Origin of the sequence: Nocardioides sp. LMS-CY, assembly GCF_018732145.1 — a bacterium.
GTDB lineage: Bacteria > Actinomycetota > Actinomycetes > Propionibacteriales > Nocardioidaceae > Nocardioides > Nocardioides soli.
This window is the reverse complement of record NZ_CP076104.1, coordinates 3,007,099-3,060,000: the sequence shown is the minus strand read 5'-3', so window position 1 is coordinate 3,060,000 and position 52,902 is coordinate 3,007,099. Positions and strand designations below refer to the sequence as shown.

The 52,902-nt window shown below is 71.0% G+C and carries 52 protein-coding genes, 1 tRNA gene and 2 rRNA genes (2 of these 55 cut by a window edge); 46 read left to right on the top strand and 9 right to left on the bottom strand.

Annotation, left to right across the window (positions count from 1 at the left end; translation table 11 throughout):
• The 3 genes from KM427_RS14670 to KM427_RS14660 form a co-directional block, all read left to right on the top strand.
• Nucleotides 1–1,647: ribosomal RNA gene (locus tag KM427_RS14670) — 23S ribosomal RNA — on the top strand (it extends 1,510 nt beyond the left edge of the window).
• A 164-nt stretch (nt 1,648–1,811) separates the two neighbouring features.
• Nucleotides 1,812–1,928 (top strand): 5S ribosomal RNA (gene rrf, locus KM427_RS14665).
• Nucleotides 1,929–2,128: 200 nt separating this feature from the next.
• A complete protein-coding gene (locus KM427_RS14660; RefSeq protein ID WP_215524340.1) occupies nt 2,129–2,500 on the top strand; it encodes a single-stranded DNA-binding protein in 372 nt (123 codons plus the stop codon).
• Here the strand turns inward: KM427_RS14660 and KM427_RS14655 are convergent.
• Nucleotides 2,475–3,596 carry a DUF1015 family protein gene (locus KM427_RS14655; protein WP_215524339.1) on the bottom strand — a complete coding sequence of 374 codons (1,122 nt, stop codon included), beginning with the start codon at nt 3,594–3,596 and terminating at the stop codon, nt 2,475–2,477. The genes KM427_RS14660 and KM427_RS14655 overlap by 26 nt on opposite strands.
• A 48-nt stretch (nt 3,597–3,644) precedes the next feature.
• Between KM427_RS14655 and KM427_RS14650 the strand changes: the two genes are divergently transcribed.
• From KM427_RS14650 to KM427_RS14620, 7 genes are all read left to right on the top strand, one after another.
• Complete coding sequence (locus tag KM427_RS14650; RefSeq protein WP_252274531.1) at nt 3,645–4,652, top strand: HAD-IIA family hydrolase; 1,008 nt, start codon at nt 3,645–3,647, stop codon at nt 4,650–4,652.
• Between the two features lie 9 nt (nt 4,653–4,661).
• Nucleotides 4,662–4,883 carry a hypothetical protein gene (locus KM427_RS14645; protein ID WP_183594337.1) on the top strand — a complete coding sequence of 74 codons (222 nt, stop codon included), beginning with the start codon at nt 4,662–4,664 and terminating at the stop codon, nt 4,881–4,883.
• A gap of 2 nt (nt 4,884–4,885) precedes the next feature.
• The gene (locus tag KM427_RS14640) at nt 4,886–5,725 is read left to right on the top strand and encodes a TlyA family RNA methyltransferase (RefSeq protein ID WP_215524338.1); all 840 of its coding nucleotides are present in this window, start codon (nt 4,886–4,888) and stop codon (nt 5,723–5,725) included.
• Complete coding sequence (locus KM427_RS14635; protein WP_252274529.1) at nt 5,722–6,717, top strand: NAD kinase; 996 nt, start codon at nt 5,722–5,724, stop codon at nt 6,715–6,717. The genes KM427_RS14640 and KM427_RS14635 overlap by 4 nt, the downstream gene beginning before the upstream one ends.
• Nucleotides 6,710–8,458, top strand: a complete 1,749-nt coding sequence (gene recN / locus KM427_RS14630) for a DNA repair protein RecN (RefSeq protein ID WP_215524337.1) — start codon at nt 6,710–6,712, stop codon at nt 8,456–8,458. Before KM427_RS14635 ends, recN begins: the two co-directional genes overlap by 8 nt.
• Before the next feature lie 74 nt (nt 8,459–8,532).
• Complete coding sequence (gene steA, locus KM427_RS14625; protein ID WP_215524336.1) at nt 8,533–9,684, top strand: putative cytokinetic ring protein SteA; 1,152 nt, start codon at nt 8,533–8,535, stop codon at nt 9,682–9,684.
• Nucleotides 9,681–10,547, top strand: a complete 867-nt coding sequence (locus tag KM427_RS14620) for a copper transporter (protein ID WP_215524335.1) — start codon at nt 9,681–9,683, stop codon at nt 10,545–10,547. Before steA ends, KM427_RS14620 begins: the two co-directional genes overlap by 4 nt.
• 33 nt (nt 10,548–10,580) lie before the next feature.
• On the opposite strand, the gene KM427_RS14615 is transcribed toward KM427_RS14620, so the two are convergent.
• Nucleotides 10,581–11,246: a hypothetical protein gene (locus KM427_RS14615; RefSeq protein ID WP_215524334.1), complete on the bottom strand. Its 666-nt coding sequence runs from the start codon at nt 11,244–11,246 to the stop codon at nt 10,581–10,583.
• Nucleotides 11,247–11,293: 47 nt separating this feature from the next.
• Nucleotides 11,294–11,944 carry a zinc metalloprotease gene (locus KM427_RS14610; RefSeq protein ID WP_215524333.1) on the bottom strand — a complete coding sequence of 217 codons (651 nt, stop codon included), beginning with the start codon at nt 11,942–11,944 and terminating at the stop codon, nt 11,294–11,296.
• Between the two features lie 334 nt (nt 11,945–12,278).
• On the opposite strand from KM427_RS14610, the gene pyrG reads away from it, so the two are divergent.
• The 25 genes from pyrG (at nt 12,279) to KM427_RS14485 (ending at nt 38,431) form a co-directional block, all read left to right on the top strand.
• On the top strand, nt 12,279–13,970 hold the full coding sequence (gene pyrG / locus KM427_RS14605; protein ID WP_215524332.1) for a CTP synthase: 1,692 nt from the start codon (nt 12,279–12,281) through the stop codon (nt 13,968–13,970).
• A gap of 7 nt (nt 13,971–13,977) precedes the next feature.
• Nucleotides 13,978–14,583: an NUDIX domain-containing protein gene (locus tag KM427_RS14600; protein WP_183594345.1), complete on the top strand. Its 606-nt coding sequence runs from the start codon at nt 13,978–13,980 to the stop codon at nt 14,581–14,583.
• 28 nt (nt 14,584–14,611) lie between these two features.
• The gene (gene ald, locus KM427_RS14595) at nt 14,612–15,727 is read left to right on the top strand and encodes an alanine dehydrogenase (protein ID WP_183594346.1); all 1,116 of its coding nucleotides are present in this window, start codon (nt 14,612–14,614) and stop codon (nt 15,725–15,727) included.
• Nucleotides 15,728–15,739: 12 nt separating this feature from the next.
• Entirely contained in the window at nt 15,740–16,675 is a 936-nt protein-coding gene (gene xerD / locus KM427_RS14590; RefSeq protein WP_215524331.1) for a site-specific tyrosine recombinase XerD, read from the top strand.
• Nucleotides 16,676–16,679: 4 nt separating this feature from the next.
• Nucleotides 16,680–19,190 (top strand): DEAD/DEAH box helicase, encoded by a 2,511-nt coding sequence (locus tag KM427_RS14585; protein ID WP_215524330.1) that lies wholly within the window; start codon nt 16,680–16,682, stop codon nt 19,188–19,190.
• A 215-nt stretch (nt 19,191–19,405) separates the two neighbouring features.
• On the top strand, nt 19,406–20,170 hold the full coding sequence (locus tag KM427_RS14580) for a hypothetical protein (protein WP_215524329.1): 765 nt from the start codon (nt 19,406–19,408) through the stop codon (nt 20,168–20,170).
• A gap of 42 nt (nt 20,171–20,212) precedes the next feature.
• A complete protein-coding gene (locus tag KM427_RS14575; RefSeq protein WP_215524328.1) occupies nt 20,213–21,634 on the top strand; it encodes a hypothetical protein in 1,422 nt (473 codons plus the stop codon).
• A 6-nt stretch (nt 21,635–21,640) separates the two neighbouring features.
• A complete protein-coding gene (locus tag KM427_RS14570; protein ID WP_215524327.1) occupies nt 21,641–23,761 on the top strand; it encodes an SIR2 family protein in 2,121 nt (706 codons plus the stop codon).
• Nucleotides 23,749–25,347, top strand: a complete 1,599-nt coding sequence (locus tag KM427_RS14565) for an nSTAND1 domain-containing NTPase (RefSeq protein ID WP_215524326.1) — start codon at nt 23,749–23,751, stop codon at nt 25,345–25,347. The genes KM427_RS14570 and KM427_RS14565 overlap by 13 nt, the downstream gene beginning before the upstream one ends.
• Nucleotides 25,348–25,460: 113 nt before the next feature.
• Nucleotides 25,461–26,606 carry a zinc metalloprotease gene (locus tag KM427_RS14560; RefSeq protein ID WP_215524325.1) on the top strand — a complete coding sequence of 382 codons (1,146 nt, stop codon included), beginning with the start codon at nt 25,461–25,463 and terminating at the stop codon, nt 26,604–26,606.
• Nucleotides 26,607–27,327: 721 nt separating this feature from the next.
• Nucleotides 27,328–27,639: a GNAT family N-acetyltransferase gene (locus KM427_RS14555; protein ID WP_215524324.1), complete on the top strand. Its 312-nt coding sequence runs from the start codon at nt 27,328–27,330 to the stop codon at nt 27,637–27,639.
• A 303-nt stretch (nt 27,640–27,942) separates the two neighbouring features.
• Nucleotides 27,943–28,833, top strand: a complete 891-nt coding sequence (locus KM427_RS14550) for a ParA family protein (protein WP_425490209.1) — start codon at nt 27,943–27,945, stop codon at nt 28,831–28,833.
• Complete coding sequence (locus tag KM427_RS14545) at nt 28,818–29,174, top strand: hypothetical protein (RefSeq protein ID WP_183594356.1); 357 nt, start codon at nt 28,818–28,820, stop codon at nt 29,172–29,174. Before KM427_RS14550 ends, KM427_RS14545 begins: the two co-directional genes overlap by 16 nt.
• Nucleotides 29,171–30,094, top strand: coding sequence for a segregation and condensation protein A (locus KM427_RS14540; RefSeq protein WP_252274525.1), 924 nt, complete (start codon nt 29,171–29,173; stop codon nt 30,092–30,094). Before KM427_RS14545 ends, KM427_RS14540 begins: the two co-directional genes overlap by 4 nt.
• On the top strand, nt 30,087–30,836 hold the full coding sequence (gene scpB / locus KM427_RS14535) for an SMC-Scp complex subunit ScpB (protein WP_215524323.1): 750 nt from the start codon (nt 30,087–30,089) through the stop codon (nt 30,834–30,836). The genes KM427_RS14540 and scpB overlap by 8 nt, the downstream gene beginning before the upstream one ends.
• The gene (locus tag KM427_RS14530) at nt 30,836–31,594 is read left to right on the top strand and encodes a pseudouridine synthase (RefSeq protein ID WP_183594795.1); all 759 of its coding nucleotides are present in this window, start codon (nt 30,836–30,838) and stop codon (nt 31,592–31,594) included. Before scpB ends, KM427_RS14530 begins: the two co-directional genes overlap by 1 nt.
• A gap of 531 nt (nt 31,595–32,125) precedes the next feature.
• Nucleotides 32,126–32,920 carry a helix-turn-helix domain-containing protein gene (locus KM427_RS14525; RefSeq protein ID WP_252274521.1) on the top strand — a complete coding sequence of 265 codons (795 nt, stop codon included), beginning with the start codon at nt 32,126–32,128 and terminating at the stop codon, nt 32,918–32,920.
• A 5-nt stretch (nt 32,921–32,925) separates the two neighbouring features.
• A complete protein-coding gene (locus KM427_RS14520; RefSeq protein ID WP_215524322.1) occupies nt 32,926–33,318 on the top strand; it encodes a VOC family protein in 393 nt (130 codons plus the stop codon).
• Nucleotides 33,319–33,361: 43 nt separating this feature from the next.
• The gene (aroH, locus tag KM427_RS14515) at nt 33,362–33,748 is read left to right on the top strand and encodes a chorismate mutase (protein ID WP_183594360.1); all 387 of its coding nucleotides are present in this window, start codon (nt 33,362–33,364) and stop codon (nt 33,746–33,748) included.
• Nucleotides 33,741–34,814 carry a prephenate dehydrogenase gene (locus KM427_RS14510; protein ID WP_215524321.1) on the top strand — a complete coding sequence of 358 codons (1,074 nt, stop codon included), beginning with the start codon at nt 33,741–33,743 and terminating at the stop codon, nt 34,812–34,814. Before aroH ends, KM427_RS14510 begins: the two co-directional genes overlap by 8 nt.
• An 11-nt stretch (nt 34,815–34,825) precedes the next feature.
• Nucleotides 34,826–35,527, top strand: coding sequence for a (d)CMP kinase (gene cmk / locus KM427_RS14505; RefSeq protein ID WP_252274518.1), 702 nt, complete (start codon nt 34,826–34,828; stop codon nt 35,525–35,527).
• Entirely contained in the window at nt 35,524–36,285 is a 762-nt protein-coding gene (locus tag KM427_RS14500) for a lysophospholipid acyltransferase family protein (protein WP_183594362.1), read from the top strand. Before cmk ends, KM427_RS14500 begins: the two co-directional genes overlap by 4 nt.
• Nucleotides 36,282–37,646: a ribosome biogenesis GTPase Der gene (gene der / locus KM427_RS14495; protein WP_183594363.1), complete on the top strand. Its 1,365-nt coding sequence runs from the start codon at nt 36,282–36,284 to the stop codon at nt 37,644–37,646. The genes KM427_RS14500 and der overlap by 4 nt, the downstream gene beginning before the upstream one ends.
• Nucleotides 37,647–37,704: 58 nt before the next feature.
• Complete coding sequence (locus KM427_RS14490; protein ID WP_183594364.1) at nt 37,705–38,229, top strand: DinB family protein; 525 nt, start codon at nt 37,705–37,707, stop codon at nt 38,227–38,229.
• 128 nt (nt 38,230–38,357) lie between these two features.
• A tRNA-Pro gene (locus tag KM427_RS14485) sits at nt 38,358–38,431 on the top strand.
• A gap of 95 nt (nt 38,432–38,526) precedes the next feature.
• Here KM427_RS14485 and KM427_RS14480 read toward each other — a convergent pair.
• The 3 genes from KM427_RS14480 to KM427_RS14470 form a co-directional block, all read right to left on the bottom strand.
• Nucleotides 38,527–39,279 (bottom strand): GAF and ANTAR domain-containing protein, encoded by a 753-nt coding sequence (locus KM427_RS14480; RefSeq protein ID WP_215524320.1) that lies wholly within the window; start codon nt 39,277–39,279, stop codon nt 38,527–38,529.
• Entirely contained in the window at nt 39,276–40,055 is a 780-nt protein-coding gene (locus tag KM427_RS14475) for a GAF and ANTAR domain-containing protein (RefSeq protein ID WP_215524319.1), read from the bottom strand. Before KM427_RS14475 ends, KM427_RS14480 begins: the two co-directional genes overlap by 4 nt.
• Nucleotides 40,056–40,188: 133 nt before the next feature.
• On the bottom strand, nt 40,189–41,169 hold the full coding sequence (locus KM427_RS14470; RefSeq protein WP_252274516.1) for a fatty acid desaturase family protein: 981 nt from the start codon (nt 41,167–41,169) through the stop codon (nt 40,189–40,191).
• Between the two features lie 1,018 nt (nt 41,170–42,187).
• Here KM427_RS14470 and KM427_RS14465 point away from each other — a divergent pair.
• Nucleotides 42,188–42,865 (top strand): response regulator transcription factor, encoded by a 678-nt coding sequence (locus KM427_RS14465; protein ID WP_215524317.1) that lies wholly within the window; start codon nt 42,188–42,190, stop codon nt 42,863–42,865.
• 76 nt (nt 42,866–42,941) lie between these two features.
• Here the strand turns inward: KM427_RS14465 and KM427_RS14460 are convergent, their stop codons facing one another.
• The 3 genes from KM427_RS14460 to KM427_RS14455 form a co-directional block, all read right to left on the bottom strand.
• A complete protein-coding gene (locus tag KM427_RS14460; RefSeq protein WP_252275407.1) occupies nt 42,942–43,418 on the bottom strand; it encodes a DUF5994 family protein in 477 nt (158 codons plus the stop codon).
• 137 nt (nt 43,419–43,555) lie between these two features.
• Nucleotides 43,556–43,690: a hypothetical protein gene (locus KM427_RS25735; protein ID WP_286674195.1), complete on the bottom strand. Its 135-nt coding sequence runs from the start codon at nt 43,688–43,690 to the stop codon at nt 43,556–43,558.
• 282 nt (nt 43,691–43,972) lie between these two features.
• On the bottom strand, nt 43,973–44,710 hold the full coding sequence (locus tag KM427_RS14455; protein ID WP_215524315.1) for a GntR family transcriptional regulator: 738 nt from the start codon (nt 44,708–44,710) through the stop codon (nt 43,973–43,975).
• A gap of 203 nt (nt 44,711–44,913) precedes the next feature.
• On the opposite strand from KM427_RS14455, the gene KM427_RS14450 reads away from it, so the two are divergent.
• From KM427_RS14450 to KM427_RS14405, 10 genes are all read left to right on the top strand, one after another.
• Nucleotides 44,914–45,372, top strand: a complete 459-nt coding sequence (locus KM427_RS14450) for a VOC family protein (RefSeq protein WP_183594378.1) — start codon at nt 44,914–44,916, stop codon at nt 45,370–45,372.
• Nucleotides 45,369–46,142 carry an ATP-binding cassette domain-containing protein gene (locus KM427_RS14445; RefSeq protein ID WP_215524314.1) on the top strand — a complete coding sequence of 258 codons (774 nt, stop codon included), beginning with the start codon at nt 45,369–45,371 and terminating at the stop codon, nt 46,140–46,142. Before KM427_RS14450 ends, KM427_RS14445 begins: the two co-directional genes overlap by 4 nt.
• Entirely contained in the window at nt 46,142–47,128 is a 987-nt protein-coding gene (locus KM427_RS14440; protein ID WP_183594380.1) for an ABC transporter permease, read from the top strand. Before KM427_RS14445 ends, KM427_RS14440 begins: the two co-directional genes overlap by 1 nt.
• Before the next feature lie 66 nt (nt 47,129–47,194).
• Nucleotides 47,195–48,175, top strand: coding sequence for a substrate-binding domain-containing protein (locus tag KM427_RS14435; RefSeq protein ID WP_183594381.1), 981 nt, complete (start codon nt 47,195–47,197; stop codon nt 48,173–48,175).
• Nucleotides 48,169–48,756, top strand: coding sequence for a cysteine hydrolase family protein (locus KM427_RS14430; protein ID WP_215524313.1), 588 nt, complete (start codon nt 48,169–48,171; stop codon nt 48,754–48,756). Before KM427_RS14435 ends, KM427_RS14430 begins: the two co-directional genes overlap by 7 nt.
• On the top strand, nt 48,753–49,661 hold the full coding sequence (locus KM427_RS14425) for a carbohydrate kinase family protein (RefSeq protein ID WP_215524312.1): 909 nt from the start codon (nt 48,753–48,755) through the stop codon (nt 49,659–49,661). The genes KM427_RS14430 and KM427_RS14425 overlap by 4 nt, the downstream gene beginning before the upstream one ends.
• Entirely contained in the window at nt 49,658–50,416 is a 759-nt protein-coding gene (locus KM427_RS14420) for a nucleoside phosphorylase (protein WP_215524311.1), read from the top strand. The genes KM427_RS14425 and KM427_RS14420 overlap by 4 nt, the downstream gene beginning before the upstream one ends.
• A gap of 11 nt (nt 50,417–50,427) precedes the next feature.
• A complete protein-coding gene (locus KM427_RS14415; RefSeq protein WP_183594384.1) occupies nt 50,428–51,231 on the top strand; it encodes a sugar isomerase domain-containing protein in 804 nt (267 codons plus the stop codon).
• A complete protein-coding gene (locus tag KM427_RS14410) occupies nt 51,228–52,697 on the top strand; it encodes an aldehyde dehydrogenase family protein (RefSeq protein ID WP_215524310.1) in 1,470 nt (489 codons plus the stop codon). Before KM427_RS14415 ends, KM427_RS14410 begins: the two co-directional genes overlap by 4 nt.
• Nucleotides 52,698–52,713: 16 nt before the next feature.
• Nucleotides 52,714–52,902: the 5' portion of an aldehyde dehydrogenase family protein gene (locus tag KM427_RS14405; protein WP_215524309.1), read on the top strand. It continues 1,320 nt past the right edge of the window; the window shows 189 of its 1,509 coding nt (coding positions 1–189); the start codon lies at nt 52,714–52,716; its stop codon lies off the right edge, out of view.

Here is a 52,902-nt window from a genome sequence, read left to right as displayed (position 1 = left end):
GCGTAGTCGATGGACAACGGGTTGATATTCCCGTACCGGCAAAGTAGCGCCCATGACGAGGCCGGTGATGCTAACCACCCGAAGCCCGGGTGACCGATCCCTTCGGGGTGAGGCGTCTGGGTGGAGCGTGGGATCCGATCCGGTAGTAGTCAAGCGATGGGGTGACGCAGGAAGGTAGCCCAACCACGCCGATGGTTGTTGCGTGGGTAAGCAGGTAGGGGACGGTCTAGGTAAATCCGGGCCGTGGTGTCGTAAGGCACGACCCTGAGATGTGATGCCGAGCCCGTATGGGTGAAGTGGGTGATCCTATGCTGTCGAGAAAAACCTCTAGCGAGCTACGCGCCGCCCGTACCCCAAACCGACTCAGGTGATCAGGTAGAGAATACCAAGGCGATCGAGCGAACCATGGTTAAGGAACTCGGCAAAATGCCCCCGTAACTTCGGGAGAAGGGGGGCCGGATCCGTGATACCCCTTGCGGGTAGTAGCGGTGATGGCCGCAGAGACCAGGCCCAAGCGACTGTTTACTAAAAACACAGGTCCGTGCGAAGTTGTAAGACGATGTATACGGACTGACTCCTGCCCGGTGCTGGAAGGTTAAGGGGACGGGTCAGCCACGTGAGTGGTGAAGCTCAGAACTTAAGCCCCAGTAAACGGCGGTGGTAACTATAACCATCCTAAGGTAGCGAAATTCCTTGTCGGGTAAGTTCCGACCTGCACGAATGGAGTAACGACTTGGGCGCTGTCTCAACCGTGGACTCGGCGAAATTGCACTACGAGTAAAGATGCTCGTTACGCGCGGCAGGACGGAAAGACCCCGGGACCTTTACTATAGTTTGGTATTGGTGTTTGGTTCGGCTTGTGTAGGATAGGTGGGAGACTGTGAAGCATCGACGCCAGTTGGTGTGGAGTCATCGTTGAAATACCACTCTGGTCGTACTAGATGTCTAACCTAGGACCATGATCTGGTTCAGGGACAGTGCCTGATGGGTAGTTTAACTGGGGCGGTTGCCTCCTAAAATGTAACGGAGGCGCTCAAAGGTTCCCTCAGCCTGGTTGGCAATCAGGTGTTGAGTGTAAGTGCACAAGGGAGCTTGACTGTGAGACAGACATGTCGAGCAGGGACGAAAGTCGGAACTAGTGATCCGGCCACGGCATGTGGAAGCGTGGTCGCTCAACGGATAAAAGGTACCCCGGGGATAACAGGCTGATCTTCCCCAAGAGTCCATATCGACGGGATGGTTTGGCACCTCGATGTCGGCTCGTCGCATCCTGGGGCTGGAGTAGGTCCCAAGGGTTGGGCTGTTCGCCCATTAAAGCGGCACGCGAGCTGGGTTTAGAACGTCGTGAGACAGTTCGGTCCCTATCCGCCGCGCGCGTAGGAAACTTGAGAAAGGCTGTCCCTAGTACGAGAGGACCGGGATGGACGAACCTCTGGTGTGCCAGTTGTCCCGCCAGGGGCACGGCTGGTTGGCTACGTTCGGAAGTGATAACCGCTGAACGCATCTAAGCGGGAAGCACGTTTCAAGATGAGGTTTCCCACCGGGTTAACCGGGTAAGGCCCCCAGCAGAACACTGGGTTGATAGGCCAGAAGTGTACAACCGTGAGGTAGAGCTGACTGGTACTAATAGGCCGAGGGCTTGTCACACAAACCCTCAACAAAACCCACAACACATTCCTGCATCGACACTCGCGTCCACAATCCAAAACACCAGACACAACAAGACCATGCCCTCGACAGGCCGTGATCTCTAACTGAACAGATGCTTGGCCACACACCGTGACAACACCGGTGCGTGACGCCACCAGAGTTACGGCGGCCATAGCGAAAGGGAAACACCCGGTCCCATCCCGAACCCGGAAGTTAAGCCTTTCAGCGCCGATGGTACTGCAACCGAGAGGCTGTGGGAGAGTAGGACGCCGCCGGACATACTTTTGAAACAGGGTCACCCCTTCGGGGGTGGCCCTGTTTCGCATTTCGGGGTGGTCGTGAACTACCGCTCGTCGCTGGGTGGGCGCCCACTTTCCGCGCACAGTAGGCGTTCGAACCCGCTTGTCCACAGGAAGGCCCGGGCTGCGGCCCGGGTGTCGGTCCGGGCGGGCATCGTCGGGGTCGGAGGTGGTGGCAGATGTCAGCACGACAGAAGGCGACGAAGCTCGCGAAGCCGGGGGAGCATCCGGTGGCCAACGAGGTGCGGCTGGTCGGGCGGGTCTCGCAGGCCCCGGCGGAGCGCGTGCTGCCCAGCGGTGACGTGCTGTGGACCGTCCGGGTGGTGGTGCCGAGGCCGAAGGGAGCGGCCCGCGGGACGGTGGACGCACTCGACTGCGCCGCGTGGACGAAGCGGGCGCAGCGCGCGGTCGCGTCCTGGGGGCCGGACGACGTCGTGGAGGTCACGGGGGCGATGCGGCGGCGCTTCTTCCGGACCGCGCAGGGCGCCGTGTCGCGAGTGGAGGTGGAGGTGAGTCGAGGCAGGGTCATTCGTCGCGCAGGGAGCGGATGAGCACCCCGGCGCTCGGCTTGGGCTGGAAGGAGGTGACCTTCTCGGGCAGCAGTCGACCGAGGCCGGCGACCCGGAGCACGTCGACGAAGTCGGGCGCGGGCATGAGCAGCGCCAGTCCGCGGCGGCGCGCGACGGCGCGGAGTGCGTCGTCGAGCGAGTGAGCGTGCGCCACGGCGCTCGGGGCTCGCTCCAGGGCAGGAAGCAGGTCGTCCTGCAGGATCTCGGCGGTCAGCCGCTCCTCGTCGCGGGGCAGCTCGATGGCGGCCCACTCGCGTCCGTCGGTGGCGATGACGGTCTCCTGCGAGAGGGTGGCGACGGCCTCCTGGGGGCCGAGGCCGCCCCGCACCCGCGGTCCGAGCCGGTCGAGGTCGGTGATCCGGAGTCCGAAGAGCACCCGGTGGATCGCGCCGAGGAACAGCGGGGTGTCGTCCTGGTCGACCAGCATGGCGAGCCCGGCCCTGGTGGCCGGCGCCAGCTCGGGATGCTCGGTGCGGAGCAGGCCGTAGGCGGCGTACCGGTGGTGGCCGTCGGCGATCAGCGCTCGGGTGTCCCGGAGGCCGGCGTCGACAGCGGTCAGAACCTCCGGATCGCGGATCGCCCAGATCCGGTGGTACTGCCCGGACCGGTCGGTGAACTGGCGGTCGGTGGGTGCCGTTTGGACGGCGCGCAGCAGCTCGCGCAGCGAGGTGGGGGCGCGGTGGGTGAGCAGGATGGGGGCGGGGTTCATCGCCATCTCGGCCATCCGCTCGGCCAGGTCCGCGGCCTGCGTGGGATGCACCCCCTCATGCGGGTAGACCGCGATCTCGTCGCGCGTGGTCGCCTGGTGGGTGAGCGCGAGCGCGCCGACGAGGCCGCGGACCGTGATGCCGGAGGTCGTGTACTCGTGCAGGTAGAGCGCGGGCTCGCGATCCTGGACCACCTGGCCGGTGCGCTGCCATTCGGCGAAGCGTTCGGCGACGTCACGGTGCGGTCGGGCGAAGGCGCGGGCGGACGCCTGCCCGCCGACGCGGTTCGGGGCGAGCATGAGCGCCCGGAAGGGCTCGAGTCGCAACGGCCGCGCCACCAGGGCGGGGGTGGCCACGACGTCGGAGTCCATCGGTGCATCGTAGGGTGCGGCCCAAGTCCGCGAACGGAGGAGGTGCGCGTGCTCGGCACGTCGGAGGTGCCCCTGAGCGAGGGCTACGACCTCGCCATGCTCGACCTGGACGGGGTGGTGTACATCGGTGGCGACGCCGTCCCGGGCGCGGCCGCCGAGCTGTCGCGGGCACGCGAGGCGGGGATGCGGCTGGCCTTCATCACCAACAACGCCTCCCGGACGCCGGACCAGGTGGCCGGCCAGCTCCGCGGGCTCGGCGTGGCCGCCGAGGCGTCGGACGTGGTGACCTCGGCGCAGGCGGCGGCCCGGCTGCTCGCGGACCGGTTCGGCCCGGGTGCCCGGGTGGTCTGCCTGGGCGCCGAGGGTCTGGAGCAGGCGCTGCGCGCCACGGGGCTCGCGCCCGTGGGGGTGACCGACGAGGCCGTCGCGATCGCCACCGGCTACGGGCCGGACGTGCCGTGGGCCGCGATCATGCGGGCCGCGGTGCGGATCCGGGACGGACTGCCGTGGGTCGCCAGCAACACCGACCACACGTTTCCGGCGGCGTTCGGAGTCGCGCCGGGCCACGGCGTGCAGGTGGCGATGCTGCGGGACTTCACCGGGGTGGAGCCGGTCGTGGCCGGCAAGCCGGCCCGCCCGCTGCTCGACGAGACCATCCGCCGGGTCGGCGGGATGCGACCGCTGATGGTGGGGGACCGGCTGGACACCGATATCGAGGGCGCGAACGCGGCCGGTCTCGACTCGCTGCTGGTGCTCACGGGCGTGACCGGGCTCGCCGAGCTGGCGGGGGCGCGGCGAGAGCTGCGACCGACCTACGTCGCACCGGACCTGGGCGGGCTGCTCGAGCCGCAGCCGGCACCGGTGCCCGGACCCGACCCGGGGGAGCAGCGGCTCGGCGGGTGGTCGGTGGTCGGCGATCACGGTCGGCTCCGGGTGACCGGCGGGGGATCGCCCGGCGACTGGTGGCGGGTCGTCGCAGCGGCGGCCTGGCAGCACCTGGACGCGACCGGGGAACCGGTCGACCTGACTGCGACGACGCCGCCCTCCGACGGGTAGCCTCGACCCATGAGCGAGGACCCCGATCTGCCCGTCCCGGAGGAGCCCGAGGCGACCCCGCCCGAGCCGGAGCGGGTGCGCACCGGGGTGCCGCATGTCGACGAGGTCATCGCCGCGGTGGAGCAGCTCGAGGAGCGGCCGCTGGAGGAGCACGTCGGAGTGTTCGAGACCGCGCACGCCCAGCTGCGCCGGGCCCTCGACGACACCGACCGGCCGACCGACCCCGCCTGACCGTGCCGCCGCGACGTCTCCGCCTGGACGCCGAGCTGGTCCGCCGCCGACTGGCACGCTCGCGCGAGCATGCGAGCGAGCTGATCGCGCAGGGTCGGGTGAAGGTGGCTGGCGCGCCGGCCACCAAGCCGGCGACCGGAGTGACCACCGACGTGGCGATCGTGGTCGCCGACGATCCGGATCGGCCCGACTACGTCTCGCGCGGGGGACACAAGCTGGCCGGGGCGCTGGCGGCGTTCGAGCCGCACGGGTTCGTGGTGGCGGGCCGGCGCTGCCTCGATGCGGGCGCGTCCACCGGTGGCTTCACCGACGTGCTGCTGCGCCACGGCGCCGGCCAGGTGGTGGCGGTCGACGTCGGTTACGGCCAGCTGGCCTGGCGGCTCCGCCAGGACGAGCGGGTCGTGGTGCACGACCGCACCAACATCCGGGAGCTGACGCCGGAGCTGATCGGCGGTCCGGTCGAGGTCGTCGTGGGCGACCTGTCCTTCATCTCGCTCCAGCTGGTCCTCGACGCCCTGCTGGGCGTCGTGGTGCCGGACGCCGACCTGGCGCTGATGGTCAAGCCGCAGTTCGAGGTCGGCAAGGACCGCGTGGGCAAGGGCGGCGTCGTGCGTGACCCCGCACTGCGCGCGGAGGCGGTGCTCGGCGTCGCCGCCGCGGCCGCCGGTCGCGGTTGGGGCGCCCGGCGGGTGGCCACCAGCCCGCTGCCGGGCCCGTCGGGCAACGTCGAGTTCTTCCTCTGGCTCAGGAAGGGCCCGCCCGAGCTCACCGACGAGGAGGTCCACAGCACCGTGCGGGCCGCCGACCAGCTGGGGGTGCCGGGTGAGAGGGTGGACCCGTGACGACCTCCACCGAGCTGACGCCCACGTCGGAGCGCCGGGTGCTGCTCGTCGCGCACACGGGGCGCGACGACGCGCGTGAGGTCGCGCGCTCGTTCGCGAAGGCGCTCAACACCCACGGCCTGGTGGTGCGGATGCTCGCCGAGGAGGCGACCGAGCTCGGGCTGGCCCCGGGGGGCGACGTCGAGGTGGTCCGCCACGGCGACCCGAGCGGCGGCTGCGAGCTGGTGGTGGTGATCGGCGGCGACGGCACCATCCTGCGGGCGGCCGAGCTGACCCACGAGTCCGGTACGCCCGTGCTCGGGGTGAATCTCGGCCACGTCGGCTTCCTGGCCGAGGCGGAGTACGACGACCTCGAGTCGACGATCGACGCGGTCGTCCACAAGCGCTACACCGCCGAGGAGCGGCTGACGCTCGACGTCACCGTGCACCGCGATGGCGAGGTCATCGAGCGCACGTTCGCGCTCAACGAGGCCAGCGTCGAGAAGGCCGCCCGCGAGCGGATGCTCGAGGTGGTCGTCGAGATCGACGGGCGCCCGCTGTCGCGCTGGGGATGCGACGGCGTCGTCTGCGCCACGCCGACCGGGTCGACGGCGTACAACTTCAGTGCCGGCGGTCCGGTCGTCTGGCCGGGTGTGGAGGCGCTGCTGCTGGTGCCGATCAGCGCACACGCGCTGTTCGCGCGGCCGCTGGTCGTGGCGCCGACCTCGGTGCTGGCGGTCGAGGTGCTGGCGCGCACCGAGGGTGCCGGCGTGCTGTGGTGCGACGGCCGGCGCACGGTGGACCTGCCGCCGGGCGCCCGGATCGAGGTGCGCCGGGGGGAGATGCCGGTGCGGCTGGTGCGACTCCACGAGGCGCCGTTCACCGACCGGCTGGTCGCGAAGTTCGACCTGCCGGTCGAGGGCTGGCGGGGTTCGACCGAGCGTCGCCGGCGGCTCGCCCAGGAGGCTGCTCGCACGTCGGCCCCCGGGCAGGGCGAGGAGCGCGATGCTTGAGGAGATCCGGATCGCCTCGCTCGGCGTCATCGACTCCTCGACACTGGAGCTGGGCCCCGGCCTGACCGTGATCACCGGTGAGACCGGAGCCGGCAAGACGATGATCGTGACCGCCCTCGGGCTGCTGCTCGGTGGTCGGGCCGATACCGGCGCGGTACGCACCGGCGCCCGGACCGCGCGTGTCGAGGGCGTCGTCCGGGTCGACGGGATGGCGGAGTTCGGCGCGGCGGTCGAGGAGGCCGGTGGCGAGGTCGAGGACGACCGGGTGGTGCTGGCCCGCAACGTCTCGGCGGAGGGGCGCTCGCGCGCGTTCGTCGGCGGCGCGTCGGTGCCGGTGACGACCCTGTCGCAGGTCGCCGAGCCCCTGGTTGCGGTGCACGGCCAGTCCGACCAGCACCGACTGCTCCAGGCACGCGCCCAGCGGGAGGCGCTGGACCGGTTCGGCGGGGCGCGACTGGCGAAGCTGGCCTCGACGTACGCCGACCTGCATCGCCGCCTCGAGGCCACCGAGCGGGAGCTCGAGGAGGTCGTCGCGACGGCGCGCGAGCGGGCCCAGGAGGCCGACCTGCTGCGCTTCGGCCTCGGTGAGGTCGAGGCGGTGGCCCCCCGGGCGGGCGAGGACGCCGAGCTGGCGGCCGAGGAGGCGCGGCTGGGCTTCTCCGACACGTTGCGCACCGCCGCCGAGCAGGCACGCGAGGCGCTGTCGAGCGAGCACGGCGACCCGGACTCGTTGACCGCTGCGTCGGCGGCCCGCACGCTGCTCGACGGCGTCCGTGAGCACGACCCCGAGGCGGGTGAGCTCGCGGACCGGCTGGCCGAGCTGACCTACCTGCTCTCCGACCTGGCGGCCGACGTCGCGTCGTACGCCACCCGCATCGAGACCGACCCGGCCCGGCTGGCGGCGGTCTCGGAGCGACGGGCGGCGCTGACGGCGCTGACCCGCAAGTACGGCGAGACCATCGACGAGGTGCTCGCCTGGGCGGAGCAGTCGGCGACCCGGCTGCTCGACCTCGACCACACCGACGAGCGGATCGAGCAGCTGCGCGGCGAGCAGGAGTCGCTGCGCGCGCGGCTCGGCACGGCGGCGGCCGAGCTGTCGGCGGCCCGGTCGAAGGCCGCGGCACGCCTCGCCAAGGAGGTCACCGCCGAGCTGGCACTGCTCGCGATGCCGCACGCCCGGTTGACGATCGAGGTCCGCCAGGCCGAGGTCGACCCGCCCGAGCGACTGCTGCACGGACCCCTGCTGGTCGGCGAGCGCTGGCTGCGCCACACGGCGTCCGGCGTCGACGAGGTCGAGCTGATGCTGGCCGCCAACACCGGCTCCGAGCCGCGACCGCTGTCGAAGGGTGCCTCGGGAGGTGAGCTCTCCCGCGTGATGCTCGCGCTCGAGGTCGCCCTGGCGGGGACCAGCCCGGTGCCGACGTTCGTCTTCGACGAGGTCGACGCGGGCGTCGGCGGCGCGGCCGCGGTCGAGGTCGGTCGCCGGCTCGCCCAGCTCGCCCGCAGCGCCCAGGTGCTGGTCGTGACCCACCTGCCGCAGGTCGCGGCGTACGCCGACCGGCACGTCGTCGTGGAGAAGTCCTCCGACGGCTCGGTGACCAGCTCCGGACTCCTGGTCCTCGACGAGGAGCAACGGGAGCGGGAGCTGTCGCGAATGCTCGCCGGACTGACGGACTCCGACACCGCGCTGGCGCACGCCCGCGAGCTGCTCGAGGTCGCCCAGCAGGCGCGCGGCGGCTAGTCCAAGCTGAGGGCGACGCGCCCGACCGCACGGTACCGAGATCGTCTAGACCGGTTTGGCACGATGGCCCGGTCATGACCACCCCACCTCTCGCCGACGCCACCACCAGGACGGTCGGCACCGCTCGGGTCGGTCGTCGGGCCCGTGATCTGGTGCCCCGGCTGCGACCCGGCGACATCGCCGTCCTCGACCACCTCGACATGGACCGGGCCAGCGCGCAGGCCCTCGTGGCCTCCGGAGCGATCGCGGTCGTCGATGCGGCCGCGATCATCTCGGGTCGCTACCCGAACCTCGGGCCCCGCACCCTCGCCGAGGCGGGCCTGGTCGTCGTCGACGGGATCGGCGCGGCCGGGCTGGCGGCGATCCGGGACGGCGCCGAGATCGCCCTCCACGGCGGCCGCGTGCTGGTGGACGCCGTCGTGGTGGCCGACGGGCGACCGCTCGACCGCGACGCCGTCGAGGCGGAGATGGTGCGGGCGCGCAGCGGGCTCGCGAGTCAGCTCGCGGCGCTGGCGCACGGGAGCACCGAGCTGCTCCGGCACGAGGAGGACCTGCTGCTGCACGGCGTGGGCGTGCCCCGCCTGGCCACCCGCGTCGCCGGTCGGCCGGTGCTCGTGGTGGCCCGCGACCACGAGCGCGCCGACGAGCGCGCCGGCGTGCGGACCTTCCTGCGCGAGCAGCACCCCGTCGTGGTCGGCGTGGGCGGTGCCGCCGACGCGCTGCGCGCCGACGGGGTGCGCTGCGACGTGGTCGTGGTCGACGAGGCGGACGAGCTGCCGACCGCCCAGACCCTGCGGGCCGCGGGCGACGTCGTGGTCCGCACCGCCGGCGACGCGCGGGGCGTGGTCGAGCAGCTCGAGCGACTCGGCGTCCGGTCCTCGGTGGTCCGGACCTCGACGGCGCCCGAGGACGTCGCCCTCGTGGTCGCCGACGCGGCGGAGCCGAGCGTGATCGTCGGCGTGGGGCTGCGGGCCACGCTCGAGGACCTGCTCGACGGCGGCCGCCCCGGCGCCGCCGGCGCCGTGCTGACCCGGCTCAAGGTCGGGCCCCGGCTCGTCGAGGCGACCGCCGTACCCCACCTCTACTCGGGCCGGGTGCGCCCGTGGCACCTGCTGCTGGTGATGCTCGCCGGCCTGGCCGCGCTCGCCGCGGCACTCTCCGTGACCCCGGTCGGCCAGGAGTGGGCCGACTCGATCTCCGACACCTTCCAGGGACTCTTCTCGTGATCTCCTACCGACACCACATCGTGTCGCTGGTCGCCGTCTTCCTCGCCCTCGCCGTCGGTGTGGTGCTCGGCGGCGGACCGCTGTCCGAGCTCGGCCGCGACGACCGGCCGCCCGCGGCGGCGATGAGCGCGCAGCAGACCGGCGCGCGCATCGCCGAGTACGGCGACGCGTTCGCGACGTCCGCGGCGCCGACGCTGTACGCCGGGCGGCTCCAGGAGCACCCCGTCGCCGTCGTCACGATGCCGGGTGCCGCCCCCGACGTGGTGGGCGCCCTCACCGACCAGGTCGCCGCCGCGGGCGGCACGGTCGCCGGGACCTACGCCGTACGCCGGGCGCTGGTGGACCCGTCCCAGAAGTCGCTCGTCGACACCCTCGGCGCGCAGCTGGCCGCCCAGCTCGGCGACGCGGCGGTCGCGCCGGAGGCCTCGACGTACGACCGGATCGGACAGCTGCTCGGCCTGGCGGTGGCCCCGGACGGCCTCGCCGCCGCGGACGTCCGTGCCGTGCGGGAGAGCCTGGCCGGGGCCGAGCTGCTGGACCCGCCCGCCGAGGTCGGGCCGGCCGAGGTGGTGCTCGTGCTGCTCGGCGACCGCACCGACCCGGCCGTGCTCTCCGGCGTCGTCTCGGGCCTCGCCGCGCAGGCGCCGGGTGTCGTGGTGGCGGGGGAGACCGCGACGGCCGCGGCCGGAGGCGACCTGGTCACCCTGCGCGGCGAGGAGGCCGCCGCGACGGTCGCCACCGTCGACGGGGCGGAGACCGCGCTGGGTCAGGTCACGACGACCCTGGCGCTGATCGGGTCGCTGACCACGCAGGGCGGATCCTTCGGAGCGTCGGGTTCGGACGGAGCTGTCCCCCTGACGTGAGGTGGCGGCCCGAGCGCGTTCGCGGCCGGCTGGCTAGGAGCCCTGCGCGACAGCCGCTCGAACGCGCTTGACCACGTCGGCGAACGATCCGCGCTCGAGCTCGGCGCTCCACGCTTGGTCGGCTTCCCCGAGAGGAAGCTCAGTGGAGCCGTTGACCTCGTCGATCAGGCCCGCCGAGTTGACGACTCGATAGACCTCGCGCGCGAACTCGTCCTTCATGGGCTCGAGCCTCTCGATCGAGGGGATCGGCGCGCCCTTGCGACGCAGGATGAACAGCGAGGTCTCGCCGACGACGGCCGTACGCTCCTCGACAGCACTCGGTGTATTCGGCCCGAACTCGAGTGTGATCTCACCTGAGGTGGGACCGACTGGCTTGCCGCCGAGAATCTCCCCAAGTTCGACCGTATAGACGGTCATCTCGGAGGTCATGGTCTCGTCCCCCTCGGACTCGACCCAGGTGCGCCCCGGCTTCGCGTCGGTGACCGTCCCGACGGCAACAAGGTCCGCCGAGTCCGTCAGGCTCGGCAGCGAGTCGTACCACTCGACCTCCCAGCCGGTGATCTGATGGATTGCCCACGGGTTCCTCTCCTGTCCGGGATCGACCGTGTGGTCGGCCCTGCTGGAGGATCGCGCCGACGGATCTGTTGAACGATTCGTCTCGTCCGTGAGGCCGCCGCATGCCGAGACCAACAGGAGCATCGTTGCCGCCGTAGCCAGGCGAGTTGGGATACGCATGGTGTGGGCTCCTAGTAGTTGGCGAGGACTTGGTTGACGTCCTCCGCGGAGTACGTATTGGCCAGGGAGTTGTTCGGGGTCGTATTGGTCTTCATGCATGAGCTAGATGGATCGGAGGCGTCCTCGTGCCGAAGCCCGACGGTGTGGCCCAGTTCATGGCAGGCGAGTGCGCGGCGTCCCCAGGTCGTGTCCCAAGCCCCAGCCAACGCGTAGTTGATCCGCAGAACCCGTCCGTAGCACCAGCGGTTTGGATGCGTCCCGCCCAAGGTCGCGGACGACGGACAATCGGTCCAGCCGTATGCCGGCGTATCCCCGTACTCGCCGTCCATGATGCGGACGTCGTAGTCCGATCCATCGACATACGTCCACGTGAAGTCGAATCGTGGGAATTGGTTGTTGAGCGCCCATTGGGTCATGTTGCCCGTCTTGGTCAACGTGTCGTAGTAGTCAACTCGGTGGCTCTTGTTGTTCGCTAGCCAGGGACCGCCCACAGCGGAACCGAAGTTCGCGTGGGCGGGACTCATCACGAGTAGCGGGAGGGCGAGCGCCACGAGGCCGCCGACGAGGATCATGCGTCCCAGTTGGGTAAGTCCGCCCACCGGATTGAACACCCGGCGGCGAAATCCGCGCCCAGTGGTTCGTGAGACGTTCGAGACTTCCATCAGCCCGCACCTCCGTCTTCGGCAGGTGGACATCGTCAAGGTCGTCGGCAGGTCCCGTCCTCCACCTCGAAAATTCACCGTAGGCCGCACTGGAGTCATGCGGGCAGCAGGCACGACGATGAGCAACGGCAGAAGCCTGGCTCTTGTCAGGCAGGTGACAAGTTCGGACTCATCTAGGCCACGCTGCGACCCGCGACGCGTCGGCAAGTGCGATCGTCGACACCCGTCGGAGACGACGCTTGCCATCAGAGCGCCGGTCGCTGACCACGCAGGGCGGATCCTTCGGAGCGTCGGGTTCGGACGGAGCCGTCCCCCTGACGTAGCATGGAGTTCCGTGATCAACGGGACGCCCACCAAGCACGTGTTCGTGACCGGAGGCGTCGCCTCCTCGCTCGGGAAGGGCCTGACGGCGTCCAGCCTCGGCAGCCTTCTCAAGGCTCGCGGCCTGCGTGTGACGATGCAGAAGCTCGACCCCTACCTCAACGTCGACCCGGGCACGATGAACCCCTTCCAGCACGGTGAGGTGTTCGTCACCAACGACGGCGCCGAGACCGACCTCGACATCGGGCACTACGAGCGCTTCCTCGACACCGACCTGAGCCAGATCGCCAACGTCACCACGGGGCAGGTCTACTCGAGCGTGATCGCCAAGGAGCGGCGCGGCGACTACCTCGGCGACACCGTGCAGGTGATCCCGCACATCACCAACGAGATCAAGGAGCGGGTCCTCGCGATGGGGGGCGACGACGTCGACGTGGTGATCACCGAGGTCGGCGGCACCGTGGGCGACATCGAGTCGCTGCCGTTCCTCGAGGCCGCGCGCCAGGTGCGGCACGACATCGGCCGCGGCAACTGCTTCTTCCTGCATGTCTCGCTGGTGCCCTACATCGGCCCGTCCGGTGAGCTCAAGACCAAGCCCACCCAGCACTCCGTGGCCGCACTGCGCCAGGTCGGCATCCAGCCCGACGCCGTGGTGTGCCGGGCCGACCGGGAGCTCCCGGAGTCGATCAAGCGCAAGATCTCGCTGATGTGCGACGTCGACCAGGAGGCGGTCGTCACCGCCGCCGATGCGCCGTCGATCTACGACATCCCCAAGGTGCTGCACCGCGAGGGCCTCGACGCCTACGTCGTACGCCGCCTGGACCTGCCGTTCCGCGACGTCGACTGGACCGTGTGGGACGACCTGCTGCGCCGGGTGCACCACCCCCAGGAGGAGGTCACCGTCGCGCTGGTCGGCAAGTACATCGACCTCCCGGACGCCTACCTGTCGGTCGGCGAGGCGCTGCGCGCCGGCGGCTTCGCCCACGAGGCCAAGGTCAACATCCGCTGGATCGCCTCCGACGAGTGCGCCACCCAGGCGGGCGCGGCCAAGCATCTCCAGGACGTCGACGCGATCTGCGTGCCGGGCGGCTTCGGCGTGCGCGGCATCGAGGGCAAGCTCGGCGCCCTGACCTACGCCCGCACCCACGGCATCCCGACGCTCGGCCTGTGCCTGGGCCTGCAGTGCATGGTGATCGAGTACTCCCGGAGCATGCTCGGCCTGGAGAAGGCCGGCTCGACCGAGTTCGACCCGGACACCCCGGAGCCGGTGATCGCGACCATGGAGGAGCAGCTCGAGTACGTCGAGGGCGCCGGCGACCTGGGCGGCACGATGCGGCTGGGGCTCTACCCGGCGGCGCTCAAGGAGGGCTCGATCGTGCGCGCGGCGTACGGTGCCGCCCAGATCGACGAGCGGCACCGGCACCGCTACGAGGTCAACAACTCCTACCGCGAGCAGCTCGAGGCCGCGGGGATGGTCTTCTCCGGCACGTCGCCCGACGACAGCCTGGTCGAGTTCGTCGAGCTGCCGCGCGAGGTGCACCCCTACTACGTGGCCACCCAGGCGCACCCCGAGCTGCGCTCCCGGCCGACCCGCCCGCACCCGCTGTTCAAGGGGCTGGTCGGTGCGGCGATCGAGCGGCAGAAGGAGCTGCGCTTCCCGATCGACGAGAGCGGGCTGCGTCGCGAGCCGGTCGACGAGGACTGAGCGACCGATGGGAGCTGGAGGGGTGCATCCGGAGCTGGCCGACCGGGAGGAGAGCTGGCCGGTCGTCCGTTCGGAGGACCGGCACCGCGACGGCTGGGTGGTGGCGCTGCGCGAGGACTGGCTGCAGCGCCCCGGCCACCCCGGCGACGAGCCGTTCGGTCGGCTGGTGCTGGAGCACCCCGGCGCCGTGGTGGTCGTGGCCGTCGACGACCGCGAGCGGGTCTTCTGCCTGTGGCAGTACCGGCACCCGGCGCGGCGCCGGTTCGTCGAGCTGCCGGCCGGGATCCTCGACGTCGACGGCGAGGATCCGCTCACGACCGCCCGGCGCGAGCTGGTCGAGGAGGCCGGGCTCGAGGCGACGGAGTGGACGCCGATCGGCACGTCGTACTCCTCGCCGGGCATCTCCGCGGAGCGGCACCACTACTTCCTGGCCCGCGGCATCTCCGAGGTCGACCGCGGCGGCTTCGTGGCCGAGCACGAGGAGGCCGACATGGAGACCGGCTGGGTGCCGGCCGCCGACCTGATCGCCGCCGTGGTGGATGGCAGGATCACCGACGGCCACAGCATGATCGCGCTGCTGATGGCGCAGGCCCGGGGGCTTCTGCGAGTCTGACGTCGGTAGACGACGACAGGAGACCCCGATGAAGATCGGCGTGCCCAGGGAAGTCAAGAACCACGAGTACCGCGTGGCGATCACCCCGATCGGGGTGCACGAGCTGGTCGCGCGCGGGCACGAGGTGTTCGTCGAGCAGGGCGCCGGGGTGGGGTCCCAGATCGACGACGAGGAGTACGCCGGCGCCGGTGCGAGGATCGTCGCGGACGCCGACGAGGCGTGGGGCGTCGCGGAGATGGTGCTGAAGGTCAAGGAGCCGGTCGAGGAGGAGTTCCACCGGCTGCGTGACGACCTGACGCTGTTCACCTACCTCCACCTCGCGGCCGACAAGCCGCTGGCCGAGCGGCTGTTGAGCTCCCGGGTGACCGGCATCGCCTACGAGACCGTGCAACTGCCCTCGGGCGCACTGCCGCTGCTCTACCCGATGTCGGAGGTGGCCGGCTGCCTGGCGCCCCAGGTCGGCGCCTACTCCCTGATGAAGGCCCGCGGCGGCCGCGGCGTGCTGATGGGTGGCGTGGGCGGTGTGGCCAACGCGAAGGTCGTCATCATCGGCGCCGGCGTCTCCGGCCAGAACGCCGCCAACATCGCGCTCGGCATGGGCGCCGACGTGACGCTGCTGGACACCGACCTGGACAAGCTGCGGATGTCGTTCTGGCGGTACAACAACCGGGTCCACGGCTTGGCGTCGTCGCGCCTCGCGATCGAGCAGCAGGTCATCGAGGCCGACCTGGTGATCGGGGCGGTGCTGATCCCGGGTGCGGCCGCCCCGAAGCTGGTCTCCAACGATCTGGTCTCGCGGATGAAGCCGGGCTCGGTGCTCGTCGACATCGCCGTTGACCAGGGCGGGTGCTTCGAGGATACCCGGCCGACCACGCATGCGGACCCGACCTACCAGGTGCACGAGTCGACGTTCTACTGCGTGGCGAACATGCCGGGCGCGGTGCCGAACACCTCGACGTACGCGCTGACCAACGCGACCATGCCGTACGTCGTGGCGCTGGCCGACAAGGGCTGGCTGCGGGCCTGCCGCGACGACCGCAGCCTCGCGCTGGGGCTGAACACCCACGCCGGGCGGCTGACCAACGCCCCCGTCGCCGAGTCGGTCGGTATCGCGGCCGTCGGACTGGACGAGGTGCTCGCCTAGGATCGACCCGCCATGGGTGATCCACAGCGGGCCGTCCGCACCTACCTCGACCACCTCTCGGTCGAGCGCGGGCTGGCGGCGAACACGCTCGCGTCGTACCGCCGCGACCTGCGCCGCTATCTCGGCTACCTGGACCAGGCCGGCATCGACGATCTCGACCGGGTGAGCGAGGCGACGGTGACCGGCTTCCTGGTGCGGCTGCGCGAGGGCGACGCCGAGCACCCGGCGCTGAGCTCGACCTCGGCGGCCCGGACCGTGGTGGCGGTGCGTGGCTTCCACAAGTTCGCGGTCGCCGACGGCCTCGCGACGACCGACCCGGCGAGCGGGGTGAAGCCGCCGGCGCCCGCGAAGCGGCTGCCCAAGGCGCTGCCGCTCGCCGACGTCGAGGCGATCCTCGACGCCGCCGGCGCGCCGGGCACGACGCTCGCGCTGCGCGACCGGGCCCTGCTCGAGCTGCTCTACGGCACCGGCGCCCGCATCTCGGAGGCGGTCGGCCTGGACGTCGACGACCTCGACCCCGGCGCGTCGGGCGTCGACGGGACCGTGCTGCTGCGCGGCAAGGGCGGCAAGGAGCGGATCGTGCCGGTCGGGTCCTACGCCCGCGAGGCGGTCGACGCCTACCTGGTCCGCGGCCGACCCGAGCTGGTCGCGGCCGGGAGGGGGACGGCGGCGCTCTTCCTCAACGCCCGCGGCGGTCGGCTGTCCCGGCAGTCCGCGTGGGCGGTGCTGGTGAAGGCCGCCGACCGGGCCGGCGTCACCAAGGACGTCTCACCGCACACGCTGCGGCACTCGTTCGCCACGCACCTGCTCGACGGCGGCGCCGACGTCCGCGTCGTGCAGGAGCTGCTCGGGCACGCGTCGGTCACGACCACCCAGGTGTACACACTGGTGACCGTGGACAACCTGCGCGAGGTCTTCGCGACCGCACACCCCCGGGCGCGGGACTGATCGCGTGACCGACCTCCTCGACGACATCACCGCGGCCGTCGCCGGCCGCGGCCTGACGCTCTACCCGCACCAGGAGGAGGCGATCCTCGCCCTGCTGGCCGGCGACAACGTGGTGCTGGCCACCCCCACCGGGTCCGGCAAGTCGCTGGTCGCCGAGGCCGCGCACCGGGCGGCGCTCGCCGAGGACCGGGTGTCCTTCTACACCGCGCCGATCAAGGCGCTGGTGAGCGAGAAGTTCTTCGCGCTCGTCGAGACCTTCGGGGCCGAGGACGTCGGGATGCTGACCGGCGACGCCTCGGTCAACCCGGACGCCCCGATCATCTGCTGCACGGCCGAGGTGCTGGCCAACATCGCGCTGCGCGAGGGCGCCCGGGCCGACGTCGGGCTGGTCGTCATGGACGAGTTCCACTTCTACGCCGAGCCCGACCGCGGCTGGGCGTGGCAGGTGCCGCTGCTGGAGCTGCCGCAGGCGCAGTTCCTGCTGATGTCGGCGACGCTCGGCGACGTCACCGACCTGGCCGCCGACCTGAGCCGGCGCAACGGCCGCGAGACGACCGTCGTGGCCGACGCCGAGCGGCCGGTGCCGCTGTCGTTCTCGTGGTCGGTGACCCCGCTCGCCGACACCCTGGAGGAGCTGGTCACGACGGGGCAGGGCCCGGCGTACGTCGTGCACTTCACCCAGGCTGCCGCCGTCGAGCACGCGACGTCGCTGCTGAACGCGAAGTGGGTGCCGAAGCCCGATCTCGGCGCTCGCCTCGACCACGTGCGGTTCGGAGCGGGTTTCGGCAAGACCCTCTCGAAGCTGCTGCGCAGGGGGATCGGGGTCCATCACGCCGGGATGCTGCCGCGCTACCGGCGCCTGGTGGAGCAGCTGGCGCAGGCCGGGCTGCTCTCGGTGATCTGCGGCACCGACACCCTCGGCGTCGGCATCAACGTGCCGATCCGCACGGTGCTCTTCACCGGCCTGGCGAAGTTCGACGGCAGCCGGCAGCGGATCCTGCGCACGCGGGAGTTCCTGCAGATCGCGGGCCGGGCCGGGCGGGCCGGCTTCGACACCGCCGGGTACGTCGTCGTGCAGGCGCCCGAGCACGTCATCGAGAACGAGCGGCTCAAGGCGAAGGCCGAGGAGCGGCGGGCCGCCGGCCGGAAGAACGCCAAGGCGCAGCTGAAGAAGCCGCCCGAGGGCACGGTGGTGTGGACCGAGCAGACCTACGAGAAGCTGGTCGCGGGGGTGCCCGAGCAGCTGGTCTCGCGGATGAAGGTCGACAACGCGATGCTGATCAACGTCCTCGCCCGCGAGGAGGACGCCGTGCCGGTGCTGCGCCGGCTGCTCACCGACAACCACGAGGACCGGCGGCGGCAGCTGCGGCTCGCACGCCGGGCGCTGCGCCTGGCGCGGTCGCTGGTGCGCTCGGGCGTGGTCACCCGGCTGGAGTCGCTCGACGACTGCGGGCGCCGGTACGTGCTGACCGTCGACCTGCCGGCGGACTTCGCGCTCAACCAGCCGCTGGCGCACTTCGCGCTCGCCGCCCTCGACGTACTGGATCCCGAAGCGGTCGAGCACACCCTCGACATCGTCTCGGTGGTCGAGGCGGTGCTGGAGGGGCCGCGGCAGGTGCTGATGCAGCAGCAGTACGTCGCCCGGGGCGAGGCGGTCGCGGAGATGAAGGCCGACGGCATCGAGTACGAGGAGCGGATGACGCTGCTCGAGGAGGTCACCTGGCCGCAGCCGCTGGCCGAGCTGCTGGGGGCGACGTACGAGATCTACCGGCAGAGCCATCCGTGGCTCCCCGAGGACGCGCTGCAGCCGAAGGCGATCGTGCGCGAGATGTTCGAGCAGGGGATGAGCTTCACCGACTTCGTGTCGCGCTACCAGCTGGCGCGGTCGGAGGGGCTGGTGCTGCGCTACCTGACCGACGCCTACCGCACGCTGCGGCAGACCGTGCCCGAGCAGCACCGCACGCCCGAGCTCGACGACCTGGTCGAGTGGCTGGGGGAGACCGTGCGCCAGACCGACTCCTCGCTGCTCGACGAGTGGGAGGCGCTGGCCGACCCCTCGCACGTACGACGCGATGTGGCCGACCACGAGCCGCCCCCGCCGCCGCGGCCGATCTCGCAGCAGTCGCGCCCGTTCGCGGTGATGATCCGCAACGCGATGTGGCGCCGGGTCGAGCTGGTCGCCCGCGACGACCTCGCCGGCCTGGTCGAGATCGAGCGGGCCGCGGTCGAGCGCACGGAGCCGCCCGGGGAGGTCGTGATGACCCGGTCGGCGTGGGACGAGGCGATCGAGGCGTACTACGCCGAGCACGACCGGGTGCTGCTCGACGCCGACGCCCGCGGTCCCGCGCTGCTGGTGGTCGAGCGCGACGGCCGGCGCTGGCCGGTGCGGCAGACCGTCCACGACCCGGAGGGCCACCACGACTGGGTGATCGAGGCGGTCGCCGACCTCGATGCGTCCGACGCGGCCGGTGAGCTGGTGCTCTCCGCGGTGGCGATGCGGCGACTCGGCGGCTGACCGCGCTGCGCGGATCGCCCGCGCGGTTCCCGCATGTCGGTGATGACATCGATCGCCGACCGGTCTTGGCTGGTCGTGAACCCTGCCCGGGGATGCCGCAGCCCAGGAGGCCGGCGCTGCCCGACGACCTCCCCCTCTGCGTACGGCGCCCCGCCGCAGCCTGATCCACGCGGACCGCCTCGGGACGCTCGACCGTGTATCCAGGGAGGCATCAGATGCCAGTCTCGTTCGACAGCCAGATCAGCTTCATCGCCGGGCAGGAGATCGACGTCCCGGAGGGCGACGTGTCGTTCGCGGCGGGGGAGGAGAGCCCGGACCTGCAGGACCTGAAGAAGCAGGGCGCCGTGGTCGACTCCAACCTGGTGGTCTTTCCCGAGGACACGCCGGCCAGCGTGCGCAACGCGGTCTGCAACTGGACCCTCTTCGCCCAGCGCGCGGCGACCAAGAAGGTCGATCCGCAGCAGGCCAAGGAGTGGGTCGACGTCTACCTCGACGTCCTGCTGCACACCGGATGGGCGCTGCGTGAGGAGGCCTCCTCCTGGTCCGAGGAGCACGTCGTCGGGTCGGTGGTCTACCAGAAGATCCTCGATCTCGTGGCCGTCGCGCTCGGGCCCGTGCCGGGCGCCCTGGCGCTGGTGACCGCGGCGCTGACGTCCCTCCAGGGGATGAACGAGCGGAGCAAGTGGATCACGTTGTTCGACCGCCGGGCGAAGAGCGCCGTGAGCACCGGCTTCTCGGTCGCCAACGTCGACTCGCACGCCGACGGCTCGGCACAGCTGCGTTCGATCGACTTCCGGGTGGAGGCCAGGAAGACCCTGACCCAGTTCCTCTTCTTCCGCTTCACCAGTGAGGAGGCCCTGATGTTCAAGCGAGGCGTCGTCCTCTTCATCTCGGCCGAGGCGTTGCAGGAGCTCGCCCCCGCGATCGAGCAGCGCGTGACGGCCTTCGCCAAGGACAACATCGCGGCCTTCGACCTCTAGCGATGCGTCATGGTGCCGGGTGATCGAGACCGAGTCGGGCCGATGTTCCAGGCCAACGGGCTCGACGGCGCCACCGGTGGCTACCTGCACCCGGCCCTGAGCGCGGACCAGCTGGCGGGGGTGGCGATCGGCGAACCGATCGACACGCCCGAGGTCCGCGAGCTGCGATGGTGGCATCGGCTGCGCACCGAGCAGACCTACGGGGTGGCCCAGGGCATCGATCCCACTCGCCTTGAGGAGGCCGGGTGGGGCCTGATCGCCGCGGCCGACCTGGCGCCGGCGGTGCTCGACGCCCTCGAGCCGTTGCGGCGGCTGCGTTGCGAGCAGGTCACCTCCGGAGGACACCCGGACTTCTACCGGGAGTTCGTGGGCGAGCACGCCTACCGCCGCGGTGAGTCCAAGCAGCAGTTCCTGGGCAGGTTCGGCGTGGGGCCGGGACCGGCCAATCCGGCGAACGGCGTGCCCTACTACCTGCTGATCGTCGGGCAACCCGACACCGTCCCCTTCTCCTTCCAGTACCAGCTCGACGTCGCCTACGCGGTCGGGAGGATCTGCTTCGACACACCGGGGGAGTACGCCGCCTACGCGGGCGCCGTCGTGGCCGCCGAGGCCGCTGGCGAGCCGGCCGCGCCGCCACGGATCACGCTGTGGAGCCCGACCAACCCCGATGACGCGGCCACGCGACTGAGCACCGAGGAGCTCGTCGTACCGCTCGCTGCCGCGCTCGCGGCCCAGTCCTCCGAGCTGACGGTGGAGGCCCACGTCGGAGCGGCCGCCTCGAAGGCGGGCCTGATCGACGTGCTCACGGCGGGATCGGCGCCCGACGTCGTGTTCACGGCCAGCCACGGCGTCGCGTTCCCGCTCGGCGACGACCGCCAGGAGTCCGACAACGGCGCGCTCGTCTGCCAGGAGTGGCCAGGTCCGCGCGCCGCCGACGGCGCGCTCACCGACGACGTCTACCTCAGCGGCGCCGACATCGTCGACGGCACCGCCGTCCATGGCTCCGTCGTCCTGAGCTTCGCCTGCTTCGGGGCCGGCACGCCGCTCATGGACGACTTCACGCGCCGGGCGTTCACGGACCCGGTCGCGATCGCCGAGCGGCCGTTCGTCGCCCGGCTGCCCCAGCGGCTGCTGGCCCATGAGAGCGGCGGGGTGCTCGCCTTCGTCGGGCACGTCGACCTGGCGTGGGGGTGCTCGTTCCAGTGGCGGGGCCAGCGGCAGCTGGAGGTGTTCCGGAGCGCGCTGATGGACCTGCTCGACGGCTACCCCGTCGGCGCGGCCATGGAGTACTTCAACCAGAGGTACGCCGAGCTGTCGGCGGACCTGACCTCCGAGATCGACGACATCCGCAACTTCGGCAGGATCCCCGACGACTTCGAGCTGGCGAGCCTGTGGACCGCCAACAACGACGCCCGCAACTACACGATCGTCGGCGATCCCGCCGTCCGCGCCCGGAGACGGTGAGCCGGCATGAAGCACGCAGCGGAGTTCCAGATCGGACTGTCGTGGAGTGCCGAACAGGCCGCGTTCGACGTGACGCTCCATGCCTCGACCTCCGACGAGGTCCGCTTCTTCGAGCTGCCGCACAAGCCGTTCCGACTCGACCTCGTCACCCTGCAGGCGTTGGTCCCCGAGCTCGACGCCTACGCCGTATCGCTCAGCCAGCAGCTGTTCGCGATCCCCAAGCTGCGCGACATCTTCATCGAGATGGCGACCTTCGCAGCGGACGCGGGGATCCTGCTGCACGTGCGGCTGATGCTCGACCGGCTCGCCCCGGCCGAGTACCACACCGTGCGCTGGGAGCTGCTGCTCGACCCGCGGGACGGCAAGCCGATCGCGCTGCAGCCCCGGATGACGTTCACGCGGTTCGTCAACCCGAGCGCGCACCGCACCGTCTCGCTGCGGACCAAGGGCGACCTGCGGGCCCTCGTCGTGGCCGCCGACCCGGAGCCGTCCGAGCTGGCACGGTACGGCGAGTTCGGCGGCGGGGGCCGTCCCCTGCAGCCGATCAACTCCCAGGAGGAGGCGAGCCGGGCGGAGCGGTGCCTGCAGCCCATCGCGACCACGGTGCTGTGTCAGCGCGGCAAGGCGACCCTCGACGGCATCACGGCGCTGCTCAGGGACGCCGACCGTCAGGGCCACGGCTACGACATCGTCTACCTGATCGCCCACGGCGCGCTGCACGAGCAGGGCCCGGTGCTCTACCTCGACTCGGAGTCGGGGGGAGTCGCGCCGGTGGCGGGCGGGCTGTTCGCCGAGGCGATGACGGCACTCGACCGCCCGCCGACGCTCGTCGTGCTGTCGTCGTGCGAGACCGCCGCCTCGGAGGCCGACCCGGAGGCGACGAGCATGGGCGAGTCGGCCGTCGCGCTCGGCCCGATGCTGAGCGGCGCGGGCATCTCCACCGTGATCGGGATGCACGGCCGGGCGACGGTGCCGACCGTCGAGGCATTCATGCCGATGTTCTTCACGACGCTGCAGCAGACCGGGTCGATCTACCAGGCGATGCTCGACGCGAGGACGGCCGTCAGGGAGCGCTGGGACTGGTGGGCCCCGGTCCTGCTCACGAGGCTGCGGGCCGGGATGATCTGGTACTCGCCCGGGTACCTCACCCCCGGGAGCGCGCCGAGCATGCAGGTGTTCGTCGACGCCATGCACGACAGCATGTGCACGCCGATCATCGGTCCGCGGCTCAGCACCGGGTTCTTCCCCGACCGGCAGCAGATCGCGCGGGGCATCGCGGCCCGCCTGCAGGTGCCGATCACGCCGGGGTCCAGCAACGACCTCGCCAGGGTCAGCCAGTACCTCGCCGTGGCCCACGACGCCCGCTATCCGCGTTCGGTGCTGGTCAGGTACCTCACCGAACGGGTCCTCGAGGACGGTGGCCTCACCGAGGCGGACATCCGCGAGGCCGACGAACAGGCGCCCGGTCAGGTGGCCAAGGGGCCCAGGTTGAACCGCCTGATCAGCCAGATCGGGAGACGTCAACGCAGCCAGGATCCCGAGGACCCGTACGCGATCCTGGCCGACCTGCCGTTCCCCATCTACTTCACCACCAGCTTCACGACCCTGCTGGAGGACGCTCTCGCCGACGCGCACCGGCCCCCCAACATCGTCGACTTCCCGTGGGACGGGGGCCGGGTCACCAACCGGAGCAACAGCCGGCCGGACCCGGGCGCCCCCACCGTCGTCCGCCTCTTCGGGGGCTTCGACGACCCGGACTCGATGGTGCTCACCGAGGACGACTACTTCAAGTACCTCACCACCTGGACCACGGCGAAGAGCCAGGTCCTCAAGGGCCTGCAGAGCAAGCTGACCAACAACAACCTGCTGATGATGGGCTTCGGCCTCGACGACTGGGACTTCCGGGTGCTGTTCCGGAGCATCTTCACGATGGGCGGGGCCACGCCCCGGCTGCGGACGCTCGCCCACATCGCCGTGCAGGTCACCCCCGAGAGCGACGTCATCGAGGCCGACGCCGTGCAGGACTACCTGGAGCAGTACTACAGCAGCACGGCGACGCACTTCGCGGTGCGCTGGGGCACGCCGTCCGAGCTGCTCACGGAGCTGAGGAGCCAATGGTCCAGCTGAGACCGACCTTCGCGTCGTCCAAGCCCAGCACGAACCCGTACGTCGGGCCGAGGGCCTTCGGGCACGGTGACAAGCTCTACGGGCGCGATCGAGAGCTGCTCGAGCTGAGCGATCTCCTCGTCGCCGAGCGCATCGTCGTCCTGCACTCGCCGTCCGGAGCGGGCAAGACCTCGCTCATCCAGGCGGAGGACGGCCTGTTGCGGGTGCTGAGGCGGCAGCGGTTCAGCCCCCTCCCGCCGGTGCGGGTGAACCTGCAGCCGTTGGGGAAGCCGGCCGTCGCCGGCCGTTACGCCTACAGCATCATGGAGTCGCTCGAGAGCGCGCGCGGGACGAAGCGGCAGATGACCAGCGAGCAGCTGGCGGGCATGAGTCTCGCGCAGTACCTGAAGGACGCCTACCAGACGTCCGGAGACGGCGGGACCTCCGAACCGCTGGTGCTGATCCTCGACCAGTTCGAGGAGGTGTTCACCCTCGACCCGACCGACGTGGACGGCCGGATCCAGTTCTTCTCCGACCTCGGCGACCTCCTGGACGCCCAGCCGATCTGGACCCTGTTCGTGATGCGCGAGGATCTGCTCGGCGAGCTCGAGACCGTCTCCTACCTGGTGCCCGGTGAGCTCGCGGTCCGCTACCGCCTCGGCCTCCTCGAGCGACCGGCGGCTCGCGAGGCGATCATGAAGCCCACCGAGCGCCTGTACGGCGTCACATTCACCGCCGAGGCGGCCGACCGCATCCTCGACAACCTGTGCACGATCCTCGTGCAGAGCCCCGGCAGTCCTCCGCAGCCTCAACCGAGCCCGTACGTCGAGGGCGTCATCCTCCAGACCGTGCTGCTGAAGCTCTGGCGGAAGCTGGATCCGGTGCGGGAGGGGCGCAAGGTCATCGAGCTCGAGGACCTCGGTGACCTGCTCCAGCATGTCGACCGCGCCCTCGCCAGCCATTACCACGACTGCGTCGAGGAGGCGGTGCGGCGCAGTCGGATACCCGAGCGGATCATCCGTGACTGGTTCGAGGCGCACCTGATCACCGAGCAGGGCTGGCGCAACCAGGCCGACCGTGGCCCGGGCGACGGCGGCAAGCGCACGGAGCGGTGCCTGGCCACTCTCGAGGCACGGCACATCATCAGGTCCGAGACCCGGCTCCACCGGCAGTGGTGGGAGCTGGTGCACGACCGGTTCCTCAACCCGGTCCGGGACGACAACCGGCGGTGGCGCCGGAGGCAGGACCTGGAGATCATCCCGACGGAGGCGAGGTCGTGGGCCGACGACAAGCGGCCCGAGCTGCTGCTGCCGCCCGAGCGGATCGTCGCCGGCGCGGCCTGGCTGACGGCGCACGAGCACGACGCCTACCCGCACGAGCGGGAGTTCATCGCCGCGTCGGAGACGGCCGCACAGGAGAAGGTCCAGCCGCAGGACGCGAACCAGCAGTGGGACCTCGCCGCCGAATACCTGAGGCTCTACCAGCTGGAGTTCTCGGCCGAGTACCTGAGAACGAGGCGGGTCACGCGCCGGCTCTACGTCCTCACGGGGCTGCTGGCGGTGGTCGTGGTCGTGCTCGTCGTGCTGCTGATCTGGCAGCTGCGCTGACGGCCCATGGCTCGGCTCGACGACTCCGGCGCGGCCGAGCACTCAGATTCGGCGGTCGGGTGGCCGATCCGACTGGTACAAACATCCCGACCGCCTCGAACCGGAGCCGCCGCATGCCCCTGACCTCCGACGCCCGCCGACGCCGCCCGTCGGCCGTGGTCGCGGCACTTGCGGTGCTCGGCGGCCTGCTGGTCGCTGCGGGTGGGCCGGCGAGCGAGGCGGACCGGCCGACGACCAGCGTCCGAACGTCCGACGTCGTCCGGATGCGCGCGAGCGCCCCGATCGTGCTGACCGGGCCCGGCTCGGCGAGCACCGGCAGCCGGGTCCGGCTGCGCGGCGACGTGGTCACCACGCTGGTCCGGAGCGCGGCCGGCAAGCGCGCCCGCCCGCGGCCGGTGCACCTGCTCGAGCGCGTCGGCGGCCGGTGGAAGCAGGTCGCGCGCACCAGCTCGTCCCGGTCCGGGGCGTTCGCCTTCCGGGTCGCGGCCGGGAACGCCGCGACGACCCGCACGTTCCGTGCCGAGGCACCGGCCTCCCGGGGTCGGGCGAAGGTCCGCAGCCGCACGGTGCGGGTGACGATGACGGCCACGGCCGTCGACGCCGGGGCCTGGGAGACGCTCGCGCCCGGCACCATGGTCGCTCCGGAGCCGCTGCCGGCCGACTACCAGCCGGCGCCGCCGGCGAGCGACTGGAGCTACCTCTTCGACGAGGGCTCGCGGTGGAACCCGTGCGCGCCGGTCCGCTGGGCCTACAATCCGGACCAGCAGACCTACGACGGCGCGTTCGCCGACGTCGTCCGCGCGTACGCACGGATCTCCGCCGCCTCCGGCCTGCAGTTCCAGTACGCGGGGCGGACCGCCGCCGGCTACCGCGGCGCCGACGCCGACATCACCGGGGCGAGCGTCGACCTGGTCGTCTCCTGGGCGACCGCCGCCCAGTTCCCGAAGCTGTCGGGCACCGTCGTCGGCGTCGGCGGCGGCACCGGCCGGAGGACCCTCGACGCGGACGTCCGGTGGCGGATGGTCCTCGGCTACCTGGTGCTCGACGCCGAGCCCGGGATGCCGATCGCCCCTGGCTTCGACGGCAGCGGCTGGGGCCAGATCATGCAGCACGAGATCCTGCACGCGCTCGGACTCGGCCACGCCGTGACCCCGACCCAGCTGATGTACGGCGCCGCCACCTCGAGGAACGCCAGGTTCGGTGCCGGCGACCTGACCGGCATGACCCGGATCGGTAGCGGCTCGGGGTGTCTGTCCTGAGCGGTCGGGCACGGTGGTTGAGGTGTGAAGGCGCGCTGGCGCCTGAGCCTCAAGCACCGCCTCGCACGGTGGTTGAGGTGTGAGGGCCGCCAGGCCTCGAAACCTGTCCCGCGCTGGGGGAGTGTCGGCGTCCTCCCGGCGGCGCCAGTGTTCGTCCTCCGTCAGCGGGGTCAAGGGTTCCCTGCGGCGGCTTCGCCGCCCTTGACCCCGCTGTCTCCGGACGATTTCGGCGCCTATCGGGAGGACGTCGACCTGTGGTCGGTCCGCTTGGCCTCGCCCCCACGGTGGTTGAGGTGTGAGGGCCGCCAGGCCCGAGCCTCGAAACCACCGTCCCGGTGCGCGGGGGCGGGGGTTCATCACGGGATGAGGCCGACGTTGCGCTTCCCTGGCTCAACTCGCCGGGGGAGGCGTGGTCTGACCGTCATCCCTTGGTGAACCTGTGGCTGGTGTTGACCCTGGGGCAGCGGCGACGGAGGAGTTTCGTCGGCCGGCCGACGAGACTCCTCCTGGGACGACGGACCTTCATCGTCCGGGTGGGAGCTTCGTCGTCCAAGCGGACGCCGACCTGCGTTCGGGACATATCGTGGTCGAGCAGTCGGTGGTTGAGGTGTGAAGGCGCGGTGGCGCCTGAGCCTCGAAACCACCGCACGCGGCCGCGATCGGACCGTTCCGAGCCGGTCGGCCCGGAACCGTGTCGAGCCCGGGTCCGTAGGCTGGGTGCATGTCCGACGTGCAGACCACCCACAACCCCGACCGGAGCCGCTACGAGGCACACATCGACGGTGAGCTGGCCGGGTTCGCCGAGTACCTGCTCACCGACCAGCTGGTGACCTTCACCCACACCGAGGTGGACCGGCGGTTCGAGGGCCGGGGCGTCGGCTCGGCGCTCGCGCGCTTCGCCCTCGACGACGTGCGCGCCGAGGGCTCGCGCCAGGTGCTGCCGCTGTGCCCGTTCATCAAGGGCTGGATCGGCAGGCACCGGGAGTACGTCGACCTGGTCTACGGCGCCCGGAGTGGCAGCACGCAGGACTGAGCTTCCTCCACAGGGCTGTGCACAGGAACCCCGGCACCTGTGCATCGCCCGAGGGGCCCGTACACAGTCCATCAACAGATTTCCCCGTGGGCTTGGGGGTTTCCGCCCCGCTGTTGTCGCTGTCCGAGGGCGGTTCTAGGCTCGCCCGGTGTCGACCACAAGTCGCCGTGTCGACAAGTCGGGGAGGAGCGTCGGATGAACGCAGGTGGCACCGCTGGCGGATCGGTTCCCCCCTCCGGCGCAGCCGGCGAGATGCCACCCCTGGTCCGCACGCCCGTCCCTTCCCCCGACCCGCGAGATGAGCTGCCCGTGTCCGACCCCCTGCCGTTCGAGCGCCCGGCCACCCCGGAGCCCGTCCTCGGCCCGACCGGCCGGCCGCTGCCCGACCTGCCGGAGCCGCGCCCGCTGACCAGCCACGGGCACGCCCGGGTGATCTCGATGTGCAACCAGAAGGGCGGGGTCGGCAAGACGACGACCACCATCAACCTCGGTGCGTCGCTGGCGGAGTACGGCCGCAAGGTGCTGCTCGTCGACTTCGACCCGCAGGGCTCGCTCTCGGTCGGGCTGGGCCTCAACCCCCACGAGATGGAGCTGACCATCTATAACCTGCTCATGGAGCGGGACGTGGAGGTCTCCGAAGTGGTCGTCAAGACCGGCGTCGAGGGCATGGACCTGCTGCCGTCGAACATCGACCTCTCGGCCGCTGAGGTGCAACTGGTCCACGAGGTCGCCCGCGAGCAGACCCTGCAGCGGGTGCTCGCGCCGGCCCTGGAGCACTACGACGTCATCCTCATCGACTGCCAGCCGTCCCTCGGCCTGCTCACCGTGAACGCGCTCACCGCCTCCGACGGCGTGATCGTGCCGCTGGAGTGCGAGTACTTCGCGCTGCGCGGCGTCGCGCTGCTGAAGACCACGATCGACAAGGTGCGCGAGCGGCTCAACCCCAAGCTCGAGATCGACGGCGTGCTCGGCACCATGTACGACGGCCGCACCCTGCACAGCCGCGAGGTGATGGAGCGCCTGGTGCAGGCCTGGGGAGACACCGTCTTCCACACCGTGATCCGCCGGACCGTGAAGTTCTCCGACTCCACGGTCGCCGGCGAGCCGATCACGACGTACGCCTCGTCGTCCTCGGGTGCCGACGCCTACCGCCAGCTGGCCAAGGAGGTGCTGGCTCGGTGGCCAGACGCGTGAGCCTGCCCGCCGCCGACGATCTCTTCCGGCGTACCGCTCCCGCCGCGGAGCCGCCCGCGGCCGCCGAGCCGGAGGTCGCGACCGGGCCGGCGGCTCCCGAGGCCGCGGCGAAGCGCCCGCGCAAGCCGAGCGGCCGGGTGCGTCACGACGAGAAGATGACGGTGTACGTCACCTCCGACGAGCTGCTCGACCTCGAGCACGCCCGGCTCGTGCTGCGTCGGTCCCACGGCCTGGCCGTCGATCGCGGGCGGCTCGTGCGGGAGGCGATCGCGATGGCGCTCGCCGACTTCGAGGCCAACGGCGACGACAGTGCCCTGGTGCGACGATTGACCGAGGAATGACCGCCGACCTCCAGCACTCCGACGGAGCCGTCGCCGCCGTGTCCTCGGCCACGGGGGAGGGCGCGCCGGCCTTCGAGGTGCGCCTCGACAACTTCGAGGGCCCCTTCGACCTGCTGCTCAGCCTGATCGCGAAGCACAAGCTCGACATCACCGAGGTCTCGCTGTCCAAGGTCACCGACGAGTTCATCGCGCACGTCAAGGCGATGGGGTCGAGCTGGGACCTCGAGCAGACGACGTCGTTCCTGCTGGTCGCCTCGACCCTGCTCGACCTCAAGGCGGCGCGGCTGCTGCCGCAGGGCGACGTCGAGGACGAGGAGGACCTCGCGCTGCTGGAGGCCCGCGACCTGCTCTTCGCGCGGCTGCTGCAGTACAAGGCGTTCAAGCAGGTCGCCACCGTGCTCGAGGAGCGGCTGGCCGTCGAGTCGCGGCGGCACCCGCGGTCGGTGGGGCTCGAGGAGCGCTACGCGGGCCTGCTGCCCGAGGTGCTGATCGGCATCGGTCTCGACCAGTTCGCCCAGCTCGCGGCGAAGGCGCTGGAGCCGAAGCCCGTGCTGGAGCTCACGCTGCACCACATCCACGCCGCGAAGGTGAGCGTGCGGGAGCAGGCCGCGCTCGTGGTCGAGCGGCTGCGGCGCAGCGGTGCGATGACCTTCCGGGCGCTCTGCGGCGACTCGCCCGACAAGCTGACGACGGTGGCGCGGTTCCTCTCGCTGCTCGAGCTGTTCCGCGAGGGGGCGGTGGGCTTCGAGCAGCTCACGCCCCTGGGCGAGCTCACCGTACGGTGGACGGGAGACGACGACACCTCCGTCGACGAGCTGGTCACCGACGAGTTCGACGGGGCGCCGCCCGACGAGGTGGACGAGTCGGCAGCGGATGCGACAGAGGGTGCGGCAGACGAGGGAGATGACGGCGATGAGTGACACCGAGGTCGAGACCGAGACCGAGGTGGAGGCCCCGGCGGAGCATGTCGAGGAGCAGATCGCGGTGCCGGTGGCCGCGCTGCGTCCCTCGCTCGAGGCGCTGCTGATGGTCGCCGACCAGCCGATGGAGACGATGACCCTGGCCACCGCGGTGGGCTACCCGGTCGACGCCGTCACCGCGGCTCTCGACGAGCTGGCGGCGGAGTACACCGAGCAGGGCCGCGGCTTCGAGCTGCGCAACGTCGGCGGCGGCTGGCGCTACTACACCCGCGACGAGTACGCCGCGGTCGTCGAGGGCTACGTGCTCGAGGGGCAGCAGGCCCGGCTGACGCAGGCCGCCCTGGAGACGCTCGCCGTGGTGGCGTACAAGCAGCCGGTGTCGCGGGCGCGGGTCTCGGCGATCCGCGGGGTGAACGTCGACGGCGTGATGCGCACGCTGCTGACCCGCGGCCTGGTCGAGGAGGCGGGGCAGGACCACGAGACCGGCGCGAACCTCTACCGGACGACCAGCTACTTCCTCGAGCGGATCGGCATCACCTCGCTCGACGACCTGCCCGAGCTCGCGCCGTACCTCCCGGACATGGAGGACCTCGAGGACGAGCTGGCCGAGATGGTCGCGCCGACGCCGGTGGCGTCGGAGCCCGAGCCGGCGACGGAACCCGGGCCGGTCGCGCCCGCGCACCCGCACTCGCCGCACAGCGGCGACGGCACCGAGCCCGACGGCGGGACCGAGCCGACGTGATCGCCGACCATCCCACGATCGAGACCGACGACGAGGGCCTGATCCGGCTGCAGAAGCTGCTCGCCCAGTCGGGCGTCGCCTCCCGGCGCAAGTGCGAGGAGCTGATGCTCGACGGGCAGGTGGAGGTCGACGGCGAGATCGTCACCCGGCTCGGCACCAAGGTCGACCCGCGCACCGCGGTGATCCGGGTGGCCGGCAAGCGGCTGCCGCCGATCTCCGAGAAGGTCTACCTGGTGCTGAACAAGCCCCGGGGCGTGGTCTCGACGATGTCCGACCCCGAGGGCCGCAGGACGCTCGGCGACCTGGTCGCCGACCGCCCGGAGCGACTCTTCCACGTCGGCCGCCTCGACACCGACACCTCCGGCCTGATCCTGCTCACCAACGACGGCGACTTCGCGCACCGGATGGCACACCCGTCCTACGAGGTCGACAAGACCTACGTCGCCGAGGTCGAGGGCGAGGTCTACCGCCGGATCGTCAAGCAGCTGCTCGAGGGAGTGACGCTCGACGACGGGCCGGTGACCGTGCGGAAGGCCCGGATCGTCGAGGCGTCGCCGGCGCGTTCGATCGTCGAGCTGGTCATCCACGAGGGGCGCAACCGGATCGTGCGCCGCCTGCTCGACCACGTGGGACACCCGGTGCGTCGACTCACCCGCACCGCCATCGGCCCGGTCACGCTCGGCCGGCTGCCGGTGGGGGAGATGCGGGCGCTGAGTCGGACGGAGCTCGGCGACCTGCTCGACCGCGCCCAGCTCTGATGGTGGGCGGGGTGGTTTCGAGACGGTTGCTAGCGCAACCTCCTCAACCACCGTCGTCGGACCGCGATCGGCCACGGTGGTTGAGGAAGGCGCGCTGGCGCCTGTCTCGAAACCACCTGTCTGGGCCGGGGGCTGGGTCGTGTTGGTGCGTGGTTTCGAGGCGGTTGCTAGCGCAACCTCCTCAACCACCGTCGTCGGACCGTGATCGGTCATGGTGGTTGAGGAAGGCGCGCTGGCGCCTGTCTCGAAACCACCTGCCCGGGTCGGGGCTGGGTCGTGTTGGTGCGTGGTTTCGAGACGGTTGCTGGCGCAACCTCCTCAACCACCGTCGTCGGACCGCGATCGGCCACGGTGGTTGAGGAAGGCGCGCTGGCGCCTGTCTCGAAACCACCTGTCTGGGCCGGGGGCTGGGTCGTGTTGGTGCGTGGTTTCGAGACGGTTGCTAGCGCAACCTCCTCAACCACCGTCGTCGGTGGTTGAGGTGCGAGGAGCGCTAGCGACGAGCCTCGAAACCACCGCTACCGTGGTCACGTGGACGCCGCGATCCATCCGACCCTCGCGCCGTACGTCGCCTCGCTGACGGCGTACGACGTCGACCTTGGCGGGCCCGGGGTGCACCGGGGGCTGCCCGGCACGACGCTCACGTTCGTGCTGCCGGTCGGCGAGCCGCTCGACGTGGGGTGGGCGGGCGACGCCGAGAGCCGCGGCCGGCGCTGGTCGACGCTGTCGGGACTGCACGCACACCCGGCCGAGATCCACCACGACGGCTACCAGGCCGGGGTCCAGCTGGCGCTGACGACGGCCGGCGCGCGGGCGCTGTTCGGGATGCCGGCCGCCGAGCTGGTCGGGGCGCTGGTCGAGCTCGACGAGGTCGACGAGGTCGCCGCCCTGCGGCACCTGCCGGAGCGGCTGGCCGCGGTTCGCCCCGCCGAGCGCACCGCGATCGTCGAGCAGGCGCTGTTGCGCGAGCTGACCGACGCCGCACCGCGACCCGAGGTCGGCCGCGCGCTCGCCCGGCTGACCCGCGGCGCCACGGTGCAGGAGGTCGCCGACGACGTCGGCTACAGCCGCCGGCACCTGAGCACGCTGGTGCGCGGCGAGTGCGGCCTGACGCCGCAGCAGGTACGCCGGCTGGGCCGGTTCGAGCGCTCCCGCGCGATCCTCGGGCGGGTGCCGCTGGCCGAGGCCGCGCAGCGGTGCGGGTACGCCGACCAGGCCCACCTCACCCGCGAGTGGGTGGCGCTCGCGGGCTGCCCGCCGACCACGTGGCTGCGCGAGGAGTTCCCGTTCCTTCAAGACCTCCACCCCGGTGACGGGGGAGAGTGAGCGTCATGAGCGATGCAGCAGAGGTCCGGCTCTGGCACACGATGTCCTTCCGCGACGCCGACGCGATGATCGCGTGGCTGCGCGCCGTCGGGTTCACCGAGCACGCGACGTACCGCGACGAGGCCGACCCGACCGTCGTCGTGCACGCCGAGTGGCTGTGGCCGGGCGGCGGCGGGATCATGTTCGGCAGCCAGCGCCCTGACGGCGCCGTCACGAACGTCGGCGGCTCGGCGGCGTACCTCGTCACCGACGACCCCGACGCCGTCTTCCAGCGCGCGATCGACGCCGGCGCGACGGTGCTCCGCGAGATGGTCGACCAGGACTACGGGGGCCGCGGCGGCAGCGTCGAGGACCCCGAGGGCAACCACTGGTCGTTCGGCAGCTACCAGCCGTCCTGAGACTGCCGCACGCGGCCACCGCGACTCTCGTTAGGGTCTAGGCGTGGCAGTGAGGGCAGTGCGAGGGGCGACCCAGCTCGAAGACGACGTGCGGGACCACATGCTCGAGCGGGTGGCCGAGATGGTCACCGACGTGATGGAGTCCAACGGACTCGAGGTCGACGACTTCATCTCGGTGATCTTCACGGCGACGTCGGACCTGCACTCGGAGTTCCCGGCGTACGCCGCGCGACGGCTCGGGTTCGGCGAGATCCCGCTGATCTGCGCGCGCGAGCTGGAGATCGAGGGCTCGATGCCGCGGGTGGTGCGGATGATGGCGCACGTCGAGACCGACCTGCCCCGCTCCGACATCACGCACGTCTACCTGCACGGCGCCGCCGCGCTGCGGCGCGACCTGACCCGGGTCCGGGCGGTCCCCGACGATGAGTGAGGGCCGGCGGGAGCTGACCGGCCCGGTCGAGGTGATCGGCACCGGCCTGCTCGGCACCTCGGTGGCGCTCGCCTGCCGCCGCGCCGGCATCGAGGTACTGCTCACCGACGTCTCGGCCGACCACGTCCGCACGGCCTCCGCCCTCGGCGCCGGCCGTCCGCGCGCGGACGGAGATCGGCCCCAGCTGGTCGTCGTCGCCGTCCCCCCGGACCACCTGGGCGCGTCGATCGCGGCCGCGCTCGACGCCGGGGACGCGGTCGTCACCGACGTCGGCAGCGTCAAGACCGGTCCACTCGCGGCGGTGCACGACCATCCGCGGGTCCGTCGCTACGTCGGCGGCCACCCGATGGCCGGCAGCGAGCGGTCCGGCCCGCTCGCCGCCACCGCCGACCTGTTCGAGGGCCGCCCGTGGGCGATCGCGGCACATCCCGACGCCGACCCCGACGCGGTCGCGCTGGTCGAGGACCTGGTCGGGCTGTGTGCCGGCGTCGTCGTCCGGCTCAGCCCCGAGGACCACGACCGGGCGGTGGCCCGCACCTCCCACGTGCCGCACCTGCTCGCGTCGCTGGCGGCCGGCCGGCTCGCCGACGCTCCCGCCGACCACCTCCGGCTCTCCGGGCAGGGGGTCCGCGACGTCACCCGGGTGGCCGCGGGCAGCCCGCAGCTCTACGGCCAGATCGTCGCCGCGAACGCCGCCGCCGTCCTCGGGCTGCTCGGCGAGGTCCGCGGCGAGCTCGACGCCCTGATCGGGGCGATCGCGGCCGCCGACGGCGACGCCCTCGCCGCCGTACTGCAGCAGGGGGTGGCCGGCACCCTCGCGATCCCCGGCAAGCACGGCGGCCCGGTGCGGCCCACGGCCTCGGTCTTCGTCTCCGTGCCGGACGAGCCCGGCGTGCTCGCGCGGCTGTTCCTGGCGGCCGGCGAGGCGGAGGTCAACATCGAGGACGTGCGCATCGACCACGACCTCGGCCGTCAGGTCGGCCTCGTGGAGCTGATCGTCGACGAGTCCCGCGCCGACCACCTGCTTGCGTCGCTCGAATCCCGCGGCTGGCTGACGCACCGGTAGGCTGCGGCCCCGTGAACAGCTCCGCACGCACCGCTCCTGCCGGCCTGGTCGTCGCCGTCGACGGCACCTCGGGGTCCGGCAAGTCGAGCACCTCGCGCGGGGTCGCCGACCGGCTGGGCCTGCGCTACCTCGACACCGGCGCGATGTTCCGCGCGATGACGTGGTGGATGCTCGAGCGCGGCGTCGACGTGCACGACCCGGCCGCGGTGGCCGCGCGCTGCGGCGAGCCCGAGATCGTGTCGGGCACCGATCCGCTCGGCCCCACGATCACCGTCGACGGCACGGACGTCGCGGTCGCCATCCGCAGCGACGAGGTCAACGCGGCCGTGTCGCCGGTCAGTGCGGTTCCCGAGGTGCGGGCCCGACTCCTGGCGCTCCAGCGCGCCGTCATCGCGGCCGAGACCGACCGCGGCGGCATCGTGGTCGAGGGCCGCGACATCGGGTCGGTCGTCGCACCCGACGCGCCGGTCAAGGTCTACCTGAGTGCCGACCCGGCCGCCCGGGCCGCGCGCCGGGCCGCCGAGCAGGGTGGCGCCGACGTCGCGGCTACCCGCGCGTCGCTGCTCGCCCGCGACCGCATCGACTCCGGCCGGGCCGCGGCCCCGCTCGTGCAGGCCGACGGCGCCGTCCACATCGACACCACGTCGGCCACGCTCGAGGAGGTCATCGGCCTGGTCGTGTCGCTGGTCGAGTCTGCGGGGACCCCGCAATGAGTACCCAGCGCGCCCACCTGGCCCCGCCGCGCAGCGACCGGGTCAAGGGCGCGCCGCGCTACCTGCTGCACTCCCTGCGGCCGCTCGCGCGCTGGGTGATCCGGCGCCGCTACACCGTGCGTGTCAACCACCGGTCGCACGTCCCCGCGACCGGTCCGGTGATCTTCGCCTCCAACCACGTCGGCGTCATCGACGGGCCGCTGCTCGCGATCTTCGCGCCCCGGCCGGTGCACGCGCTCACCAAGATCGAGATGTTCCGCGGCCTGCTCGGCCGCTTCCTGTGGGCCTCGGGGCAGATCCCGCTGGACCGCTTCCACACCGACCCGCGCGCGGTGAAGACCTGCGTCCGCGCGCTGCGCAGCGGCCGCGCGATCGGCATCTACCCGGAGGGCAGCCGCGGCGCGGGCGACCTCGAGCGGTTCCACCGCGGCGCGGCCTACCTGGCGCTGGTGTCGGGCGCGCCCGTCGTACCAGTCATCATGCTCGGGAGCCGCGAGCCGGGCGGCACCAGCGGCTCGCTCCCGGCACGGGGAGCGACCGTCGACATGGTCTTCGGCGAGGTGTGGCACACCGACGCCGCCCCGTGGCCGCGCACCCGGGAACAAGTGGAGAAGGCGTCGTTGTTGCTCCGTGAGCACATGCTGGTCCAGCTGGACCGGGCGCGCGCGTCGACCGGGAGGGAGCTCCCGGGTCCGCTGCCGCCGACCGACGTAGATCCAGACCCACCGACCGGGGTCACCGACGAAGGAGCACCATGACCGAGCTCGAGCCTGCCGCCGCCGAGGGGCAGCCCGAGAACAGCGGCCCCGTCCCCGTCCTCGCCGTCGTGGGGCGCCCCAACGTCGGCAAGTCGACGCTGGTGAACCGGATCATCGGCCGCCGCGAGGCCGTCGTCGAGGACGTCCCGGGCGTGACCCGCGACCGCGTCTCGTACGACGCCGACTGGGCCGGCCGCGCGTTCACGGTCGTCGACACCGGCGGCTGGGACCCCGACGCCCGCGGCCTCGCCGAGCGGATCGCCGCCCAGGCCGAGGTCGCCGTCAGCCTGGCCGACGCCGTGCTCTTCGTCGTCGACGCGACCGTCGGGATCACCGACTCCGACGAGGCGGTCGTGCGGATCCTCCGCAAGTCCGGCAAGCCGGTCGTGCTGGCCGCCAACAAGGTCGACGACCAGCGGACCGAGGCCGAGGCGTACGGCCTGTGGAACCTCGGGCTCGGTGAGCCCTACCCCGTCTCCGCGCTGCACGGCCGCGGCTCGGGCGACCTGCTCGACGCCGTACTCGCGGCCCTGCCGGAGCCGCCGCCGGAGCGCGAACCCGAGGTCGGCGGCCCGCGGCGGGTGGCGATCGTGGGCAAGCCGAACGTCGGCAAGTCGTCGCTGCTCAACAGGCTCGCGGGGGAGGAGCGCGTCGTCGTCGACAACGTCGCCGGCACCACCGTCGACCCCGTCGACGAGCTGATCGAGCTCGGTGGCCGCACCTGGCGCTTCATCGACACCGCCGGCCTGCGCAAGCGGGTCAAGGAGGCCTCCGGTCACGAGTACTACGCGTCGCTGCGCACCTCGACCGCGATCGACCGCGCGGAGGTGGCCGTGCTGGTGCTGGACGCCGACCAGTCGATCTCCGAGCAGGACGTGCGCATCCTGCAGACCGTCCGCGAGGCCGGCCGGGCGCTGGTGATCGCCTTCAACAAGTGGGACCTCGTCGACGAGGAGCGCCGCTACTACCTGGAGCGGGAGATCGAGCGCGAGCTGGTGCAGGTGCAGTGGGCGCCGCGGATCAACGTCACCGCGCGCACCGGCTGGCACGTCGACCGGCTGGTCCCGGCGCTCGACAAGGCGCTGGAGGGCTGGGAGACCCGGATCTCCACCGGCGCGCTGAACGGCTTCCTGGGCCGGCTGGTCGCCGAGCATCCGCACCCGGTGCGCGGCGGCAAGCAGCCGAAGATCCTCTTCGGCACCCAGGCGACGACCGCGCCGCCGACGTTCATCCTCTTCACGAGCGGCAAGCTCGACGCGGCGTACGAGCGGTTCATCGAGCGTCGGCTGCGCGAGGAGTTCGGCTTCGTCGGCACGCCGATCGTGCTCCAGCAGCGGCCGCGCGAGAAGCGCAAGCGGTAGCCCAGATCCACCCGGATTGAGGACAGCAACCGGCCTGATCGGTTCCTAGAGTCGAGGCATGACCACTGAACGCGCCGACCTCCTCGACCTGCTCCGCAAGCACCGCGAGCTCTTCCGGTTCACCGTCCAGGGCCTCACCGACGAGCAGGCCGCCAGCCGGCCGACCGTCAGCGAGCTCTGCCTCGGCGGCCTGATCAAGCACGTCACCGCGACCGAGAAGACCTGGGCCGACTTCGTGGCGCACGGCCCCGCCGCGCAGCCCGACGTGGACTGGGCGAACATCGACTGGTCGAACCCGCCGGCGTTCATCATCGAGCACCAGAACGGCTTCCGGATGCTCGACGGCGAGACCCTGGAGGGCCTGCTGGCGGCCTACGACGTGGTGGCCGGCGAGACCGACCGGCTGGTCGAGACCGTGGACCTCGACCGGCGCTACCCGCTGCCCGAGGCGCCGTGGTTCGAGCCGGGCGCGAGCTGGTCGGCCCGGCGCGCGTTCGCCCACATCGCGGTCGAGACCGCCCAGCACGCCGGCCACGCCGACATCCTCCGCGAGACCATCGACGGGCAGAAGTCGATGGGCTGACCGGCCCCGCCGGGGTCGTGCTGCCCGGAGCGTGCCGGGCGCCTCTCCGTAGCGCGACCCGATTCCGGGGAACCGGCCGGGCTGCGGTAGTGTTCACGCGGCTCGCTGCTCACAAGGTGGCGACCGTTCGGGCTGTGGCGCAGCTTGGTAGCGCACTTGACTGGGGGTCAAGGGGTCGCAGGTTCAAATCCTGTCAGCCCGACCGATGTGAACCGGCTCCGACCCAGCGGAACCGCTGGGTTGGAGCCGGTTCTGCAGGTGAGCCAGGTCGTCCTCCTGACGGATCGACGTCCGGGCTCAGGGAAGAAGGGCGGCGGACCTCGCGTGGTCGAGCAGCGCCTGGCCCGGAAGCTCACGGTTCACGACCTCGGCTGCGACCTCGCTGAGTCGGCGGCCGTGGTCGCGGGCGTAGCGACGCAGGATGGCGAAGGCGTCCTCCATCTCGACTCCGGCGGTGTGGGCGATCACTCCCTTGGCCTGCTCCAGGACGATGCGGCTCGTCAGGGCGTGCTGCAACTGTGCGTTGACGGTTGCCAGGTCGGCCGCGGACCTCTCGTTGACGATGGCCACGCTGGCCACATGCACCAGGGCCTGGGCGAGCGCCAGGTCGTCATCGTCCAGTTGGCCGACCTCCACCCCGAAGAGGCCCAAGGTCCCGAGAGGGGTCTCCCGCAGTCGCATTGGCAACGCGTGGACCGACCTGAACCCCGCGGCGACGGCGGCCCCGCAGAACTGCGGCCAGCGCCGCTCCTCGGTGGCCAGGTCGGGGACGATGACCGGTTCGCCCACGGCGTAGCAGTCCAGGCAAGGGCCCTCCTCACGCTGGAGCTGGAAGACCTCCAGGTGATGGGTGCGCTCGGAGGACGATGCCACCAGGTGGAGCGTCCCCTGCCCGTCCGCCAGGAGCAGGCCTGCCGACGCGACGTTGAGCAACCCGGCGCAGTTCATCGTGAGCAGCGAGAGCATCTCGACGACGTCGTACTCCTCGACCAGCTCGTTGGACAGGCCTACGAAGGCGTGGATGATGTCGCGCTCCCTGCCGTCGGTCATGAGAGCCTCCTTGCCGGACCGCCGTCGTCACCCTCGTCGTCGTGGTCGTCGTGGTCGTCTCGGTCCAGCACTAGTCTGCGCTGCACGATCGCCAGCGCCACCTCGATCGCGGTCTGGCCGGTGGCCATCGCATGGGCTCGCAACCGCACGAGCGCCTCGGCGGCGTCGACGTCGAGTTGGGCGATCAGCATCCCGGTGGCCTGGTAGACCTCGATCCGGTTCACCTCCGCGAGATCCCCTGACCCGGCGCCGGCGCCGGCGCCGGCGCCGCCCAGCTCATCGAGATCGGGATGGCCGGCTCCGGCGACTAGGTCGAGCAGCGGCTTGGACGCCAGCTCGGCAGCGAGCATGGCGCCGGAGATCTGATCGGGGCTCAAAGGACCCGGCTCGGCGCGGAACAGGTCGAGAGCCCCGACGCACGCCGAGGTGATCATGACGGGGAAGGCGAACACGCCACGGATGCCGTCGTCCAAGACAGCGTCGGCGAAGAGCGGCCACCGCTGTTCCCGTGGGGAGTCGAGGTCGGGAGCGAGGACCATCTCGCGCGCCTCGACCGCGTCGAGGCACGGACCCTCTCCGAAGGTGAACTGGTATTCGTCGAGCCGGCGGCCGGTCTCACTGCTTGCGCCGAACGTTCCCCGTGACGCTCCCTCGTAGACCATCGAGACCGCGGCGCCGTCGATGCCGAACAAGCCCACACAGGTCACGCACAGCTCGTTGGCGGCGGAGATGCCCGGCGCTGCCGCCGCCATCGCGGCATTCAACTCGGTCCTCATGGCGCTGAGTGAGGAAGTCATGTGCTTCCTTCCGCCGCCGCTCTCGCGACGTGTCCTCCGCCGGCGCGGATCATTCGTCAGGACGGCCATTCTAGCCGTCGGGGATCGACGGACACCGGACGCGGGCGATCGGTCATCGGCCGAGCTGCCCGGCTAGCGGGCAGTCGAACGGACCGCGGGCGCGGAGACCGACGTGGTTGAGGTAGTCGACGACGATGCCGTACGACGTCCACACGCCCACCTCCGTGTAGGGCACTCCGTGCGTGGCGCAGTGCTGCCTGACGACGGGCTGGACGTGCCGGAGATTGGGCCGCGGCATACTCGGGAAGAGGTGGTGTTCGATCTGGTAGTTCAGCCCACCCATCATCGCGCGGACGACGACGCCGCCGCGGACGTTGCGCGACATCAGGACCTGACGCTGCAGGAAGTCGAGTTTCATCGAGTGCGGCACGATCGGCATACCCTTGTGGTTGGGCGCGAACGACGCGCCCAGGCAGAGTCCGAACACAGCCATCTGGACCAGGAAGAACGCGAGCGCCTTCACCGGGGTTAGCAGGACCAACAGTGCCGCGACGTAGAGGGACAGCCGCGCCACGATCAAGGACAGCTCGGTCCATCGGTGTGGCACATCCCTCCGGGACGTCAAGTGCCGCACCCCTGCCAAGGTCAGGTTGAGTCCCTCGAGGGTCAGCAGGGGGAAGAACAACCAGCCCTGGTGACGGAGGAACCATCCCCGTGCCGGGGTGGTCCGACCCGCCGCGACGTCGCGAGTGAACGCCAATAACCCAGACACGATGTCGGGGTCGCGTCCTTCCTGGTTCGGCGTGGCGTGATGTCGGTTGTGCTTGCCGCGCCACCAGCCGTAGCTCAGGCCGGCGAAGGCGCCCGAGAGCACCCGAGCCGTCCAGTCGTTCCAGGCTGCGCTGGCAAAGATCTGGCGATGCGCGGCGTCATGGCCGAGGAAGCCGAACTGGGTCAGCAGCATCCCCAGGAGTGCGGCGAGCACCAGTTGCCACCAGGAGTCACCGACCCTGGCAACGGCCATGAACAGGAGAGCGAAGCCGGCCATGCAGGCCGCGATTCGGCTCCAGTAGTAGCCGTAGCGGCGATCCATCAATCCACTGGCGCGAACGCTCGCGGCAAGGTCTGTGTAGCTGCTCGTCGTCCGGCGCCGCCTGCTCTCGGCAGCCGGGCTTCGGTCCGGGAGCGCCGGTACCTGGAGGAGGCCGCTAGCAGGGGGTTCGACCATGGAGATCCCTCACGTCATCGGATGTGCGACGAGGCGTCGGGTCCAGGACGACTGCTTCCTCCAGCCTAGCCCGCGCCTGTTCTTCTGGATCACCAACGGCAGCCGTGCACCGTGCGGCGACCGTTGGACGCCGTCCTCCACGCGCTCGGTCCTCGGGCTGGTCGAGTGGTAGCCTGGCGCGACCACCATGCGTGGGTGTTGCCCTGGACCCGGCAGCAGGCAGTGATCGCAGCCTCGCCGAGGGTCCTTCTCTCGAAGGTCGTCAACCAGGGCCGATCGCCTCGTTTCGAGCGACTACCCACGACGATCATGGAGGGCGTATGACGAACCAACGGGAAGTGCCGCCGGGGCGTGCGGATGGCGCTTGCTCGAAGCCAGCCCGGAGCCTCGCCCGCGGTGGCCCGGGACGCGTGCCGGCCTCCAGGAGGCCCACGAGTTCGTCGGCAGCGGGCTCGCCCAGCCCGTCGTCCTTCTCCGGCGATCGGGCCGCGCCCGTCTACATCGGTCTGGGGGAGGAGCCGGCGAGGCGCTCATCTGCTCCCGGCCGCGCCGTGCTCTCGCAGTGTGAGGTCCGGATGAACACGCTCATCTGCTGTGGCGGGAGCAATCAGGAGATCGCGCAGCAGGCTGTCTGGATATCAGCAGTGAAGACCTGTATCCGGGCGGCTTACCGGAAGATCGGGGTCAGCAGCACATCTCAAGCTGTGCTCTGGGGTCCGGAGCACGGCTTGGGCGCATGAGCAGCTCAGAGTCCTTCCGCCTCGACGGCGTTGCTGCGCCTCGCGCGTGTGCGACGGGCGCCTTCGTCGCGGGCGAACAGGGAGCAGATCGTCGCGTGCACATGTCGGAGAGCCACGTGGGATGGCGGCGGCGGGTCACCTTCGTGGATGACGACGACCTGTTCTTGGAGCTGGTCGCTCGTGTGCTGGAGCGGCATGGATATGTCTGCCGCGCGGTCTCGGCGCAGGCAGGCCCGGCTGTGGGGTCGTTGGTGCGCGGTGTGATGCGCTCGCGACCGGACGTGGTCGTCGCGACGCTGGACCTCAAGTCCGGCTACGGCGACGGGGGTGCGATGCTGCAGTCTTTGACCGGTGCCGGCTACTGTGTCATGTCGCTCACCGATTCGGGCGACCCGGTCCGGGTGGGTGAGGCGCTGTTCCTAGGGGCTCATTCGGTCGCAGCGAAGACGATGCCGCTCGACCAGTTCCTCGCGGTGCTCAGCAGCACCGAGCGCGCCGCCTCGCCCGCCGAGCAGCAGGAGCGCGATCACCAGATCGAGCAGTACCGTCGGCACCACGGGGCGGACCGTGGGGACAGCCAGCGGCTGGCCAGCTTGAGCCAGCAGGAGCGGGATGTCCTCAACCTCCTGGTCGAGGGGCGGCTGGTCCGGGAGATCGTCGCGAGGCGCGTGGTCTCCCCGCACACCGTCCGCACCCAGATCAAGAGCATCCTGGGCAAGCTCGAGGTCGCGTCGCAGGCGGAGGCGGTGGCGCTCGCACGCCACCACAGCTGGATGGCTCGCACCCGCCGGCAACCAGGGCTGGCGACGGGCACGGGGTGAGCGCTGCCGGGGGGCGACTCCATCCGATGCCGTACACCCATGACGTAAGCCGTCGACGGACTCCCTCCGAGTGCGGTCAGCCGTGTGCGCCCTCACTACACCAGCGGTCCCAGTCCGCGGCGTCGCCGGGCTGCGTGTCGATCGCCCCGGCAGCCGACAAGAGGCGTTCGCCGTCAACGCGATTGGTATTGCTCGGAATGACCACGAGTCGTAGCCGGCGTCCGGACGACAGGGTCAAGATCATCAGACGCGTGTCGTCGCTGGGGAACGACCCGACCTTCACGGGGCCACGCTCTGCCGCGATCGGGCGGACGCCGTGGTCGCCGGCGGGCGTGACATCGTCCCAGTCTGGGCGCGAGAAGAGAAGCCGATAGATCCGTCCGGCTGACTCTGGGAAGTGATCCACGAGATCAGCGGCTTCTTCTTGAAGGTTCCGCGACCAGGGCCACCAGGCGCCTTCCGGGGCTCCGAGTGACGGGCTGTCGGCGAGACACAGTCGCAAGGGTCCCCGTGTCCGCGGTTCGAGGGAAGGCACGTTCGGTGACGTCGTCATGACGTCCACCCTTCGTTCCTGCCTTGGAGGCTCAACGAGCCTGGCCTAACAGGTTTGTTGCCTCCACGGTACCGGCTGGGCCCTGACCGACCGCCGCACGAGGTTGTGCGCGCACGACCGGTGGGTCGCCGGCAGCGTCACTTCCTCTTCGTCGGGTGGACCTTGTCGGCGATGGCTTCCTCGGTCGCCTTGCTGCGCTTCTCGGCGCGCTTCTCCTTGATGGACTTTCCGGACTTCTTGGACATGCTCTGGCGCGGCGACTTGTCGCTCATGGCGTTCTCTTCTGAGAGGAAGCCTGACTGGCTTCGTATCCCCAACGGTACGCCCCGGCCTCACACGTCACCCAGGTGATCCTCGCGGCCGCCAGGTCGTCCTTGCCGGTCACCGCGTTGCGGACCTGAAGGGATCTTCAATCGGCTCGGGAGCGGAGGCTCCTGGCCAGGGTGGGGATCAGCACCGCCCGCCGGCTGGAGGGTCACTTTGCGCCGGCTGGAGGGTTACTTTGCGCCCACTCGGCGGGGACTATGAGCCGAAGCCGTAGCGCCTCCTGCCGGTCAGGACAGCTCGACGCGGTACACGTACCACGAGCCCAGGTAGCGGGCACGGACGACCTCGACGACGCGACCCGAGCCGTCGGTCGACTCGCGCATCGCCTCGATGAGAGCGGTGCCGGGGTCGACCTCGAGGGTGAGCGCGTCCTCCTCCGAGCAGTTGATCGCGCGGAGCGTCTCGCGGGCGCGCCGGGGCGCATACGGCGAGCGCTCCAGGCGGGCGTACAACGAGAACGACGGCTCGAGCACGCCGTCGTCGTCCAGGCCGATCGCGTCGGCGACCTCGTAGGGCAGGACGCTGTGCTGCGTGCCGACGGGGGTGTTGCCGACCAGGCGCCGGCGGACCAGCTCGTAGAGTCGGGAGTCGGGCCGGTACGGCTCGTGCAGGGGGTCCTCGGTGGCGGCGACCTCGCCGCGTGACAGGAGCTGCTGTCCAGGCTTCATTCCGAGACTGGTGACGTGGTCGGTGAAGCCACCGAGTCCGTTCAGCGGCCGGTCCAGCGGGGTGGAGGTCACGAACGTGCCCTTGCCCTGCTGCTTCACCACGAGACCACGGTCGGCCAACGTGTCGAGGGCCTTGACGACGGTCGCCCGGCTCAGTCCGTAGGCGTTCGCGAGGGAGTGCTCGGGGGGCAGCAGGCTGCCGACCTTGAACTCGCCCGCGCTGATCTGCGACGTCAGGACCTCGGCGAGCTGTGCGTAGAGCGGTGGGTCGCCAGCGCGACGCGAGAGTCGGGTCATCGCGACCTCCTTCGGTTCCTGTCGCGCGTAGGCGACAACGTATCGTGCGAACGGTCCGGGCTCGGGGCGCTCAGGCGCTCGGCGCCCGGGTTCTGCATTCGACGCGAGAAGTTCGCGCCAGGGTCTTGCGGATCTTCCAGTTCGACCCCAAGAATATGCCAAGTTGACCGGTCAAGTGGTCAACCTGACTGGAAGGGTCGTCCATGCGCCACGCACTGTCGATCGTCACGCTTGGCGTTGCCGACGTCGATCGCGCCGTCGCCTTCTACGAGAAGTTCGGGTGGCGACGGTCGGAGGTCTCCGATCCCGCGATGTGCACCTTCGTCATCACGCCCTCGACGGTGCTGGGGCTCGTGCCCTTCGCGCTGCTCACGGCGGATGCACAGCTCGGGACCGAGCTCGAGAAGGCGCCGAGCTTCGGCGGTTTCACGCTGGCCGTCAACGGGCACAGCCCCGCCGACGTCGACGAGATCATCGAGATCGCGCGGGCCGCGGGCGCGACGATCCACCAGGAGCCGGGGGAGCGGGACTGGGGTGGCTATCCCGGTTACTCCGCGTACTTCCTGGACCTCGACGGCTACCCCTGGGAGGTTGCGTACGCGCCGTTCCTGGACCTCGACGCCGAGGGCCGGTTCGTGCTTCCCGAGGGCTCGAGCGCATGATCCTCACCGAGCCGCTGCTCGAGGTCCGCGATCTCGAGGTCACCTTCGGACACATCCAGGCGTTGCGTGGTGCCTCGCTCACCGTGGGGAAGCACGAGATCGTCGGGCTGGTCGGTGACAACGGCGCCGGCAAGAGCACCCTGGTCAAGGCGATCTCCGGTGTCCGGCCCGCCGACTCGGGGCAGATCTACGTCGAGGGCGCGCCGGCCACGCTCGGCTCGCCCGCCGCCTCGCGCGACCTCGGCATCGAGGTGGTGTACCAGGACCTCGCGTTGGCCTCCCACCTCGACTCCGTGGAGAACCTGTTCCTCGGACGCCAGCTGCGCAGGGGCGGCGTCCTCCGCGCTCTCGGCTTCGTCGACCGCGCCGAGATGCGCCGCGTCGCGACCGAGACGTTCGTGACCCTGAAGATGACCGTGAAGGACCTCTCGACCCCGGTCGGGGACCTGTCCGGTGGTCAGCGGCAGGCGGTCGCGGTCGCCCGGGCGGCGCACTGGGCCGAGCGCCTGATCATCATGGACGAGCCGACCGCGGCGCTGGGGCCCGTGCAGACCGAGCAGGTGGGCAAGATGATCCGGCGCGTCCGCGAGCACGGGCTCTCGGTGCTCGTGGTCAGCCACGACCTCCCGCAGGTGCTCGACATCTGTGACCGCGTCGTCGTCTTCCGGCACGGACTGGCGGTGGCGAGCGTCGCCTCCGAGGACATCGGGGTGCGAGATCTCGTCGATCTGATGAGCGGCGCAGAGGCCGCGGATGAGGAAGAGCTGTGATGTCGTCGTTGTCCGTCGCCGACCTGAGGAAGCGGATCCTCTACCGCGGGTCGCCGGCGCTGGTCTGGTTCACGCTGGTCGTGCTGCTCGTCGTCTTCAGTGCGATGGCGCCCGGGCTCTTCACGAGCAAGGTGAACATCAGCAACATCCTGTCGGACGCGTCCATCCTGATCGTCCTGGCGGTCGCAGCGACGCTGATCCTCGCCGTCGGTGACTTCGACCTGTCGATCGGCGCCGTCCTCGTCTTCTCCGGAATCCTCGGCGCGAAGGTGATGATCGCCTGGGACGGCGGGGTGGGCACCGGCATCGCACTCGGCCTCGTGGTGTGCCTGGTGAGCGGGGCCGCGTGCGGTGCGCTCAGCGGCGCCCTGGTCGCCTACGCACGGATCCCGTCCATCATCACCACCCTCGGTGTGATGGGGCTCCTCACCGGTGCGAGCAACCTGATCACCGGCGGCGTCGATCTCCGGGGCCTGCCCCCCGAGCTGACCCGGAACATCGGCAACCGGTCGTTCGGGGACGTCGTCTCGTTGCCGACGATCGTCGCCTTCGTCGTGGCGATCATCGTCGCGGTCATCATCCGCTCGACCGTGTTCGGCAGGAACACCCTGGCGCTCGGCTCGAACGCGGAGGCCCTGCGACGCGTCGGCGTCGACGTCCGCTTCCACCGGATGAAGGTGTTCGCGCTGGCCGGCATGTGCTACGGCCTGGCCGGGTTCCTCTCGCTCGCCAAGTACTCGACGACCACGATCGCCGGCCACAGCAACGACATGCTCCAGGCCTACACCGCGGCGATCCTCGGCGGCTCCAGCCCGTTCGGCGGCGTCGTGACGGTCGTCGGGACCGTGGTCGGCGTGTTCATCCCGACCACGCTGCAGAACGGGTTCGTGGTGCTCGGTATCGACCCGTTCTGGCAGCAGGTCGCCGTCGGCGGCGTCCTCCTCGTGGCGGTCTTCGTCCAGACCTACCGCAAGAACCAGCGCTAGAGCCTGCGCGCTCGGGCCGTTGGCCCACTTCTCCCCACCACCCCATCCAACAGTCAGGAAACCACGATGAAGACCACTCGTTCCGTCCACGTGATCGCCGGCGTCGCCTGTCTCGCCCTGGCGGCCACGGCCTGCGGCTCCTCCGAGGGTTCGGACAGCGGGGACAGCGTGTCGATCTCCGTCGTCACCGGCAGTGCGGGCGCGTACTACGAGGCGATGGCCTGCGGCGCCGAGAAGGCCGCCAAGGCCGCGGGAGCGAAGATCGACGTGCAGTACCCCGACGCCTACGACCCGACCAAGAGCGAGTCCCTGATCCGCTCGGCCTCGGTCAAGCAGCCGGACGCGATGGTCGTCGTCCCGACGGATGCGACGGCGCTCACGTCGGCGCTGTCCAGCGTCGCTTCCTCGGGGACCAAGCTGGTGTTCGCCGACCAGACGACCGACGACCCGTCGGTTGCGGTCTCCCAGGTGCTGACCGACAACGAGGCCGCGGGCGCGGCCGCGGCCGACGCGATGGCCGACGCCATCGGCGGCAAGGGCAAGGTGATCATCGACGGCGCGGCTCCCGGCTCCTCGGCGGTCGACGAGCGGGTCAACGGGTTCAAGGACCAGATGGCCGAGAACTACCCCGATGTCGACGTCCTGGGTGTCGAGTACTCGCAGTCCGACGCGTCCAAGGCTCGGTCGATCATCAACGGCACCCTCGCGAAGCACCCCGACCTCGCGGGCGTCTACGTGATCTACGAGACCGGCGCGATCGGCATCGGCTCGGCGATCAAGGCCGGCGGCCTGACCGGGAAGGTCAAGATGGTGGGGTTCGACACCGCGCCCACCATCATCGAGATGCTGGAGGAGGGCGTCGTCACCGCCACCGTCGCCCAGCAGCCCGCGCAGATGGGAGAGCTCGCCGTCGAGCAGGCGTTGAAGGCCATCGACGGCGAGGAGGCCGACGCCGAGGTGAGTGTTCCCTTCACGGTCGTCACCAAGGACAACCTCGAGGACAAGGACGTCCAGGCGATCGTGAACGCGTCGGCGAACCAGTGCTGAGCACGGCCGGGCCGACGGCCGCCGGGGCCGGGACGACCGCCCTCGTGGTGGTCGACGTGCTGAACTCGTTCTTCCACCCCGACTGCGGCAACTACTACCCGGAGGCGGCACGGGTCCTGGAGCCGATCGCCAAGCTCCTGGAGACGGCCCGGCGGCGCGACACCCTCGTCGTGCACGCCGTCGAACGGCACCGGCCCGGCCTCGCGGACTTCGAACAGCCGAAGCTGCCCGAGCACTGCCAGATCGGTGGCCTGGACAGCGAGTACGTCGACGGGTTCGCCCCGGTCGACCGCGCCCGCGAGATCGAGGTGCCCAAGCGTCGTTACTCCTCGTTCTACGCGACCGACCTCGGCCTGCTCCTGCGGGAGCAGGGCGTCCAGCGCGTGGTGGTGGTCGGGGTCAAGACGAACGTGTGCATCCGAGCGACGATCCAGGACGGCTTCGCCGGGGGTTTCCAGATGGTGCTCCCGCGCGAGGCGACGAACTCCAACCGTCCCCACCTCGAGGAGGCTTCGATCGAGGACGTCTCCCGCTACTTCGGCGACGTGGTCGACCTCGGTGCGGCGGAGGCGATGCTGTGACCACGATCGCCGTGCTCGGCTACGCCAGCCTCGACCACGCCATGCGCATCGACCCGTTCCGGGGTGCGGATGCGACCACGCACATCCGGGAGCGGGTGAGCGCGGACTGGCCGTCGCCGGGCGGGATCGCGAACCTGGCCCGCGCCGCGGCCGCCGGCGGCCGCGACGTCGTCGCGGTGAGCTGGTTGGCCGACGACGAGCTGGGCCGTGCCTGGAGCGGCGCGCTCGCGGCCGACGGCGTCCGTGACGAGGGAGTGCGCGTCAGCGGGACGCTGAGCCCCCACTCGTACCTGCTCTACGAGCCGGAGGGGGCGACCTACTGCCTCTTCCACCCGGGCGACTCCCATCACGACGAGCTGACGGAGCGGCAGCGGGAGGTGCTCCGGTCGGCCGACTGGGCGCTGGTCGCCGTCGGACCGGCCGCGGCGACCCGCGAGCTCCTCGAGCTGGAGGCCGGCACCCGGGTCGCCTGGTCGGTGAAGCACGATGCCGACGCCCTCCCGGCCGACCTGGTGCGGCGCCTCCTCGGCACCGCCGACGTGATCACGTTCAACCGGGCCGAGGAGACCCTGATCGCCGGCGCCGCCGGAGCCGGCTGGGACGAACACTGCCGTCCCACCACCCTCCTGGTCCGCACCGCCGGCGCCGACGGCGTCGAAGCCTGGTATCCGGGGGAGTCGGTCCTGCACGTGCCGGCCCGGCGTCTCGAGTCGGTCGACGACACGACCGGCGCCGGAGACACCTTCGCGGGCCGGCTGGTCGCCGAGCTGGCCGGGCGCGAGATCCGCGGCCGTGCGGATGAGAGCACCCTGCAAGACGCCTTGCGCGCTGCCGCCGACGCCGCAGCGAACTTCATCGCCGGTCGCAGCCGTGACGCTGCGCCGGCCGGAAAGGAACAGATATGACCGAGCGCGCGTGGTACCTCGGGTGCACGCGAGAGGACGTCGGACCTGCTGCCGTCCTCGTCGGTGACCGCGCCCGTGCCCACCTGGCGGCCGAGCTGCTCGACGACGCCCGCGTCGTGAACGAGAGCCGAGGCCTGACCACCGTCACCGGAACCTGGAAGGGCCAGACGCTGACGGTGAGCGCCTTCGGCATGGGCGCGCCGATCGCCGCGGTGGTGATGCACGAGCTGAGCCTCGTCGGTGTTCGGGCGTTCCTTCGGCTGGGCACCGCGCTCACCTTCGGAGCGACCCGCCTCGGCGACCTCGTGCTGTCCGAAGGCGCCTACCGCGGCGAGTCCACCTCGTCGACCTACCTGCCGCTGGCCTACCCGGCGGTCCCCGACTTCGGCCTCAACCGCGTCCTGCACGAGATCCTGTGCGCTCAGGGCCGGCCGCACCGATCGGGGCTGTACGCGTCCTTCGACGGCTTCTACACCGAGATGTTCGACGCACAGAGCAAGCGCCTCGAGGAGTCGAGCCCGGTCGAGAAGCTCGCCGAGTTCGGCGTCGTCGCGCTCGACATGGAGACCAGCGCGGTCCTCGTCGCGGCCCGCAGGCTCGGTGTCTCCGCGGCGTCCCTGTGCCTCGCCACGGTGGAGCACGAGACCCACTCGATCATGGGCGACGACGAGCGCGCCGACGCTGAGCGTGAGCTGCTCGCGGTCGGGTTCGACGGTCTCGTGCGCCACCTCTCGCTCGACCTCGCTCACCAATGAAGGGAAGCACCATGTCCATTGCATCGTCCATCGCATCCGACTACTTCGCCGACGTCACCCGCAAGCTCCAGTGGATCTCCGACAACCAGGACGAGAACATCGCCGCGGCTGCTCGCATCTGCGCGGACTCGATCGCCGGCGGCGGCCTCGTGTTCGCCTTCGGCACCGGCCACGGGGGCTTCGCGGCACTGGAGATGTTCCCCCGCACCGGCGGCGTGACGGGCTTCCGTCCGATCGTGGAGACCTCGATCGCCCTCATGCACCACGTGCTCGGCGACATGGGCACCGCGCAGTACCGCTTCCTCCACACCCGCGAGGGCTATGGGAAGGCCATCCTGCGCTCCCACCAGATCAAGGACGGCGACTCGCTGATCCTCTTCTCGCACTCGGGCATCAACGCGGTGATCCTGGACATGGCGGAGGAGTTCAAGGCGCGCGGACTCAAGGTCATCGCGGTGACCTCGGTGGCCCACTCGTCGCAGGTCCCGAGCCGACACTCGTGCGGCAAGCGGCTGTACGAGGTCGCCGATGTGGTCATCGACACCAACGTGCCCGTCGAGGACGCCTCCCAGTTCATCGAGGGTCTGGAGTACCCCGTCGGTCCCACGTCGACCTCGCTGGCGGTGGCGATCTCCCACGCCATCAACGCCTCGACGACCGCCGAGCTCGTCTCGCGCGGGGTCAAGCCGATGATCATGGTCAACACCAACTCGAACCGCACGGCCGAGGCGCACCGCCAGAACGACGCCAACTACGCCGAGCTCTGGAACCGCCTGCGCGACCGCGACTTCTCGGCGCCGGTGCCGCAGTCGTGACCGCGCAGCGCGTCTTCTCCGAGCAGCGGCGCCTGGTGATCGACGGCGCCGAGACCGACGGCGTCGACAAGCTGGTCACCCGGGTCGTCGACCCGGCGACCGGCGAGCTCGCCGGCACCACCGCGTACGCCGGTGCCGGCGACGTCGACAAGGCAGTCGAGGCCGCCCGCCGGGCCCAGCCCGACTGGGCTTCGGCCGGACCCGACGCCCGCGCCCGGGTCCTGCACCGCGCCGCCGATCTGGTCCGCGAGCGCGTGGACGAGATCGCGTGGGCGCTGACCCTCGAGCAGGGGAAGCCGGTCCCCGACAGTCGCAAGGAGATCCTCTTCGGCGCGGAGGTCCTCGACTACTACGCCGAGGAGGGCAAGCGCCTGCACGGCGAGGTCCGGACCAGCGCGGCCCCCGACGTCCGGTCGGTCGTGAGCTGGGCGCCCGTCGGGATCGTCGGTGCGATCGTGCCGTGGAACTACCCGGTCGACCTCTACTGCTGGAAGATCGGTCCCGCTCTCGCGGCCGGCAACGCGATGATCGTGAAGCCGCCCCACGAGACCCCCTTCGCCGTCGGCCTGCTCGTCCGCTGCCTGCTCGACGCGGGGCTCCCGGCGGGCGTCCTCAACGACCTGCCCGGCGGCATCGAGGCCGGGCAGCGCCTCGCGGCCCACCCCGACGTCGACATGATCACGGCGACGGCGTCGACGGCGACCGGTCAGGCGTTGATGCGCACGGCCGCCGACACCATGAAGCGGGTGTCCCTGGAGCTCGGCGGGCAGTGCCCGTTCGTCGTACTCGACGACGCCGAGCTCGAGCTGGCGGCACAGGCGGCGTTCCGCCGCTCGTTCTCCAACGCCGGCCAGATCTGCATCGCGGTGAACCGGGTCCTGGTCGCCGAGAGCGTCGCTGACGACTTCGTCGCCGCGGTCGCGGAGCTGGCCGACTCGGTCCGGCTCGGCCACGGCCTGGACGACGGAGTCCTCTACGGGCCGGCGACCAACGCCGGCGTGCTCGCCCGCGCCGCCGATCACGTGGAGGATGCCGTCCGGCTCGGCGCGAAGGTCGTCGCCGGCGGGTCCGTCGATCGCTCGGAGGGCCTGGCCGGCGGGCACTTCTACCGACCCACGGTCATCGACGGGGTGCCGCTGGGTGCCCGGGTGATGTCCGAGGAGACCTTCGGCCCCGTGCTCGGGATCCACCGGTACGCCGAGGACGAGGACCCGGTGCGGCTGGCGAACGCGACGCGCTACGGCCTGGCCGCCTACGTCTACGGCCGCGACCTCGAGCGCGCGTGGTCCGTCGCCGACCGGATCGAGGCCGGTGGAGTGGGCGTCAACATCAACGACGTGTCCGAGCTCCAGGCCCCGTTCGGCGGGTGGAAGCTCTCGGGCTTCGGGCGAGAGCTCGGACCGGAGGGGCTGCGCGGCTTCTCGCAGCAGCGCCACGTCCGCCTCCGGCTGAGGGCGAGCCTGTGACTGCCGGGGTGCACCAGTGACGACGACGAGCTATCGGCCCCGCGACGGTCGGGTCGCGGGGGTGCTCGCGGATACGTCTGCAGCTGCTCTGGAGGCCGTCGTCGCCCGGGCCGCGGCGGCCTCTGACGCGGTGGCGGCTACGTCCCCCCGCACCCGGCGGCGATGGCTGGACGCGCTCGCGGCGGCGCTCGAGGAGCACACCGTC

Bases quoted from the DNA above. Each gene is read 5' to 3' on its own strand.
- KM427_RS14660 (WP_215524340.1), top strand. From the start codon at position 2,129: ATGTCAGCACGACAGAAGGCGACGAAGCTCGCGAAGCCGGGGGAGCAT.
- KM427_RS14655 (WP_215524339.1), bottom strand. From the start codon at position 3,596: ATGGACTCCGACGTCGTGGCCACCCCCGCCCTGGTGGCGCGGCCGTTG.
- KM427_RS14645 (WP_183594337.1), top strand. From the start codon at position 4,662: ATGAGCGAGGACCCCGATCTGCCCGTCCCGGAGGAGCCCGAGGCGACC.
- recN (WP_215524337.1), top strand. From the start codon at position 6,710: ATGCTTGAGGAGATCCGGATCGCCTCGCTCGGCGTCATCGACTCCTCG.
- steA (WP_215524336.1), top strand. From the start codon at position 8,533: ATGACCACCCCACCTCTCGCCGACGCCACCACCAGGACGGTCGGCACC.
- KM427_RS14615 (WP_215524334.1), bottom strand. From the start codon at position 11,246: ATGCTCCTGTTGGTCTCGGCATGCGGCGGCCTCACGGACGAGACGAAT.
- KM427_RS14610 (WP_215524333.1), bottom strand. From the start codon at position 11,944: ATGGAAGTCTCGAACGTCTCACGAACCACTGGGCGCGGATTTCGCCGC.
- KM427_RS14600 (WP_183594345.1), top strand. From the start codon at position 13,978: ATGGGAGCTGGAGGGGTGCATCCGGAGCTGGCCGACCGGGAGGAGAGC.
- ald (WP_183594346.1), top strand. From the start codon at position 14,612: ATGAAGATCGGCGTGCCCAGGGAAGTCAAGAACCACGAGTACCGCGTG.
- xerD (WP_215524331.1), top strand. From the start codon at position 15,740: ATGGGTGATCCACAGCGGGCCGTCCGCACCTACCTCGACCACCTCTCG.
- KM427_RS14580 (WP_215524329.1), top strand. From the start codon at position 19,406: ATGCCAGTCTCGTTCGACAGCCAGATCAGCTTCATCGCCGGGCAGGAG.
- KM427_RS14575 (WP_215524328.1), top strand. From the start codon at position 20,213: ATGTTCCAGGCCAACGGGCTCGACGGCGCCACCGGTGGCTACCTGCAC.
- KM427_RS14570 (WP_215524327.1), top strand. From the start codon at position 21,641: ATGAAGCACGCAGCGGAGTTCCAGATCGGACTGTCGTGGAGTGCCGAA.
- KM427_RS14565 (WP_215524326.1), top strand. From the start codon at position 23,749: ATGGTCCAGCTGAGACCGACCTTCGCGTCGTCCAAGCCCAGCACGAAC.
- KM427_RS14560 (WP_215524325.1), top strand. From the start codon at position 25,461: ATGCCCCTGACCTCCGACGCCCGCCGACGCCGCCCGTCGGCCGTGGTC.
- KM427_RS14555 (WP_215524324.1), top strand. From the start codon at position 27,328: ATGTCCGACGTGCAGACCACCCACAACCCCGACCGGAGCCGCTACGAG.
- KM427_RS14540 (WP_252274525.1), top strand. From the start codon at position 29,171: ATGACCGCCGACCTCCAGCACTCCGACGGAGCCGTCGCCGCCGTGTCC.
- scpB (WP_215524323.1), top strand. From the start codon at position 30,087: ATGAGTGACACCGAGGTCGAGACCGAGACCGAGGTGGAGGCCCCGGCG.
- KM427_RS14520 (WP_215524322.1), top strand. From the start codon at position 32,926: ATGAGCGATGCAGCAGAGGTCCGGCTCTGGCACACGATGTCCTTCCGC.
- KM427_RS14510 (WP_215524321.1), top strand. From the start codon at position 33,741: ATGAGTGAGGGCCGGCGGGAGCTGACCGGCCCGGTCGAGGTGATCGGC.
- KM427_RS14500 (WP_183594362.1), top strand. From the start codon at position 35,524: ATGAGTACCCAGCGCGCCCACCTGGCCCCGCCGCGCAGCGACCGGGTC.
- der (WP_183594363.1), top strand. From the start codon at position 36,282: ATGACCGAGCTCGAGCCTGCCGCCGCCGAGGGGCAGCCCGAGAACAGC.
- KM427_RS14490 (WP_183594364.1), top strand. From the start codon at position 37,705: ATGACCACTGAACGCGCCGACCTCCTCGACCTGCTCCGCAAGCACCGC.
- KM427_RS14480 (WP_215524320.1), bottom strand. From the start codon at position 39,279: ATGACCGACGGCAGGGAGCGCGACATCATCCACGCCTTCGTAGGCCTG.
- KM427_RS14475 (WP_215524319.1), bottom strand. From the start codon at position 40,055: ATGAGGACCGAGTTGAATGCCGCGATGGCGGCGGCAGCGCCGGGCATC.
- KM427_RS14470 (WP_252274516.1), bottom strand. From the start codon at position 41,169: ATGGATCGCCGCTACGGCTACTACTGGAGCCGAATCGCGGCCTGCATG.
- KM427_RS14460 (WP_252275407.1), bottom strand. From the start codon at position 43,418: ATGACGACGTCACCGAACGTGCCTTCCCTCGAACCGCGGACACGGGGA.
- KM427_RS25735 (WP_286674195.1), bottom strand. From the start codon at position 43,690: ATGAGCGACAAGTCGCCGCGCCAGAGCATGTCCAAGAAGTCCGGAAAG.
- KM427_RS14455 (WP_215524315.1), bottom strand. From the start codon at position 44,710: ATGACCCGACTCTCGCGTCGCGCTGGCGACCCACCGCTCTACGCACAG.
- KM427_RS14450 (WP_183594378.1), top strand. From the start codon at position 44,914: ATGCGCCACGCACTGTCGATCGTCACGCTTGGCGTTGCCGACGTCGAT.
- KM427_RS14445 (WP_215524314.1), top strand. From the start codon at position 45,369: ATGATCCTCACCGAGCCGCTGCTCGAGGTCCGCGATCTCGAGGTCACC.
- KM427_RS14440 (WP_183594380.1), top strand. From the start codon at position 46,142: ATGTCGTCGTTGTCCGTCGCCGACCTGAGGAAGCGGATCCTCTACCGC.
- KM427_RS14435 (WP_183594381.1), top strand. From the start codon at position 47,195: ATGAAGACCACTCGTTCCGTCCACGTGATCGCCGGCGTCGCCTGTCTC.
- KM427_RS14420 (WP_215524311.1), top strand. From the start codon at position 49,658: ATGACCGAGCGCGCGTGGTACCTCGGGTGCACGCGAGAGGACGTCGGA.
- KM427_RS14415 (WP_183594384.1), top strand. From the start codon at position 50,428: ATGTCCATTGCATCGTCCATCGCATCCGACTACTTCGCCGACGTCACC.